This is a genomic window from Rhizobium sp. A22-96, assembly GCF_053521805.1.
Window position 1 is genome coordinate 227,193 of record NZ_JBNWDQ010000007.1, and the last position, 56,287, is coordinate 283,479.

The 56,287-nt window shown below is 57.8% G+C and carries 57 protein-coding genes and 1 pseudogene (2 of these 58 only partly in view); 32 read left to right on the plus strand and 26 right to left on the minus strand.

All coding sequences use genetic code 11. The annotated features are described in order from the left end of the window. On the plus strand, positions 1–1,275 hold the 3' portion of the coding sequence (gene ligD / locus ACQZ6F_RS28230) for a DNA ligase D (RefSeq protein WP_449095105.1). It extends 1,278 nt beyond the left edge of the window; the window shows 1,275 of its 2,553 coding nt (coding positions 1,279–2,553); its start codon lies off the left edge, out of view; its stop codon occupies positions 1,273–1,275. Between the two features lie 38 nt (positions 1,276–1,313). Here the strand turns inward: ligD and ku are convergent, their stop codons facing one another. The 3 genes from ku to ACQZ6F_RS28245 form a co-directional block, all read right to left on the minus strand. Further along, a complete protein-coding gene (gene ku, locus ACQZ6F_RS28235) occupies positions 1,314–2,120 on the minus strand; it encodes a non-homologous end joining protein Ku (protein WP_449095104.1) in 807 nt (268 codons plus the stop codon). A gap of 78 nt (positions 2,121–2,198) precedes the next feature. Next, on the minus strand, positions 2,199–3,809 hold the full coding sequence (locus tag ACQZ6F_RS28240) for a DHA2 family efflux MFS transporter permease subunit (protein WP_449095103.1): 1,611 nt from the start codon (positions 3,807–3,809) through the stop codon (positions 2,199–2,201). A 1-nt stretch (position 3,810) separates the two neighbouring features. Beyond that, complete coding sequence (locus ACQZ6F_RS28245) at positions 3,811–4,953, minus strand: HlyD family secretion protein (RefSeq protein ID WP_449095102.1); 1,143 nt, start codon at positions 4,951–4,953, stop codon at positions 3,811–3,813. 286 nt (positions 4,954–5,239) lie between these two features. Here ACQZ6F_RS28245 and ACQZ6F_RS28250 point away from each other — a divergent pair, with 286 nt between their 5' ends. Then, complete coding sequence (locus tag ACQZ6F_RS28250; RefSeq protein WP_449095101.1) at positions 5,240–5,587, plus strand: hypothetical protein; 348 nt, start codon at positions 5,240–5,242, stop codon at positions 5,585–5,587. A 17-nt stretch (positions 5,588–5,604) separates the two neighbouring features. Here ACQZ6F_RS28250 and ACQZ6F_RS28255 read toward each other — a convergent pair whose 3' ends face one another. The 4 genes from ACQZ6F_RS28255 to ACQZ6F_RS28270 all read right to left on the minus strand — a co-directional run bounded on the left by ACQZ6F_RS28255 (position 5,605) and on the right by ACQZ6F_RS28270 (position 9,195). Continuing rightward, the gene (locus ACQZ6F_RS28255; protein ID WP_169055387.1) at positions 5,605–5,751 is read right to left on the minus strand and encodes a hypothetical protein; all 147 of its coding nucleotides are present in this window, start codon (positions 5,749–5,751) and stop codon (positions 5,605–5,607) included. Beyond that, entirely contained in the window at positions 5,739–6,896 is a 1,158-nt protein-coding gene (locus ACQZ6F_RS28260; RefSeq protein WP_449095100.1) for a DNA topoisomerase IB, read from the minus strand. Before ACQZ6F_RS28260 ends, ACQZ6F_RS28255 begins: the two co-directional genes overlap by 13 nt. An 86-nt stretch (positions 6,897–6,982) precedes the next feature. Continuing rightward, positions 6,983–7,846, minus strand: a complete 864-nt coding sequence (locus ACQZ6F_RS28265) for an alpha/beta fold hydrolase (RefSeq protein ID WP_449095099.1) — start codon at positions 7,844–7,846, stop codon at positions 6,983–6,985. A 50-nt stretch (positions 7,847–7,896) separates the two neighbouring features. Beyond that, positions 7,897–9,195 (minus strand): NRAMP family divalent metal transporter, encoded by a 1,299-nt coding sequence (locus ACQZ6F_RS28270; RefSeq protein ID WP_449095300.1) that lies wholly within the window; start codon positions 9,193–9,195, stop codon positions 7,897–7,899. Between the two features lie 233 nt (positions 9,196–9,428). Here ACQZ6F_RS28270 and ACQZ6F_RS28275 point away from each other — a divergent pair, with 233 nt between their 5' ends. The 4 genes from ACQZ6F_RS28275 (at position 9,429) to ACQZ6F_RS28290 (ending at position 11,811) form a co-directional block, all read left to right on the plus strand. Then, positions 9,429–9,641, plus strand: coding sequence for a hypothetical protein (locus ACQZ6F_RS28275; RefSeq protein ID WP_077472298.1), 213 nt, complete (start codon positions 9,429–9,431; stop codon positions 9,639–9,641). A 115-nt stretch (positions 9,642–9,756) separates the two neighbouring features. Continuing rightward, complete coding sequence (locus tag ACQZ6F_RS28280) at positions 9,757–9,966, plus strand: DUF2934 domain-containing protein (protein ID WP_449095098.1); 210 nt, start codon at positions 9,757–9,759, stop codon at positions 9,964–9,966. Positions 9,967–10,336: 370 nt separating this feature from the next. Further along, entirely contained in the window at positions 10,337–11,257 is a 921-nt protein-coding gene (locus tag ACQZ6F_RS28285; protein WP_449095097.1) for a hypothetical protein, read from the plus strand. Between the two features lie 56 nt (positions 11,258–11,313). Beyond that, positions 11,314–11,811 (plus strand): BON domain-containing protein, encoded by a 498-nt coding sequence (locus ACQZ6F_RS28290; protein ID WP_449095096.1) that lies wholly within the window; start codon positions 11,314–11,316, stop codon positions 11,809–11,811. Between the two features lie 45 nt (positions 11,812–11,856). Here ACQZ6F_RS28290 and ACQZ6F_RS28295 read toward each other — a convergent pair whose 3' ends face one another. Continuing rightward, complete coding sequence (locus ACQZ6F_RS28295; protein WP_449095095.1) at positions 11,857–12,996, minus strand: alpha/beta hydrolase; 1,140 nt, start codon at positions 12,994–12,996, stop codon at positions 11,857–11,859. Between the two features lie 644 nt (positions 12,997–13,640). On the opposite strand from ACQZ6F_RS28295, the gene ACQZ6F_RS28300 reads away from it, so the two are divergent. From ACQZ6F_RS28300 to ehuR, 4 genes are all read left to right on the plus strand, one after another. Beyond that, positions 13,641–14,135, plus strand: coding sequence for an Lrp/AsnC family transcriptional regulator (locus ACQZ6F_RS28300; protein WP_068396503.1), 495 nt, complete (start codon positions 13,641–13,643; stop codon positions 14,133–14,135). 121 nt (positions 14,136–14,256) lie between these two features. Further along, the gene (locus ACQZ6F_RS28305; RefSeq protein ID WP_449095094.1) at positions 14,257–15,753 is read left to right on the plus strand and encodes an NAD-dependent succinate-semialdehyde dehydrogenase; all 1,497 of its coding nucleotides are present in this window, start codon (positions 14,257–14,259) and stop codon (positions 15,751–15,753) included. A 30-nt stretch (positions 15,754–15,783) separates the two neighbouring features. Then, positions 15,784–17,163 (plus strand): aminotransferase, encoded by a 1,380-nt coding sequence (locus tag ACQZ6F_RS28310; RefSeq protein WP_449095093.1) that lies wholly within the window; start codon positions 15,784–15,786, stop codon positions 17,161–17,163. A 145-nt stretch (positions 17,164–17,308) separates the two neighbouring features. After that, positions 17,309–18,739 (plus strand): MocR-like ectoine utilization transcription factor EhuR, encoded by a 1,431-nt coding sequence (gene ehuR, locus ACQZ6F_RS28315; RefSeq protein ID WP_449095092.1) that lies wholly within the window; start codon positions 17,309–17,311, stop codon positions 18,737–18,739. Positions 18,740–18,775: 36 nt separating this feature from the next. Here the strand turns inward: ehuR and ehuA are convergent, their stop codons facing one another. From ehuA to eutB, 8 genes are all read right to left on the minus strand, one after another. Further along, positions 18,776–19,540, minus strand: coding sequence for an ectoine/hydroxyectoine ABC transporter ATP-binding protein EhuA (gene ehuA, locus ACQZ6F_RS28320; protein ID WP_449095091.1), 765 nt, complete (start codon positions 19,538–19,540; stop codon positions 18,776–18,778). Beyond that, positions 19,537–20,229: an ectoine/hydroxyectoine ABC transporter permease subunit EhuD gene (gene ehuD, locus ACQZ6F_RS28325; protein ID WP_077472306.1), complete on the minus strand. Its 693-nt coding sequence runs from the start codon at positions 20,227–20,229 to the stop codon at positions 19,537–19,539. The genes ehuA and ehuD overlap by 4 nt, the downstream gene beginning before the upstream one ends. After that, on the minus strand, positions 20,226–20,891 hold the full coding sequence (ehuC, locus tag ACQZ6F_RS28330) for an ectoine/hydroxyectoine ABC transporter permease subunit EhuC (RefSeq protein ID WP_077472307.1): 666 nt from the start codon (positions 20,889–20,891) through the stop codon (positions 20,226–20,228). Before ehuC ends, ehuD begins: the two co-directional genes overlap by 4 nt. 87 nt (positions 20,892–20,978) lie before the next feature. Beyond that, on the minus strand, positions 20,979–21,836 hold the full coding sequence (gene ehuB / locus ACQZ6F_RS28335; RefSeq protein WP_068396481.1) for an ectoine/hydroxyectoine ABC transporter substrate-binding protein EhuB: 858 nt from the start codon (positions 21,834–21,836) through the stop codon (positions 20,979–20,981). 102 nt (positions 21,837–21,938) lie between these two features. Beyond that, positions 21,939–22,958 carry a N(2)-acetyl-L-2,4-diaminobutanoate deacetylase DoeB gene (gene doeB / locus ACQZ6F_RS28340; protein ID WP_449095090.1) on the minus strand — a complete coding sequence of 340 codons (1,020 nt, stop codon included), beginning with the start codon at positions 22,956–22,958 and terminating at the stop codon, positions 21,939–21,941. An 8-nt stretch (positions 22,959–22,966) separates the two neighbouring features. Continuing rightward, positions 22,967–24,145, minus strand: a complete 1,179-nt coding sequence (gene doeA, locus ACQZ6F_RS28345) for an ectoine hydrolase DoeA (RefSeq protein WP_449095089.1) — start codon at positions 24,143–24,145, stop codon at positions 22,967–22,969. Beyond that, on the minus strand, positions 24,142–25,158 hold the full coding sequence (gene eutC, locus ACQZ6F_RS28350) for an ectoine utilization protein EutC (protein WP_449095088.1): 1,017 nt from the start codon (positions 25,156–25,158) through the stop codon (positions 24,142–24,144). The genes doeA and eutC overlap by 4 nt, the downstream gene beginning before the upstream one ends. Next, positions 25,155–26,141: a hydroxyectoine utilization dehydratase EutB gene (eutB, locus tag ACQZ6F_RS28355; protein ID WP_449095087.1), complete on the minus strand. Its 987-nt coding sequence runs from the start codon at positions 26,139–26,141 to the stop codon at positions 25,155–25,157. Before eutB ends, eutC begins: the two co-directional genes overlap by 4 nt. A 345-nt stretch (positions 26,142–26,486) precedes the next feature. On the opposite strand from eutB, the gene ACQZ6F_RS28360 reads away from it, so the two are divergent. The 6 genes from ACQZ6F_RS28360 to ACQZ6F_RS28385 all read left to right on the plus strand — a co-directional run bounded on the left by ACQZ6F_RS28360 (position 26,487) and on the right by ACQZ6F_RS28385 (position 31,910). Beyond that, positions 26,487–26,783 carry a PRC-barrel domain-containing protein gene (locus ACQZ6F_RS28360; protein WP_068396469.1) on the plus strand — a complete coding sequence of 99 codons (297 nt, stop codon included), beginning with the start codon at positions 26,487–26,489 and terminating at the stop codon, positions 26,781–26,783. A gap of 490 nt (positions 26,784–27,273) precedes the next feature. Beyond that, positions 27,274–28,227, plus strand: a complete 954-nt coding sequence (locus ACQZ6F_RS28365) for an N-acetylglucosamine kinase (protein WP_449095086.1) — start codon at positions 27,274–27,276, stop codon at positions 28,225–28,227. Beyond that, the gene (locus ACQZ6F_RS28370) at positions 28,224–29,090 is read left to right on the plus strand and encodes an amino acid ABC transporter permease (RefSeq protein ID WP_449095085.1); all 867 of its coding nucleotides are present in this window, start codon (positions 28,224–28,226) and stop codon (positions 29,088–29,090) included. The genes ACQZ6F_RS28365 and ACQZ6F_RS28370 overlap by 4 nt, the downstream gene beginning before the upstream one ends. Beyond that, entirely contained in the window at positions 29,087–29,875 is a 789-nt protein-coding gene (locus ACQZ6F_RS28375; protein WP_068396460.1) for an amino acid ABC transporter ATP-binding protein, read from the plus strand. Before ACQZ6F_RS28370 ends, ACQZ6F_RS28375 begins: the two co-directional genes overlap by 4 nt. A gap of 67 nt (positions 29,876–29,942) precedes the next feature. After that, positions 29,943–30,833 (plus strand): ABC transporter substrate-binding protein, encoded by an 891-nt coding sequence (locus tag ACQZ6F_RS28380; protein WP_449095084.1) that lies wholly within the window; start codon positions 29,943–29,945, stop codon positions 30,831–30,833. A 69-nt stretch (positions 30,834–30,902) separates the two neighbouring features. After that, complete coding sequence (locus ACQZ6F_RS28385; protein WP_449095083.1) at positions 30,903–31,910, plus strand: SIS domain-containing protein; 1,008 nt, start codon at positions 30,903–30,905, stop codon at positions 31,908–31,910. Positions 31,911–31,916: 6 nt separating this feature from the next. Here the strand turns inward: ACQZ6F_RS28385 and ACQZ6F_RS28390 are convergent, their stop codons facing one another. Continuing rightward, complete coding sequence (locus ACQZ6F_RS28390; protein ID WP_449095082.1) at positions 31,917–33,128, minus strand: ROK family transcriptional regulator; 1,212 nt, start codon at positions 33,126–33,128, stop codon at positions 31,917–31,919. Positions 33,129–33,270: 142 nt separating this feature from the next. On the opposite strand from ACQZ6F_RS28390, the pseudogene ACQZ6F_RS28395 reads away from it, so the two are divergent. The 6 genes and pseudogenes from ACQZ6F_RS28395 to ACQZ6F_RS28420 form a co-directional block, all read left to right on the plus strand. Then, a pseudogene (locus ACQZ6F_RS28395) lies at positions 33,271–33,435 on the plus strand (aldo/keto reductase); the annotation flags it as partial. 568 nt (positions 33,436–34,003) lie between these two features. Beyond that, positions 34,004–34,270 (plus strand): type II toxin-antitoxin system ParD family antitoxin, encoded by a 267-nt coding sequence (locus ACQZ6F_RS28400; protein ID WP_449095081.1) that lies wholly within the window; start codon positions 34,004–34,006, stop codon positions 34,268–34,270. A 3-nt stretch (positions 34,271–34,273) separates the two neighbouring features. After that, the gene (locus tag ACQZ6F_RS28405) at positions 34,274–34,588 is read left to right on the plus strand and encodes a type II toxin-antitoxin system RelE/ParE family toxin (RefSeq protein ID WP_449095080.1); all 315 of its coding nucleotides are present in this window, start codon (positions 34,274–34,276) and stop codon (positions 34,586–34,588) included. A 780-nt stretch (positions 34,589–35,368) separates the two neighbouring features. Continuing rightward, a complete protein-coding gene (locus tag ACQZ6F_RS28410) occupies positions 35,369–36,202 on the plus strand; it encodes a lysozyme inhibitor LprI family protein (RefSeq protein ID WP_449095079.1) in 834 nt (277 codons plus the stop codon). A 29-nt stretch (positions 36,203–36,231) separates the two neighbouring features. Next, positions 36,232–36,618, plus strand: coding sequence for a lysozyme inhibitor LprI family protein (locus ACQZ6F_RS28415; protein WP_449095078.1), 387 nt, complete (start codon positions 36,232–36,234; stop codon positions 36,616–36,618). Next, entirely contained in the window at positions 36,611–37,078 is a 468-nt protein-coding gene (locus tag ACQZ6F_RS28420; protein WP_449095077.1) for a hypothetical protein, read from the plus strand. Before ACQZ6F_RS28415 ends, ACQZ6F_RS28420 begins: the two co-directional genes overlap by 8 nt. Before the next feature lie 34 nt (positions 37,079–37,112). Here ACQZ6F_RS28420 and ACQZ6F_RS28425 read toward each other — a convergent pair whose 3' ends face one another. Further along, positions 37,113–38,195, minus strand: a complete 1,083-nt coding sequence (locus ACQZ6F_RS28425; RefSeq protein ID WP_449095076.1) for a lysozyme inhibitor LprI family protein — start codon at positions 38,193–38,195, stop codon at positions 37,113–37,115. 546 nt (positions 38,196–38,741) lie between these two features. On the opposite strand from ACQZ6F_RS28425, the gene ACQZ6F_RS28430 reads away from it, so the two are divergent. The 3 genes from ACQZ6F_RS28430 to ACQZ6F_RS28440 are packed head-to-tail and all read left to right on the plus strand — an operon-like array spanning position 38,742 to position 43,082. Beyond that, the gene (locus tag ACQZ6F_RS28430; RefSeq protein ID WP_449095075.1) at positions 38,742–40,034 is read left to right on the plus strand and encodes a hypothetical protein; all 1,293 of its coding nucleotides are present in this window, start codon (positions 38,742–38,744) and stop codon (positions 40,032–40,034) included. A gap of 50 nt (positions 40,035–40,084) precedes the next feature. Beyond that, the gene (locus ACQZ6F_RS28435; protein ID WP_449095074.1) at positions 40,085–41,110 is read left to right on the plus strand and encodes a DUF4424 family protein; all 1,026 of its coding nucleotides are present in this window, start codon (positions 40,085–40,087) and stop codon (positions 41,108–41,110) included. A 58-nt stretch (positions 41,111–41,168) separates the two neighbouring features. Beyond that, complete coding sequence (locus ACQZ6F_RS28440) at positions 41,169–43,082, plus strand: DUF4344 domain-containing metallopeptidase (RefSeq protein WP_449095073.1); 1,914 nt, start codon at positions 41,169–41,171, stop codon at positions 43,080–43,082. 42 nt (positions 43,083–43,124) lie between these two features. Here ACQZ6F_RS28440 and ACQZ6F_RS28445 read toward each other — a convergent pair whose 3' ends face one another. Then, a complete protein-coding gene (locus ACQZ6F_RS28445; RefSeq protein WP_449095072.1) occupies positions 43,125–44,177 on the minus strand; it encodes a helix-turn-helix domain-containing protein in 1,053 nt (350 codons plus the stop codon). A gap of 69 nt (positions 44,178–44,246) precedes the next feature. After that, positions 44,247–44,837 carry a TetR/AcrR family transcriptional regulator gene (locus ACQZ6F_RS28450; RefSeq protein WP_449095071.1) on the minus strand — a complete coding sequence of 197 codons (591 nt, stop codon included), beginning with the start codon at positions 44,835–44,837 and terminating at the stop codon, positions 44,247–44,249. Positions 44,838–45,232: 395 nt separating this feature from the next. Between ACQZ6F_RS28450 and ACQZ6F_RS28455 the strand changes: the two genes are divergently transcribed. Then, positions 45,233–45,616 carry a hypothetical protein gene (locus tag ACQZ6F_RS28455; protein ID WP_449095070.1) on the plus strand — a complete coding sequence of 128 codons (384 nt, stop codon included), beginning with the start codon at positions 45,233–45,235 and terminating at the stop codon, positions 45,614–45,616. 234 nt (positions 45,617–45,850) lie between these two features. Here the strand turns inward: ACQZ6F_RS28455 and ACQZ6F_RS28460 are convergent, their stop codons facing one another. The 3 genes from ACQZ6F_RS28460 to ACQZ6F_RS28470 form a co-directional block, all read right to left on the minus strand. After that, the gene (locus tag ACQZ6F_RS28460; protein WP_449095069.1) at positions 45,851–46,108 is read right to left on the minus strand and encodes a hypothetical protein; all 258 of its coding nucleotides are present in this window, start codon (positions 46,106–46,108) and stop codon (positions 45,851–45,853) included. A 135-nt stretch (positions 46,109–46,243) separates the two neighbouring features. Next, positions 46,244–46,699, minus strand: coding sequence for a hypothetical protein (locus ACQZ6F_RS28465; RefSeq protein ID WP_077472431.1), 456 nt, complete (start codon positions 46,697–46,699; stop codon positions 46,244–46,246). A gap of 198 nt (positions 46,700–46,897) precedes the next feature. After that, entirely contained in the window at positions 46,898–47,722 is an 825-nt protein-coding gene (locus ACQZ6F_RS28470; RefSeq protein ID WP_449096317.1) for a lysozyme inhibitor LprI family protein, read from the minus strand. A 146-nt stretch (positions 47,723–47,868) separates the two neighbouring features. On the opposite strand from ACQZ6F_RS28470, the gene ACQZ6F_RS28475 reads away from it, so the two are divergent. Next, entirely contained in the window at positions 47,869–48,432 is a 564-nt protein-coding gene (locus ACQZ6F_RS28475; protein ID WP_449096342.1) for a TetR/AcrR family transcriptional regulator, read from the plus strand. Between the two features lie 323 nt (positions 48,433–48,755). Here ACQZ6F_RS28475 and ACQZ6F_RS28480 read toward each other — a convergent pair whose 3' ends face one another. Then, the gene (locus ACQZ6F_RS28480) at positions 48,756–49,391 is read right to left on the minus strand and encodes a GntR family transcriptional regulator (RefSeq protein WP_449095673.1); all 636 of its coding nucleotides are present in this window, start codon (positions 49,389–49,391) and stop codon (positions 48,756–48,758) included. Positions 49,392–49,523: 132 nt separating this feature from the next. Here ACQZ6F_RS28480 and ACQZ6F_RS28485 point away from each other — a divergent pair, with 132 nt between their 5' ends. Genes ACQZ6F_RS28485 through ACQZ6F_RS28505 form a run of 5 tightly spaced genes read left to right on the plus strand, consistent with a single transcriptional unit; the run spans position 49,524 to position 55,348 of the window. Further along, the gene (locus ACQZ6F_RS28485; protein ID WP_449095661.1) at positions 49,524–50,408 is read left to right on the plus strand and encodes an alpha/beta hydrolase; all 885 of its coding nucleotides are present in this window, start codon (positions 49,524–49,526) and stop codon (positions 50,406–50,408) included. Between the two features lie 27 nt (positions 50,409–50,435). After that, positions 50,436–51,995, plus strand: coding sequence for an ABC transporter substrate-binding protein (locus tag ACQZ6F_RS28490; RefSeq protein ID WP_449095660.1), 1,560 nt, complete (start codon positions 50,436–50,438; stop codon positions 51,993–51,995). Positions 51,996–52,022: 27 nt separating this feature from the next. Next, the gene (locus tag ACQZ6F_RS28495; protein ID WP_449095659.1) at positions 52,023–52,967 is read left to right on the plus strand and encodes an ABC transporter permease; all 945 of its coding nucleotides are present in this window, start codon (positions 52,023–52,025) and stop codon (positions 52,965–52,967) included. Continuing rightward, positions 52,961–53,776, plus strand: a complete 816-nt coding sequence (locus ACQZ6F_RS28500; RefSeq protein ID WP_449095672.1) for an ABC transporter permease — start codon at positions 52,961–52,963, stop codon at positions 53,774–53,776. Before ACQZ6F_RS28495 ends, ACQZ6F_RS28500 begins: the two co-directional genes overlap by 7 nt. Then, the gene (locus tag ACQZ6F_RS28505; protein WP_449095658.1) at positions 53,777–55,348 is read left to right on the plus strand and encodes a dipeptide ABC transporter ATP-binding protein; all 1,572 of its coding nucleotides are present in this window, start codon (positions 53,777–53,779) and stop codon (positions 55,346–55,348) included. A gap of 212 nt (positions 55,349–55,560) precedes the next feature. Here ACQZ6F_RS28505 and ACQZ6F_RS28510 read toward each other — a convergent pair whose 3' ends face one another. Beyond that, positions 55,561–56,052 (minus strand): MarR family winged helix-turn-helix transcriptional regulator, encoded by a 492-nt coding sequence (locus ACQZ6F_RS28510; RefSeq protein WP_449095671.1) that lies wholly within the window; start codon positions 56,050–56,052, stop codon positions 55,561–55,563. Positions 56,053–56,231: 179 nt separating this feature from the next. Beyond that, a protein-coding gene (locus tag ACQZ6F_RS28515) for an MFS transporter (protein WP_077470902.1) crosses the window boundary here: on the minus strand, positions 56,232–56,287 show its end. It continues 1,258 nt past the right edge of the window; only the last 56 of its 1,314 coding nucleotides appear in the window; its start codon lies beyond the right edge, outside the window; it ends in the stop codon at positions 56,232–56,234.

The following is a 56,287-nucleotide window of genomic DNA, read 5'->3' on the forward strand; positions in this document are numbered from 1 at the left end:
TCGTCGCGCCAGGAGTTCGTCATTGCCGGCTGGGTCGCCTCCAGCACCTCCAGAAAGGCTATCGGATCGCTTGTCCTTGGCGTCTACGACAACGGCAAGCTCGAGCATGTCGGTCGCGTCGGCACGGGTTTCAGCAATGTCGTTGCCGAGCAGCTCTTCAAAAAACTGAGCCGCCTGAAGGCCGAACAATGCCCCTTTGCGGTGACACTGACCGCCGAGGAAAGTCGAGGCGTCCGCTTCGTGCGGCCCGATTTGGTGGCAGAAGTCGAATTTCGCACCTGGACAGCCGACGGGCACTTGCGCCACGCCTCTTTCCGCGGTCTGCGCGAAGACAAGGATCCCTTGGAAATCGTGCGCGAGGTGCCGAAAGCTGCGGCGAAGGCACGGGCAACACCTGTCCGACCCAACGTGACCTTGACCCATGGCGACCGGCTCTATTGGCCGGACGAGGGTGTGACCAAGGCTGGGCTTGCCGACTATTATGCTGAAGTCTGGAGCCATATCGGGCCGTTCATCGTCGGTCGACCCTTGGCGCTGGTCCGTTGCCCGAACGGGATCAATGGCCAGCACTTCTTCCAGAAACACGCATGGAATGGCATGAACCGGAATATCGCTCTAGCCAAGGATCCTAAAGACGAAGAGCCCTATGTCAGCATCAACGGTCTCGATGGGCTGATCAGCCTGGTGCAGGCAGCGGTCCTTGAGATTCATCCATGGGGATCGATGATCGGCAATTGGGAGAAGCCGGACACCATCGTCATGGACCTCGATCCGGGGCCTGGTGTCGATTGGAGCGAGGTGATTGCTGCAGCGGAGGAAACGCGAGAGCGGCTGATACAGGCAGGGCTTACCCCCTTCGTCAAGACATCGGGCGGCAAGGGTCTGCACATTGTCTGCCCGCTCGTGCCGAAAGCTGAATGGCCGGAGATCAAAGCCTTTACGAAGGGTATCGCCGATGCGATGGCATCTGACAGCCCCGGACGTTACGTCTCGACCATCGCCAAATCGAAACGGAAGGGAAAGATCCTGATTGACTACCTTCGCAACCAGCGAGGCGCCACGGCGGTAGCGCCATATTCGACGCGCGCCCGTCCGAGTGCCGCGGTTTCCATGCCTCTGTCATGGGATGAGCTTAGCCCCGCCATCGGACCTGACTATTTCACCGTGCTCAACGCGCCGGCAAGGCTTGGCGCACTTCGTTCAGACCCATGGGCCGAATTCAAGACATCGGCCGTGCCGCTACGTGCCGAGAAAAGACGGAAGCGCAGCGTCTGAGGCCGGCCATTCTAACGTGATTAACGCAACCTCGACCCCTACCGTTTCTTTGCGCCGGCTTCCTGCGAAAGGCTCTTTCGAAGCGCGTCCATGATGCTGATGACATTGCCGGGCGCCGCCTCTCCATCGGCTCGAGCCTTTGCAGGGCGTTTGCGGCCCTTCTTTCTGGATGCGATGATGTCGAGCAGTTTTTGCTGCACGGGATCGGCAACCATGCCGGGATCCCACGGCTTGGTGCGTTCCACGATCAGTTTTCGCACCAGGCCCAGCAGCTTCGAATCCACTGATTTCGCCTCGATATCGCCGAAATAGTCCCCCTCGCCGCGCACTTCATCGCCAAATCGCAATGTCCATAATATGATACCCTTGTCTCGTGGTTCCAGCATGACCGCCCGCTCGCGACGGTACATGACCAGCCGCGAGACTCCGATCATTTGCGTGGCCGCCATGGCATCGCGGATGACACAATAGGCTTCCTCACCGACGGCATCATCCGGCGTCAGATAGTGCGGCGTGTCGAGCCAGATCCATTCGATACTGTCGCGCGGCACGAACATTTCGATATCGATCGTGCGCGTGCTCTCAAGCGCCACCGCATCGAGTTCGTCGTCTTCCAGCATGACATAATCGCCCTCGCCCCGCTCATATCCTTTGACCTCACCATCTTCGTCCACGGCTTTGCCGGTGACGTTGTCGATGTAGCGGCTGACGACACGGTTGCCGGTGGCCCTGTTAAGGGTGTGAAAGCGAACCTTTTCGTTTTCGCTCGTTGCCGGCGCCATCGCAACCGGGCAGGTCACGAGCGAGAGTTTCAGATAACCTTTCCAGAATGAACGGGGAGCCATGAGTTTCCTCCTATATCGGAAGTGAACGGGCTCACCTGGGCTTGGTTCCGCGATTGACACCGCAATCACGGACCCGGCTCAATGCACGCCTCCGCCGCCACCTTCCTTCAGATCGACATTGCTGAGGATCAGGGCGAGCGGAATGGCGCAAAGTACGATCAGCATCAACACATGGAAAACGTCGATATAGGCCAGAAAGCTCGCCTGGGTTTGCACCTGCTGGCCGATCCAAGCAGTTGCCTGTGCCTGCGCATCCGCCGTGGTCGCCCCCTTTTCTGCGAAATAGCGCGACATGGTTTGCAGCGTCTCATGATAGGCCGGCGAGGATGGCACGACATGCTCCACAAGGCGGCTTTGATGCCATTGCTGGCGGTGCGCCAGCACGTTGGATGCGATGCACACGCCGATCGATCCGCCGATGTTGCGGCCAGCATTGATCATGGCCGATGCCTGATTGGTCTGGTCTGGCCGCAGGCCATAATAGGAGGCAGAGGTGATCGGGATGAAAATCAACGGCAGGCCAAGTCCAATATAAAGGCGAGACCAGACAAAGAAGCCGAAGTTGAGGCCAGGATAGAGCGAGGTGAGCTGCCACATGGACACCGCGATGATCGCCGCACCGACCGCGATCATGTATTTCGGCTGGATCACAGAACTGAGACGCCCCGCGACGAACATCATGGCCATCGTGACGAGGCCGCCGGGTGACAGGGCGAGACCGGCCCAGGTGGCGGTATATCCGTAATTCTCCTGCACCACCTGCGGGATAAATTGCGTGGTGGCGATCAGGATGGCACCGGTTGCCATCATGACGATGAAGCAGGCCCCGAATTGCCGCGTGCCGAGCAGCCACCCGTCGATGATCGGATTGGCCTTGGTCAAGACCCAGGGGATGGCCAGAAGGAACGCCAGAACGCATATTACCGTCGTCGAGATGATGAAGCCGGAGCCAAACCAATCCTCGGTCTGCCCGCGATCGAGGGTGAGTTCGAGCGAGCCTAGAAAGGTGGCAACCAGCAGGAAGCCGACGAGATCAAAACGGATACCGCTATTGCGAAACTCCTGGCGCTTCCGTTCAATTTCCGGCGTCTCCTTCAATAGGGCATAGACGAGCGCGAAAGCAAAAATGCCGACGGGACCGTTGATGAGGAAGCACCAGTGCCAGGAGAAATTATCCGATAGATAACCGCCCAGCGTCGGTCCCACAACTGGCGCGACCACGACGGCGACACCGAAGAGTGCGAAGGCCTGTCCTCGCTTTGCCGGCGGAAAGGCATCGGCGAGGATCGCCTGCGAGGTCGGGATCATGCCGCCGCCGGCGAACCCCTGGATGACCCGGAACAGCAGCAATGTCTGCAGATTCCAGGAAAGGCCGCACAGAACCGAGGCGATCGTGAATGTGGCGAGACACAGGAGATAGAACCGCCGCCGCCCGAAACGTTCCGAAAGATAGCTGCTGGCGACAAGCACGATGGCGTTGGACACCAAATAGGTCGTCACCACCCACGACGCCTCGTCGGAGCTGACGGCAAGGCCGCCTGAGATATAGCGAAGCGCGACATTGGCAATCGTGGTGTCCAGCACCTCCATGAACGTCGCCAGCGACACGACCATCGCGATCAGCCAGGGATTGATGGCGCGGGGGGATGATGAGGAGGCGGCTCCGTCTGCTGTGCTTGCCCCGCTCATCCTAAGTCCTCGGGCGAACCGTTACCGTCGGGACCACAGACATGCCGGGACCAATGGCCACGTCCGCCGGCCATTGGTCGACGGTGATCTTGACGGGCACGCGCTGGGTAACCTTCACATAGTTGCCGGTAGCGTTTTCAGCAGGAAGCAGCGAGAAGGCAGTGCCGGATCCGGGCTGGACGGAGGCGACCGTGCCGTGCATCGTGTGATCGGGATAAGCGTCGAGCGTGACATCGACGGGCTGGCCCGGCCTCATATCCGTCAACTGCGTCTCCTTGAAGTTTGCCGTGATCCAGATCTCGTCGGGCACGAACATCGAGATCGCCTGACCGGCATCGATATATTGTCCCTTGGCCCCCGTGAGGCGAACGACACGACCCGGTTGGGCTGCGGTAATTGTCGTGTAGCTCAGGTTCTGCTCGGCCTCCTCGGCTTGCGCCTGCGCTTGCTTGAGGCTCGCGAGCGCACTGGATTTCTGTGCCTCGGAGACGACTTTGTTTTTCAGCGCCGAAGTGACGTTCGCCTGCATCTGTGCAAGGCTCGACTGGTCCTGCTGAAGCGTTGCCGTTGCCTGCTGCACGGACTGGACGCTGCCGGATCCGGTCTTGCTCAGTTGCTGCTGGCGAGTGGCTTCCTGCTGCGCATATTGAAGGGCGGCTTCCGCAGAATTCTGCTGCGCCTTCGCAACGTCGACAGAGGCGTTTGAAGCCTCGATTTGCGCGCTTGCGCTGTCAACAGAGGCCTTGGCGACCTCCACCTGCCCGTTCGCTTGGTCAAGAGCGATCTGATAATCGCGCGGGGCGATCTTCAGGATAACGTCACCGGCCTGGACATGCTGGTTATCGGTGACCGGAACATCGGCGACATAGCCTGAAACCTTGGAGGCAACCGAGAAGCTGCGCGCATCGACGAAGGCATCATCGGTCGATTCATAGGGGTAAAAATAGATCTTCCAGGCGAACCATGACGCAACAATCAAGACTGCAACCACGACAATGCCGAGCACGATCCAGAAAGGGTGACGACGGATGAATGATGGTTGTTTCGCTTGTGAGGCGGTCGGTTGGCGATCCGCTTCGCCGGCGGCCTTTCGCATCGGTCTGTCCTGCGGCATGTCCATCGTAGTCGATTGATTGTCAGCCATGATATGACCTGTCTTCTGGGGTTCGCTTGCGAGCGACGGATCAGTGCTGAAGGAAACTTTGGCCGTGCGCGCTGAATTGCGCGTGCTCATATTCAGACGAAGGGCCTGCGCGGCAAAAAGTAAGTCTCTCGAGCATTGGGGGGAGGCTCGCAATGGTTTCGGGCTAATCCCAAGACGAACTGATCGCGGTTCAATTTGTTCCATCCCCGCCGTGGTCTTCTCCTTTGGGAACCCTCACCCCTGCCCTTCGTTATGTCTGGAAGACCATACGAATGGAGGAAGTATCATGAGCAACGAAAGCAAGATCGGCTCCTATGCACTCACTGCATTTTTCGACGATGAATATGATGCGGAAGCTGCAGTGCAAGCGCTTATAGATGCCGGCATACCCAGAGACGCCGTCACCATGACACCAGGCAACCGCCCGAATGCCGACCCTGTCGACCATCTCGGTTTTCTGGATGCCCTCACGGGAATATTCTTTCACGAAGAACAACGAGCCGCGTATGCAGCCGCGCTCGAGCGCGGCGGGACGCTGGTCACTGTGCAGGAAATGAACGAGACACAACATTACATCGCGTTGCCTATCCTGGCTGAGAAAGGCCAGATCGACCTCAATGAGCGCGAGCGTTAAGCCTTAGACCCTTGAGGTCAAGGTTTCGGCTCCGGTTGTTCGATAGGGCCATGCGTGACGGCACCAGGGTCTCGGCCGTCGGTCGAGCTAAACGGCTTGATGACGAGAATGGCCAGGACGGAGGCGACCAGCACGCCGAAAATGATGAGCATCATGGTGCGCATGGGCTTCCTGCCTGGGGCGATCTGCAGACGACAAGATCGTTGGCGTGACCCACGAAATCGCCTGCTTGGCCGGAGGTTGCTTCAGCCCGCCTCTTGAGCCAGCGCCGGACGCGAATCTCTTCCAGGTCCATCCATTGAAGCAAGCGCTCGCTGTCTGTCCGAATCTTCAAGAGCGCGCGCAGATTCCCGCGCTTAAAGTCGTCGAAGACCGCTGGATGGATATAGGAGGATCTGCAGACGGAGCGCGTGTTGACTAGCCTTGATGCGACGATATCAATCGCCTCGTTGATCTGGCGCGCAATGGCTCGTTCCGATGATTCGACCTCCAACGGCGCGAGAAGCACCGCCGCCATGCAGGTAGCGCCCCAGGTTCTGAATTGACGAGAGGTGAACTCACCTCCGGAGGCTTCCCGGATATAGGCGTTCACATCCTGCGAGGAAATTTGCCGGAAACTACCTTCTTCGCTGACATATTGGAAAAGCTGCTGTCCGGGCAGCTCCTGCAACTGCCGCACGACATTGGCAATTCGACGATCGGTATGGACGAGATTCCATTCCTTGCCGGACTTCCCTTTGAAGCGAAATCTGACACGTCCTCCCTCAACATGGACATGACGATTTCTAAGGGTGGTGAGGCCATAGGATCTATTTGCTTCCGCATATGCTGCGTTGCCGACGCGAATGTAGAGATTGTCCAACATCCAGACCAATGTCGCCAAGGCCTTGTTCATGGTCAGGCCGCGAGAACGCAGATCGGCGTCAACCCTCTCCCGGATATCGGGAAGACGATCAGCGAACGCAACGAGTTGGTCGAATTTGGCTCGACCACGCTCTGAATGCCAATCCGCATGGTAGCGGTATTGCTTGCGACCGCGGGCATCTGTTCCGATCGCCTGCAGGTGAGAGCGAGGATTTTCCGAGATCACGACATCCACATAGGCCGGAGGAATGGCCAATGCGTTCAGACGGGCGATTTCTCTGATGCTGGTGATCCGGCGCCCGTCCGGCATATAATAGCGAAACCCATTCGCTCCCTGCCTCCGACTGATGCCATTTTCCAGATCGGAGATATAAATGAGTCCAGAGGAAAGTGCCGCTTCGGCCGCGGGGATCGCAATATCAACGGTGGAGATCATCTGGTCCATGCTCTCCATAACTCCGGTAAGCCTCGCGAGTTCCCTGGAGCTATTCGAGCCGAGCCACTCGATACCAGGCGAACCGATGTCAATGCTCAGCGCTCTCGAAAGAAATGCAGCAGCGCGTTCGAAAGAGCGGTCGGATTCTCCTCCGCAACATGGTGGCCGCTGTCGATAGCGTGGCCGCGAACATTGTTGGCCCATGAGTGCCATATCGCCAGAGGGTCGCCGAAATGCACCGCCAGATCGTCGCGGCTCGACCATAGACAGAGCAAGGGACAGGCAATCTTTCTTCCAGCCGCCCGGTCTTCCAGTTCGTGCTCCCGATCCACGGTAAGTCCGGCCCGATAATCCTCGATCATGCCGTGAACAACAGCGGGATCATGGATCACAGCGAGAAGATCGGCATAGGCATCGTGCCCCATCATGTCTGGAACAATCTTGTCGTACCATGCCAGCGGTTTGGCATTGATCGCTCGCTCGGGCTTTTCCGGCTGCGCGAAGAAGAACCAGTGATACCAATCGCGCGCAAACTGCCAGTCCATTCTGTCGAGATGTTCGATGATGGGAATGCTGTCGATAACGGCGACCTTCTCGATGATGTCGGGAAAATCCATCGCCAGCCGAAAGGCCACGTAGCTGCCGCGGTCATGTCCGGCCACCGCAAACTTGTCATGCCCGAGCGCCTTCATGAGATTGCGACAATCGCCCGCCTTGGCGCGCTTTGACGAACCATTGTTGTCTTTTTCGTCCGCAGGCTGAAACGACTTGCCAAAGCCTCTTAGATCGGGACAGATCACGGTGAAGTGCGGCGAAAGCAGATCGGCCACGCTGCCCCATGTCATGTGCGTGCGAGGATGCCCATGGAGTAACAGCAGCGGCGGTCCCGAGCCTCCATATCGAACACGCAAGGTCCCCGCCCCCACATCGATCATGGCAAGCTCAAAGCCGTCGAACATGTCTGCCTCTCTGACTTGACGAGTTTAATGGGGCCTGGCAACGGCCGCTTTCAGAAAAAAGCCGTCACTGCCATACCGACAACTGCCAAGAACATGGCGAGACATGACGCCCAACCCAAAACCCTCAAGCCTCTGCCGATGACAAATTGCTTCATGACCTTTTGATTGGACGCGATCAGCATCAGAATGACCATGACGGGAACAGCGACCACTCCGTTGATCACGGCACTCCAGAACAGCGCTTTCATCGGCGGGATAGGGGTAAAATTCAGCAGCATACCAATGACAGTCGCCAGCCCGACGGTGGTATAGAACGCCTTTGCCTCGCTCGGCTCACGCGACAGCCCCACTTTCCAGCGCGCGGCTTCGCCGACGGCATATGCCGCCGATCCAGCAAGAACTGGCACGGCCAGAAGACCGGTTCCTATAATGCCAGTCGCGAAGATAATTTTAGCGAAATGGCCGGCAAGCGGCTCGATGGCTTTCGCCGCATCGATGGAACTCTCTATATTCGTCTTGCCCGCCTTGTTGAGCGTGGCGGCCGTCGTCGTGATGATAGCCAGTGCTACGACATTGGATGCGGCCATTCCGATCAGCGTATCCAGAGTAATTCGAGTGTTCGCCTTCTTCGCCTCTTGAGGGTGCTCGGTCAGCGCCTCCTCTTTTGGCTTTTCCTTCAGATCCTCTGCCTCCTGCGAGGCCTGCCAGAAAAACAGATAGGGGCTGATGGTCGTCCCGAAAATCGCGACGATCATTGACCAATAACTTGGATCCATCTTGAATGTCGGCAGCACCAGTCCGCGCCCAAAGCTCGACCAGTCGACATGCACGACGAACAGCGTCGCAATGTAGGACAGCAATGCCAGGCTCAACCACTTCAAAACCGCGACGTAACGCTTGTATTTAAGTAGCACCTGCAGAAGGACACATATGACGCCGAAAGCGGCGACATAGAAGAGCGCATAGCCATTCACCAACAGCTTCGCCGCGTCGCCCATCGCCCCGAGGTCAGCGCCAAGATTGATGATAATGGCAATCAGAAGCGGGACGGTGATAGCCATGCCGACCCAGCCCGGATAGCATTTCGCCATGCTGCCGGCCAATCCCCGCCCCGTGGTCCTGCCGATGCGGGCACTGATGATCTGGATCGCCACCATCAGTGGATAGGTGAAGATCAGGGTCCAGCTAGCCGTGTAGCCGAACTGCGCTCCGGCTTGTGAATATGTCGCTATTCCGCTCGGATCGTCGTCCGAGGCACCAGTCACCAAACCTGGCCCGAGAATTTCCAGAATTCTCGGCTTTGAAGACTCCACCACAGCACTTTTGTCGTCCATTTGATAACCGCTCATGGCTGCCTCCCAGCAGAAGCCGGGACTGGACGATTTGTCGGTCGCGGTGCCAGTGAAGTGTGCGACATGGCTGTTTGTTCCAGAAAGCCTAGGGCAGCTAAAAAGAATGCAACTGCAGGAACTTGGACGCCGACCTGGATGGTATTCCAAATGCCTGCAGTTGTATTTTGATCAGGAGGGAACTTTCAGCCGCCCCATCGATTTGTATGGTCACAACAAAGGAGATTCCGGGGATGGAAACACAACAGGCTTTGCGACGCCGACCGACAAGGGGAGCGCCCTACTCACTGGCGGAATTCCAGAAGAAGTACGGCCTCGATGACGATATCGCCGAAAACCTCTTCGTCCGGTTCGGACCTTCGGCGATCGAACTCGATTTGCTCATGAAGGCAAAACGTCGCGCACCCTCTTTCCATGAGCTGACGAAAGATATGCCGCATCGATAAAGGACGGCAAGACACGCCCTCCCCAGTCATACGTCAGAATTCATGGCCTTAAAAAATGCCCGTCCTCGGACTTGGCAGGATCGAATCCGTATCCGGACAACAAGGAGCAAATTCAATGGACAACAGCGAAGAAAGTCGCCGCGAACGAGCCTATCGGATCTGGGAGGAAGAGGGACGGCCAGAAGGGCGTCACCTTGATCACTGGCAGCGAGCCGAAGATCAGCATGAAGAAACTGAAAAGGAGGCCGATGAAGCCTTGGCGATTGAAGCGAAGGCCAAAAAGGACCGCACTGGCAATAAAAGCAAAGACAACGGAAATCCGTAGGTTCTCCAGGAATGGTCTTTGCAGCGGACCGGATCAGCTGCACGGCTGCCTTGCCTCCGGTGTCACACGCGTCTCCGTAACTCGTGTCTTACCTTATCGCGACCTCGTGCTCTGATCCGCCGCGGGCCGGCAGACAGTGATGCATGCGGTGATCGCAACTCGAAAGCCGGCAAGACGACGGCGGCAATTCGAAACGGTCAATTGTTTCCTAGAAGGGAACAAGCAGTTGCCGTCCGCGTTGCTGACATGAAGAAAATCAAAATCTTTAGAGGAGTTTACAGTCATGGGTCGCGGCATTCTTCTTTGGCTACTGGGTATTCCACTCCCCATCGTCATCCTCCTCGTTATCTTCATGCGATAGGAGACGAGCATGTCAATTTCAGACGCGCCGGGTGCAATCCCCGTCGAATCCTCACAATCGGCACTGACATGGGGCCCGATCATCGGCGGCGCCGTCGCTGCGACAGGCATCAGCCTCATTCTGCTCTTGCTTGGTAGTGGCGTGGGGCTGACCATGGTCTCTCCCTGGCAGGGTCAAAGCGCATCGGTTGGCTCGTTAGCGATCTCGTCCGCAATATGGCTCGTGATCGTGCAGTGGCTTTCATCCGCACTCGGAGGTTATCTCACTGGTCGACTTCGAACAAAATGGGCTGCGGTTCACACTGACGAGGTATTCTTCCGGGACACCGCTCACGGGTTCGTCAGTTGGGCTCTGGCTACCCTGTTTGTCGCTGGCTTTCTTGCCTTGTCATTGACGTCGCTCGCCGCCACCGGCAGTAGCGCAATCGGTACTGCAGCATCAACGGCCGTCACCGCCACGTCTTCTGCGTATTCGAATGCAAATCCTTCGGTATCCTATTTTACCGACGCATTGCTGCGCCCCGACAAAAACCCGCAACGCGCCACGAGCAATGATAATGCCGCAATTGCCGAGGTCTCAGGCATATTGCTGAACGGTGCCGTCCAGGGACAGATTCCCGACGACGACAAGACCTACCTTGCCACGATCGTTGCCGCCCGAACCGGGTTGTCGACTGACGATGCCAAGGCGCGTGTAGACACAGTCTTGAAGCGTATCGACGACGCCAAGGTCGCTGCCCAGAAAGTGGCTGATGATGCTCGCAAATCAGCGGCCACAACCGCATTGCTTGGCGCTCTGTCACTCCTCATCGGCGCATTCATTGCCTCGGCTGCAGCCGCGCTTGGGGGATCTCAACGCGATGAGGAGGAAGACCTGATCGGGACTGGTAACCTGACTTCCCCAACCTCGCGCCGGTCCGTGACCGGATGATCTAGCGGGTCAGACGGTGCGTGCATCCTCTGGCCTTCCTCAAGAAGGAGATCGATATGAAAGAACCCAATAAACGGAAGCCGTTGTCGCGAGAAGAAGATTATCGAGACTACGAGGAGCGTGATGAGCGCGAAGGATGGCCATATTCGGATGAAGACGCCAAGTCCTCGTCCAACCCCGAGAACACGGCATATGGTGACACCGCTGCAAACTTCGACGAAGAGCCTAGCTCCGGTTTCATCATCGACGCGGCAGACGCGACAGGTTCCGAAGAAGACACAGCCCACACTCTCGGGCCCCTTTCAGCAGACAGAATAGATAGCGATCAACTGGAAGCCGAAATAACCGAGCGTCTTGCCGGGGACAATGATATCGATGCCGACGGTATCGACCTCAGGGCCGAGAATGGCATCGTCACCTTGGAGGGCAGCGTCGACACAGCTCGGGTTGCTCGAAATGTTGAAACGCTTGTCCGATCGGTGGCAGGTGTTATCGAGGTTCGCAACAATTTGCGTACAATGGGTGTCGATTCCCATATTCCGCCCGACGCATAACGGCGGCTCGCTTCCGCAGCTCCTATAGAGAAGCCGCGGAGTGCCCTATTGCGGACTGACGACTTTACTGACCAATCGAAAGGGACTGGCGATCGTAGCTCCCGCTGCGTCGAAAATGAAAGCCCCGACCTGCGCCGGCGATCGGTTCGCTTTTGCACCGTCCAGCGATGCCAGTTGTGGATACAGCTTGGCTAGGCTCACAAAGCGATCATGACCAAGGCCGTCCGTCCCCTTGACCGAGGTAATGTCAACGACCTTGATCCCGTATTCAACTGCAGTCTCCCTGATTAGGGGGTCATCGATATCAAAGCGGCCTACTCTTGGATGATCGGCGTCAAGAAAACTGGAAGCGGCAAGCGCGCGATCGTCTTTGGAAACCAGCAGGGTGAGCGGTATCTTCATTTTCCCAATCACGTCCATCTGCTTTCGAAAAACATCGGCGTCGATGTCCGGCGCGGCGAGCACGATGCTCAGCCGCGACAAGACGTCATCCCGTCCCTCGAGTTTGAGTTGCCGTGCCGTCTCCATGATCAAAAAGCCACCCATACTGTGCCCAAACAGGATGAGGTCGCCGTTCGCCTGATCAGCTGAGAGAGAGATCAGAAGCGAGGCGAGATAATCTCGGGAATAGAGCACGGATTCGCGATCGGCAATGTAGCCCGTGAGGGCACCTTGAGATGGCCAGGCGAATAGAACGGGAACGGCGTCAATGTTCGCGTCGGTCGCCATCTGCGCCAGCCTGAAAAGCGATTCTTGAAACGTATAGTTATATCCATGCACAAATATGCCGACAGGCCGTCGCTTTCCCTGTTGAACGACCACATCCTTGTTAAAGGCAGGCGCCGTCAGCGTGCTTTGAGATGTGACAACGAAGTCGGTTTTTGCATTCGGTTTGCCTTTCGGCCACTCGATTGTCGAAGCCTTGTGGTCCGGCGGGATCGATATCGTATATTTCGCGTAGTTCAGATCCTCCGCCCGTCCCGTCGAAAATCCGTTATCGTTTTTCTTGTCCTTTGCCCGGGTCGTCGCCGTGTAGATCATAACCTCTTTCGTCCTCACATCCTTTGTCGAGACGACCTTGAGAACATCCGGCCCGGGGCGTCCGGCACATGCATTGAAGGCGAGAAGGATGCCAGCCAGCGCGAGGAAACGCGGAAAGCGATGGAAAGATGCGAGAAGCGGCATTCTGCTGGGATCCAGTACGCTGTATTTTTGCAGGCTGTTCGATGTGGCCGCCGCGGACCTGCTCGCAGGAGAGCGCTATCCTACCAGAATTGAGTGCTACTGGTTATCCTGACATCACACTATAAGCAACAGCCAAAGCCTTCAATGCCGGCCCCCAAAAGAGCTCTTAACGTGACGGCGCACATGCCGCCTTCCGGCGCTTGCCGGCAAATGACGCGCCGCTGTGAACTCCGAATAGGCATCGTTGTAAATCATGATGCCGTCCTCACCCCACAGGGTGACAATGGGCACAGGCGATTGGAGCAGCGTCGAGATCGTTGTCTTCAGGCTTCGCGGCCAATGTTCCGGCTTACCCAGCGACGTCGAAGATCAATCGAAGGCGCCAATCAATCTAGCCAGCTCACCATCGTGGGCCAGGAAACGGAACGCAGCGTCCGTCATCTATCTGTGGCTTCCGCTCAGCTTTCGTTGGAAATTTGTAGCCCCAAACATCCAATCAAGGTCGACGCGGCCGCAGACATGCTCCTGAAAGCGGACAAGATGGTATCTTTAAATCATGCTCATGAGCGCCAGCATGCTTGTCAGTCTCACCTTCAGATGCCATTGGTCTTGAGATCTGAAGTGGTGCAAGCAATCTTTTGAACATGAAACTTGACGCGATCGACCTGCGTATACTGGACGCCATTCAACGTGATGGCCGCATCACCAAACTTGCACTGGCGGACAAGGTGGGACTGTCACCGACACCATGCTGGCTGCGCCTGCGCAAGCTGGAAAAAGCAGGAATCATCACCGGTTATCATGCGAAGCTGTCCCTACGCCGGCTGGCGTCCGTCGCCAGCGTCATGGTGGAAGTCACCCTGACCAATCATCGACAGGCCGACTTCGAGCGCTTCGAGCGGGCGATTGCGTCCATCCCGGAAATCGTCGCCTGCTGGGCTGTCGGGGGCGGCGTGGATTATATCCTGAAGATTACAACGTCGAATATCGACGCTTATCAACGCCTAATCGACAATCTGCTTGATCGCGATCTCGGCATCGAGCGTTACTTCACCTACATCGTCACCAAAACCGTGAAGGAAGAAATCGTTCTTCCGGTGGGGGATCTTCTTTCCGGCGAACTTCCTGACGGGGAATAGAGAAACTCTCTACAGTCTTTTTCTTCTTTAGCTTTTTTCTCCTTTCAGACCATGACCAATAGACAATGTCTCGCGAGTATCCGTGAGAGCATCGTGTCATCTGGAAAGAGAGACCTTGCCGATGACCGCGCTCCACGCCCGTGCCAGTTATCATGAAGCCCTGTCGAGACTGAACGACCGGCATTTGTTGAGAAACCTCTCCTATGTCGGCGGCTGTTGGATCGCAGGCAAGGCTGGCAAGAATTTCGAGGTCACGGATCCCGCATCCACAGCAACGCTTGGCTGGGTTACCAGCCTCGACCAAAGAGAAGCCTACGAGGCCATTGACACAGCGGCTGCAGCTCTTGCCGCATGGCGTTTACTTCTGCCTCAGCAGCGCTCATCCATCCTGCGCAAATGGCACGAATTGATAATCGAGGCACGCGAAGATCTGGCGCTGATCATGACGTTGGAACAGGGCAAGCCGCTCAACGAATCCCGCGGCGAGATCGATTATGCAGCGGGGTTCGTTGAGTGGTATGCCGAGGAAGCCAAGCGCATCAATGCAGAGGGTGTCACGAGCCATCTGCCGGGCGCTGAAATGATCGTCCGCCGGGAAGCGCTTGGCGTTGTCGGCATCGTTACACCCTGGAACTTTCCGACCGCCATGATCACTCGCAAGGCAGCTGCGGCGCTTGCCGCCGGCTGCACCGTTGTTGCCCATCCCTCGTCCGAAACACCACTGTCGGCGCTGGCGCTGGCCGAACTTGTCGAACGCGCCGGCCTCCCCGGGGGCGTCTTCAACGTGCTTACGGGCGATGCGGCAACCATCGTCGGTGCCTTTTGCGATGATCAGCGAGTGAGGGCATTGAGCTTCACCGGCTCGACCGACATCGGCAGGCTCATCGCCGGTCAATGCGCCGCGACCATGAAGCGCCTCATTATGGAGCTGGGCGGTCATGCGCCTTTGGTCATTTTCGACGATGCAGATCTCGATCGCGCTGTCGACATCGCTGTTAACGCCAAGTTCGCAACCTCCGGCCAGGATTGCCTCGCCGCCAACCGCATCTTCGTTCAGCGTCCGATCATGGAAGCCTTTGTCGCCGCATTCAGCCAGCGCATCCAAGCGTTGAAGGTCGGCAATGGACTGACCGATGCTGTCGATATCGGCCCGCTCATGCACGAGCGAGCTATTGCGAAAGTCGAAGAACAGGTCGCCGACGCCCTGAAGCATGGCGCAAGGCTTGTCGTTGGTGGGAAACGCCACTCGGCTGGGGCCCTCTTCTTCCAGCCGACCTTGCTCGTCGATCCCTCCACGGACGCTCTCATCATGCATGAGGAGACATTCGGACCCGTTGCGGCTGTGACCGCCTTTGACACGGAGGAGGAGGTCGTCGCTCGCGCCAACGACACGGAATATGGTCTTGTCGCTTATGTGGTCACGAGCAACGGCGCGCGGCAGATGCGGCTCGGGCGGGCGCTGGAATACGGCATGGTGGCTGTGAACCGCGTGAAGATCACCGGTGGTCCGATCCCCTTTGGTGGTTGGAAACAATCTGGCCTCGGCCGGGAAGGTTCACGCCACGGCATCGAGGCCTTCACCGAGCTCAAATATATCTGCGTCGACACCACAGCCTGACGCTCCTGATACGGAAAAAGGAACCAAACCATGCTAGACAAGCGCAACGACCTGAACGCCTGGGACCGGGATCATTTCTTCCATCCCTCGACCCATATGGGAATGCATGCGCGCGGCGAAACCCCGACCCGCGTTATCACCGGTGCCGATGGCGTTTACATCACCGATACCAACGGCAAGACGAGCCTCGACGCCTTTGCCGGCCTCTATTGCGTCAATGTCGGCTATGGTCGCCAGAAAATCGCCGACGCAATCGCCGAGCAGGCCAAGAACCTTGCCTATTATCACGCCTATGTCGGCCATGGCACGGAGGCATCGATCACGCTTTCCAAGATGATCATCGACCGTGCGCCCGAAGGCATGAGCCGCGTCTATTTCGGTCTCTCCGGCTCCGATGCCAACGAGACCAACATCAAGCTGATCTGGTACTACAACAACATTCTCGGTCGCCCGGAAAAGAAGAAGATCATCTCGCGCTGGCGCGGCTACCATGGCTCGGGCGTCATGACGGGCAGCCTCACCGGTCTTGAACTCTTCCACAAGGCCTTCGACCTGCCGCGGGCGCCCATTCTTCATACCGAAGCTCCTTATTTCTTCCGCCGCGAGGACCGGTCAATGAGCGAAGAACAGTTCGCGCAACATTGCGCCGACAGGCTGGAAGAACTGATCCTTGCCGAAGGCCCTGAGACGGTAGCGGCCTTCATCGGCGAACCGATCCTCGGCACCGGCGGCATCGTTCCACCGCCGAAAACCTATTGGCAGAAGTTCCAGGCCGTTCTCGACAAATACGATGTTTTGCTCGTCGCCGACGAAGTCGTCACGGGCTTCGGTCGTCTCGGGACCATGTTCGGCTCCGATCATTACGGCATGAAGCCGGCCCTGATCACCATCGCCAAGGGCCTGACCTCGGCCTATGCGCCACTTTCGGGCAGCATCGTTTCCGACAAGATGTGGGAGGTTCTCGTCAAGGGATCCGACCAGATGGGCGCCATTGGCCATGGCTGGACCTACTCGGCACATCCTATTTGCGCTGCCGCCGGCATCGCCAATCTCGAATTGGTTGACGAACTTGGCCTCGTCGAAAACTCGGGTTCAACGGGTGCCTACTTCCGTTCCGAACTTGCCAAGGCGGTCGGCAGTCACAAACATGTCGGAGAGGTCCGCGGCGATGGGTTGATGGCAGCCGTCGAGTTTGTGGAAGACAAGGACGATCGCAAGTTCTTTGACCCCGCGCGGAAGATCGGTCCGCAAGTAGCAGCAGCATTGCTCGAGCGTGGCGTCATCGGCCGCGCCATGCCGCAGGGCGATATTCTCGGCTTTGCTCCGCCACTTTGCCTGACGCGGGACGAAGCCGACACCATCGTCAAGGCGGCGGCCGGTGCGATCGAAAGCGTGCTCTCAAACCGCTGAGGCGGTCCCCGACGGAGACACTCCATACGCTTGCGGGATAATCAGGCGGCCCGTTGTGAACAATGGGCCGCTTGATCACATTCGGTCGTCGCCAGACGGCGATCGATAGTGTAGATGGATTCCGATAATTGTACCGGATCAATCCATGTATCGTCATGATTCAAAAGACCAGGACAATGGCGCCTGGAGACCCGTCCTTCAACATCGCAAGGGCGTGACCAAGCACAAGCTGCTCACCGACAAGATCATTGCCGACATCGATGAGGGAATTTTGCCGGTTCACGCGCAGATGCCGACCCATCGCGAGCTTGCCCATGCGCTGGAGATCTCGGTCCAGACCGTGAGCCTCAGCTACAAGGAGGCCGAGCGCCGTGGCTATTTGCGCGGCGAAGTCGGACGCGGCACCTTCGTGCGCAGCCGCGTCACGGAACGCGCCGACAGCTTCATGCTCGATCGCGATCCAAGTGGCAGCGCAGATCTTTCCATCATCCGGGCCGTTTATACCGAGGCGCATGAGCGCTCGGCCCGCGAGCTGATGCAAGCTCTGGCCGAGAGCGACAATAGCAGCTTCATGCGCCCCTGCAGGCCGATTGCCGGACTTGATGCCCATCGCTCCGCAGCACAAGTCTGGCTCGACGGTCTTTCGGTCAAAGCCGATCCCGATCGGATCCTCATCACCAACGGCGCCGCCCATGGCCTGTTTCTGGCCGTCGCATCGGTCGTGCGTCCCGGTGAAGTCGTTTTGACAGAGAACCTGACCGATCACGGTATCATCGGCCTTGCCAATGTTCTGGGCTTTACCCTGCGCGGCCTGGCGACAGATCACGAAGGTATTCTCCCCGAGGCTTTCGAGGCTGCCTGCGCCATCGGAGATGTGACGGCGCTCGTCATCGTTTCCTCGCTCGGCAATCCCACCAGTCACGTAATGGGGGTGGAGCGCCGTCGTGCGATCGCAGGAATAGCGCGTCGGCACGGCATCTTCGTCATCGAGGACGAAGTCTACAAACCGATGCTGCGCGATCCCCTCCCCTCCATGCCGGATCTCATCCCCGAACTCGGCTTCTTCGTGACCAGTTTCACCAAGTCGGTCATGACGGGTCTGCGCATCGGCTATCTCGTCGTGCCGGCGCACTATTCCATCCGTGCAGCATCGATCCTCCGCGTTACCGGATGGAGCGCTACAAACGTCGTGGCCGAAATGGCCTCCCGTTGGGTTCTGGATGGAACCGCCAACACTCTGGTTGCCGTCCAACGAAGCGAGGCGGAAGCACGCCAGGCGATCGTATCGGACGTGATGGCACCGTTCGTTGCCGGCAGCCATCCTCTTTCACTTTGCGCATGGCTATCCGTTCCCGATCGTTGGACGGAAGAGGGTCTTGTGCGTGCGCTTGCCCGAAAAGGCGTCGCGGTCACGCCATCCGATCCATTTGTTGCGGGCGGAGAGCGCCCGGTCGGCGGCATCCGCATCTGTCTCGGCGGACGCCTGTCTCACTCCGCACTTCGCTCGGCGCTCGAAACCGTTCGCAGCACCTTCGAGCAGCTGCCACCCGTCTTCGACGTCGGCTCGATCGTTTAGGCCAGCAATACGGGATTGGTTCGATGCCTGCGCCCGTCACAGGATCGAGCCGAGAAACTCCTTGGTTCGCTCTTGCCTTGGCGCGCTGAAAATCTCTTCCGGCTTGCCTTGTTCGCAGATACGCCCCTTGTCGAAGAAGCAGACGCGATCGGATACTTCGCGGGCAAAGCGCATCTCGTGGGTTACGAGCAGCATCGTCAGATCGTGCTCATGCGCGAGATCACGGATGACACCGAGCACTTCGCCGACAAGCTGTGGATCAAGCGCCGACGTCGGCTCATCGAACAACAGGACGCGCGGGCGCATGGCGAGGGCGCGGGCGATTGCGACGCGTTGCTGTTGGCCTCCTGAAAGCTGGCTGGGATACTGATCTTTCTTTTCCGAAAGACCGACCATGCGCAGCAGATCGACGGCGCGGCACTCGGCTTCCGCCCGCCCCAGCCCAAGCACGCGAATAGGCGCCTCAACGACATTGCGCAGCACGGTCATGTGCGGAAACAGATTGAAGCTCTGAAATACCATGCCGACATGGGTGCGGATCTGGCGCAGATGGGCTTCGCTCGCCAGGAACCGTCCTTTGCCGTTGTCTTGGTGGTAGGACATGCCCGCTAAGTGCAGGGCTCCTTCCTGGAAAGGTTCCAACGTCATCAGGATACGCAGAACAGTCGATTTTCCTGAACCGGAAGGGCCGATCAACGTCACCTTCTCGCCGGGCGCAACATCGAAACTGAAATTATCAAGCACGGTGAGGTGACCATAGCGCTTGGTCACATCTTTAAAGCGGATCAATGGTTGGGTCATCGCAGCGCAATTCCGTTTTTCGGCAACGTCTTTTCGAGCCAATGGATGGCTGCCGAGCAGACGAGCGTGAGGATGAGAAAGATCAAGCCGACAAGGGAAAGCGGCACCAGATATTCGAATGTCCGGTCACCAATGAGATTGGCAAGATTGAGCATGTCAACCACTGTGACGACGGACAGGACAGGCGTTTCCTTCAACATGGAGACGAGATAGTTGCCCATGGCAGGCACGATGCGCGGAATCGCCTGCGGGATGATGATGTCCCAGTAGGTGCGGCCGCGACCGAGATTGAGTGCTGTTGCGGCTTCCCATTGTCCACGCGGCACCGCATCCAGACCGCCGCGATAGACCTCCGACGTATAGGCTGAGTATTGCAGGCCGAGCGCCAGCGCGCCGGTGAGGAAGGCGGGCAGGACGATGCCGTAAATCGGCAGTACATAGTAGAGAAAGAAGAGCTGGACGAGCAGCGGCGTATCGCGGAGGAATTCGATGACGAACGCCGTCGGCCATGAGATTACGAGGAAACGGCTTCGCCGCAACAGGGCGAAGACCAGGCCGAGAATGAGAGCAATCGCAAAGCCGACGGCGGCGGCCTCCAGCGTTACGATCAGCCCAATGCCGAGAATGGGCAGGATCGACCATGCGAAGGACAACGTTGTCGATGTATCCCAGGTGAAGCCATACATCATGCCGGCGCCCTCCCTGGGAACGCGGCACCGCGACGAAAGATCGTCTCCAGCCAGCGCATGAAGGCAACCAGAATGAGTGCCATGATGAAATACCCAATGAGCGTCAGTGAATAGATGGTGACACTGTCCAGCGTAATGTTGCGCAATTGCTGTGCCTGAAACGTCAAGTCGCTGATGGAAATCAACGATACCAGAGCGGTATCTTTGAGGTTCTGGACGGCGAGATTGCCAAAGGCCGGCATCATCTCGACGACGGCCTGCGGCAGGACGATGCGAAAGAGCGTCTGCCCTTGCTTGAAGTTCAGCGCGCGCGCCGCCTCGTGCTGTGAATCGGGAACGGACTGCAACGCACCGCGCACGACTTCGGCGCCATATGCGCCAATATTCAGGGCCAGACCGGCAATACCGGTCGTGATGGGATCGAAGGAAATCCCGATCAGCGGCAACGCGTAGTAAAGCCAGAAAAGCTGCACCAGCAGCGACGTACCGCGAAAGATCTCGATATAAACGATCGCGATCCAGGATAGCAGCCGTCCGCCCGCAAAACGCGCAAGGCCGGCCGCAAAAGCAAAACCTGCACCGAGTAACGTCGAGGCGATGGCTATAAGCGCCGTCACCTCCGCGCCCTTCAGCAATGCCGGCAGATAGTGTGTCCAGCTCATGTTCTGATCACCTCCATTCCGGAATGGGAGGGGCTGAAGGCCGCGGCGGCCTGGCCGCCACGGCGTTCGTGTCTATCATCCTTAGCGTTACTTGCCCGCGCAAAGGTCTTCAGTGCTCTTCGTGCGTGCCGCCTCTACGCTTTCGGCGCTGAGACCATAGGACATCAGGATCTTCTTATAGTCATCCGTCTTCTTGAAGGCCTCAAGAGCGGTGTTGAACGCTTTATAAAGTTCCTTGTCCTCAGGTCGGAAATCAAAGCCGCCATAGCTCCTGGCGGACTTTCCGTTGATGACCGGATCGGTGAAAGGCTCTGCATGCTCGACATTCGTGCTGCCCTGGACAAGCTTGGCTACGGTCAATTCGGTTGCGGCATAGGCGTCGGCGCGGCCGGTCTGGATCGTGGACAGCGCATCCGCATTCGCCTGGATCATGACGATTTGCGAGTCCGGAATGCCAAGACCATGGAAGAAGTCGAGTTGATCGGCGCCCGATACGATCGCGATCTTGAGCGACGGATCCTTCTTGATGTCCTCATAGGAGTGCAGGTTTTTCGGATTGCCCTTCGGCACCAGCAGTCCCTCGCCGTAGCTCGAGTTCGGCGTGGTGAACTGCACCTGCTTGCAGCGTTCCGGCAGAATATTCTGTTCGGCGGCCACGAAATCGAAGCGCCTGGCCTTCAGGCCGGGGATCAACGATCCGAATGGCGTCACAGTCCATTCGACTTCCTTGACACCCATCGACTTCAAGACAGCCGCAGCGACGTCGGGGCCGATACCCTTGGCAGCACCACTCTCGTCCATGAAGCTGTAGGGAACCTCATTGGCGCTGGCGCCGCGGATATAGCCATCTTTTTTGATCTGCTCGAGACTGGCGGCATGGGCGGATGCGGAAAGGCCAATGGCAAGACCTACGGCGGCTACACTGCGGTAAAAATTCGATCTCATGGTTCACTCCTCTGTGGTTGAATTCCGTAATCGGCTGTCCGGTATTCCGGATCTTTGCCGCAACGGGTTGCGATCCGCGCCGCGTTGCAGCGGCGCGGCAATTCAGGGGCCTTCCGTCAAAATCGCAACGACGGCCAGGCAATCGCCGGTCTTGATGAGGCCGGGAAAATGACGCGCGGCAAGAAGACCATCCAGCGCTGCCCGATAATCAAAAGGTGCAGACCCGGTGCGGCCGATCGGGTGAATCCGGGCAATGATCTCGCCGGCCGCAACCTGGTCGCCAAGATCCCTCAGCGGCTCGAAAAGCCCATCCGCCTCGGCAAAAACAAAACAATCCGACGACGGCATATCGAGCCATTGCGTCGCCTCGATTTCCGGCAAACCGGCAACGATTCCCGTATGCTTCAGCACGTTCAGGACGCCGCGCCTGGCAATGGAAGCCGTACGCGCTGATATGGTTCCACCGCCCGAAAGTTCGGTCGTCACAAAGACCTTGCCCATCTCTTCGGCTGCGGTGTCGTACATGCCGGCGGCATCGATCTCGATCATGCGCATGGAATAAGGGGCCGAGAATGCGGCCACGCCATCGAAGCAGGCTTTCTCCTGTCGCTTGTCCGGCAGAGCATGCGCTGCGGCGTAGGGCAGGAAATCAAGAGTACGACCACCCGAATGAAAATCGAGCACGATGTCAGCGAGCGGCAGCAGGTAGCGCGTGAAGTAATCCGCTATCTTCTCGGTCACGCTGCCATCGGGTCGACCGGGGAAACTCCGGTTGAGATTGCCCTTGTCTATCGGTGAAGTGCGCGTCGCCGCCTGAAAGGCGGGATAGTTCATCGCCGGAACGATGATGATCCTACCCTTGACCTCGTCCGCCTTCAGCGTCCGGGCGAGATCGAAGAGCGCAACCGGCCCTTCATATTCATCGCCATGATTGGCGCCGGTCAAAAGCGCAGTCGGCCCTTCGCCGTTTTTGATGACGCAAACGGGGATCATGATCGAACCCCATGCGGAATCATCTCGAGACCAGGGCAGGCGTAGATGGCCATGCTGTATGCCGTCGCGATCGAAATCGAGGGTCGGAGTTATGGGAGATGGTCGTTTGACAATCGTCATGCTGTTCATCTCGACCGTCACTTCACCACAAGTTGGCGCGGAACACTGGAAAGGCACTCGACCCCGCTTTCAGTGATGACAATGCTTTCCGTAATCTCCATGCCCATGGTTTCAAGCCAGAGGCCCGTCATAAAGTGAAATGTCATGCCCGGGCGCAGCTCGTTGCGATCACCGGCGCGAAGGCTCATGGTCCGCTCGCCCCAGTCGGGCGGATAAGACAGACCGATCGAATAGCCCGTGCGGTTATCCTTGACGATCCCGTATTTCTTCAGGACTGCGAAGAAGGCGTTGGCAATATCCTCGCAGACATTGCCGGGCTTGGCGGCGGCAAGACCGGCCTCCATGCCCTCGAGCGTCGCCTTTTCCGCATCCAGAAAAGCTTGTGTTGGCTTGCCGAGGAAGACCGTTCGCGACAGTGGGCAATGATAGCGGCGATAACAGCCGGCGATTTCGAAGAAGGTGCCTTCGCCGCTCTTCATCGGCTTATCGTCCCAGGTCAGATGCGGAGCAGATGCATCCGCCCCAGACGGCAAAAGAGGCACGATGGCAGCGTAGTCGCCGCCGAAGCCGTCAACGCCTCGGATGCCGGCGTCGTAGATTTCCGCGACGAGATCGGACTTGCGAATACCGGGCTCCACCTTGTCGACGATCCGTCGGTGCATGGCCTCTACGATGCGTCCGGCCTTGCGCATATAGTCGAGTTCAGTTGCACTCTTGACGGCGCGCTGCCAGTTCACCAGCCCTTGCGCATCCTTGAAGTGCGCATTCGGCAAGTGCTTGACGAGCGAGGCATAGGCTGCGGCGGTGAACCAGTAATTGTCCATTTCGACGGCGATCGAGGCGTTCGACCAACCGCGCTCTTCGATCAGCTTGGACAGCAGGTCCATCGGATGACGCTCATTGGATTGAACGTAGTGATCCGGATAGCCGACGATGTTGTCGTGGGCGAGATAGGCCGTTCGTTTGGCGCCATTGGCATCCTGACCACGACCGAACCAGATCGGTTCGCCAGAGCCAGGCACCACCACGCATTGATGCACATAGAAAGACCAGCCATCATACCCGGTCAGCCAATGCATATTGGAAGGATCGGTGACGATAACGAGATCGACACCGGCCTTTTCCATGGCGCGGCGCGTCCTGGTGAGCCGTTCGGCATATTCGGCGCGGGTGAAATTGAGGATCGGTTCGCTCACGCTGGGTCTCCTGATGCTTTCGCTGTTTCAATTGCCTGCCCCGCGCCGGCTGAGACGGCGCGGCGATACGCAAGCGTGGCAATGGCGGTGTCCTGCACACCGGTTCCGGTCAAATCGCAAAGGGTGATCGCCTCACGAGATCGGCGACCAGCCGCCTTGCCGGCGATAATGGCGCCGAGTTCCGGGAAGCCGGCACTGTCAGTCACAAGTCCGGCGGCGATCGCATGATGAAGTTCACCAAGCCGGCGTGTCTGCTCCAGACTGTCGGCGACATAGGGTGCGGCTTTGACGATCGCACCCGGATCGATCTCGTTCTTGTGCTCAGCATCGGAGCCCATGGCGGTGATGTGCTGGCCGGGCTCCAGCCAGGCGGCGTCAACGATCGGCTCGGTCGAAGGCGTCGTGGTCACGATGATATCGGCACCACGACAGGCTCGTTCAGCCTCCGCTTTCGCCGTTACGGGAAATCCGAGCTCCGCCGTCAGTTCCCCAGCGAGCTTTTCTGCTTTTGCCAGATCCCGCGCCCAGATCCGGGCGGTCTCGATCGGCCGCACGAGCGTAAGGGCACGTAACTGCAGGCGGGCTTGCATGCCGGCACCCAAAATTGCAGCAACCCGGGCATCCGGTCGAGATAGGTGTCGCGCGGCCACGGCGCTGGCGGCTGCGGTGCGCACGTCCGTCAGATAGCCGTTGTCGAGCAACAACGCCTCGACGAGGCCCGTGTGCGCCGACAACAGCATCATCAATCCATTGGTGCTGGGCAGGCCAAGTGACGGATTGTTGAAGAAACCGGGACTCACCTTGATCGCGAAACTGTCGAGATCGGGGACATAAGCCGTCTTCACATCGACCTCGCCGCAATGGGCAGGGATATCCAGCCGCATGATCGGTGGCATTTTCACCGCTTTTGTCGCGAGCGACGCAAACGCCTGTTCGACGCAATCGACGGCATCTCCGTCGAGCAGGACAATTTTGCGAAGATCAGTTTCCGTGAGGATCCGCACACGGGTCATCGCGCCTCTCCGCTCTGGTACCCATCGACGATTGCGCGATGGGCAACAGGATCAATATTGCCGCCGGACACAACGACAACGAGCGGGCCATCAGCTTTGACTTTGCGTGCGAGTAAGGCCGCTATTCCGACTGCGCCCGCCCCTTCGACGGTCTCACCCTCAATTCTGGCTGCGTGGTGAATGCCCGCCGCAATCTCCTCCTCGCCAACCAGGATGACATCGTCGAGAAGGTCGCGGCACATCTGGAAGGTCAGGCGGTTGCCCAAGCCAATGCCGCCGCCGAGCGAATCCGCCAGTGTTTCAACTTCCTGGACATTGGTCGGCACGCCCGCCGCTAGGCTTGCCGCCATCGCCGCTCCCCGCTCCATCGAAACGCCGACAATCCTTGCCGAAGATCGGCGGCCCTTGATCGCGGCCGCTACGCCCGATGCAAGCCCACCACCGGACAAAGGCACCAGGACGACAGCCGTCTCCGGCAAGTCGCTTGCAATCTCCAATCCGAGCGTTCCCTGGCCGGCGATTACAGCGGCATCGTCGAAGGGCGGCACGAAGTACATGCCCTTCTGGCGGACCAGGTGTTCGGCCTCAAGCATGGCATCGTCCTGTGAACGGCCAGCGGTGTGAATCTCTGCGCCGAGGTGTCTGATCGCCTCGACCTTGTTGGCGGGAACCAGTGTCGACAGGCAAATCATCGACCGTGCACCCAACGCCTTCGCGGCATAGGCGACGGCCCTGCCATGATTGCCGGTGGACGCCGTTATCAGCCCTCGCGAGCGCCTGCCCTGGTCCAGGCGCAGGATAGCGTTCGTGGCACCGCGCAGCTTGAAGCTGCCGGTCCTTTGATGGTTTTCCAGCTTGAGATATACCGCAACACCCGCACGCTCAGATAAGGCCAACGAGGCCCGAAGCGGCGTTCGCAGCACATGAGCAGAAATCTGCTGCTGCGCGACCTCGATTTCGTGCAGGGTCACTGGCCTGGTCATGCCGCCGACCGATATCTTGCAATTAAAGCGACAGCTATCACCACGATCTTCAGCTTCTCCCGCATTGGACGCTCAAGGCAGCAGCGTGGGAGAGGTAATGTATCATGTCAATAATTATATTGTTTCATTACAATTATAGATTCGCGGTCCTTGGACTTTCATCCGGGCGCCTTTGTCTCGCCCACACCCCCTCCTATTCGTCATTGCACAGCTTGCCGCCGGTGATTTGGCTGGAGAAATCCCGGAAATTGTCTGCTCTGCGACTTGTTCCCTGGCCGCTGCAATTTGGGAACAAACTTCCCGGATGGCCGTTCGTTCCCATGATCAAAGAAGGAGGAATGACTGATGGATCATAGCAATCACATACGACTGACCGAGGATGAACTCACACAAGCCAATCTGGAGGGCGCATCCATCTATGGAACCGACGACCATAAGATCGGATCGGTTGATCACGTGCATGGAGCCGGCGGTGGCAGCAGCGTCGTGATCGACGTTGGCGGCTTCCTTGGTATCGGTGCAAAGCCGGTGTCGGTTCGCGTGACCGATCTCGACTTCATGCGTGACGAGAGCGGCCAGATCCATGGCGTGACATCATGGACCAAAGATCAGTTGAAGGCGCTGCCAGAGCATCACGATTAACATGCGAGCTCGACAGCAGCGCTGAACGCGTGGCTTGCAATTGAATGGTAGCCCGACGTCCACGTCATCTCTGGCGCGATATGCGTCTTGCCACACCTGCATACATGGATGAGCGCAAAGAAGCGCCAATTGTTCCGGTTCTCCGCATCCCCACAGACAGCTGATGATCGAAGAGCTGCTCGATGATCAGATGCACCACCTGCTTTAGCTATAATGGCTGAATGGTTTCATCAGCCTATAAATCGGTGTGGGCGGCCGCTTTGCAGCGCTGCCACAGCCGCAAGCGGCGGCCATCATGGACGTGCCCCTCTCCATTCAACCCATGAAGCGATGAATCCAGAGCGTCAATGTAAGCTGTGGCCTTGCAGCGCGGTGGTTCACAAAGCCCACGCGCTCGACGCACCGTTCTCGGCGGGGCGGCGACGTTCCAAAATAGCGCTTGCGCACGCTAAATAATTAGGTAAGTTACCTAACAAATGGAAGCGAGCGCATGATTGCTGGAATAGATATTGGCGGCACCAAAACGCAGATCATTGCCGAACTGAACGGCAATACTGTCGGCGAGGCGGTCGTAAACACGGCCGAATGGCGGGGGCGCATCGATCACGATGCGGATGTGAGGACACTCGTCTCGCTGCTCATCGCGACTGCCGGAATGACGCCGGCGACCATTGTCATCGGTGCGCACGGCTGCGACAGCGACGAGGATCGGTTGGCCCTGCAAGCAAGGCTGTCATCTCACTTGCGCGGCACGGTACTGGTTCTCAACGATTCCGAACTCCTCCTGCCTGCGGCGGGCAAAGTGAGCGGCATCTCGGTCATTAGCGGGACCGGGTCGATCGCTGTCTCGCGCGATGCGTTGCGAGGAATGATCGCTTCGGGTGGCTGGGGCTGGTATCTGGGCGACGAAGGCAGTGCCAGCGGGCTTGTGCGCGAGGCGGCAAGGACAGTGCGCTTTGCGCTCGATCAAGGAGAGGCCCTAGACCCGCTCGGTCGCAACCTCCTGGAGGCTCTCGCCGTCCCCTCCCCGATCGAACTCGGTCGGGCGCTGGGCGCAATCGGCTCTGCTGCCGGCATTGGCCGGTTTGCTCCGCTTGTCTTCGACGCTGCCGAAATGGGTTCAAGGCTCGCACAGAAGGTCATTGGGGACGCGGGCAAATCGCTTGCGATGCTGACCGAGCAATTGGTTCGACGTGGTGCTCCGCGTGGCGATGTCGTGACTGGGGGCGGCGTCATTGCCCGACAACCGCGTCTTCTTGCTGCATTTCAATCCGCCCTAGCGGATCGCCTGCCGGATTTAACTCTGACCTTGCTGCACGGGCACCCCATCATGGGGGCAATCGTATTGGCGCGTAAGCTCCGCGTGGGCGACCTGCCGGAAACCCTACCGCTGCCGCACATCGACGGCACTTTGAAAGGCCCCGGCGATTGGAGAGTGGCATGACCTCCCAGAAAGTCATTCCGGCACGAAACTGGGGGCAACGCGCGGCTGCAGCGCTGCTGATTGCCCTCGTCGCCCTGCTCCTATTCATGGTCGGCACCAGCCGTCACATCAGCTGGTCGGCCATACCTCAATATATTTTCGACGAAACGATCCTCGACGGGATCCGGCTGACGATCCTCTTTACCGTCTTGTCGATGATCATCAGCATCATCGCCGGCGCGATCCTTGCAATGCTGCGGCTGTCGCCAAATCCCATTCTCGCCGGCTTTGCCAGTCTCTACATCTGGTTCTTTCGCGGTACGCCGTTGCTGGTGCAGATCATTTTCTGGTTCAATATCCAGCTGTTCATACCCAGTATCGATGTCGGCTCGATCCACATCGACATGAACGTGATCGTCACCGCTTTCGTTGCCGCGCTCCTCGCCCTCAGCCTCAACGAGGCGGCCTATATGGCCGAGATCATGCGCGGCGGGTTGATGGCGGTGGACAATGGGCAGAATGAGGCTGCCAAGGCGCTCGGCTACACGCCGACCCAAGCCATGCTTCGCATCATTTTCCCGCAAGCGCTTCGCGTCATCATCCCGCCGATCGGCAATCAGACGATCTCGATGCTGAAGACGACTTCGCTCGTCTCGGTGGTTGCAGCCCAGGATCTACTGACGCGCGCGCAGAACATTTACGCCAGGAATTTCCTGATCATCGAACTGCTGATCGTGGCAAGCATCTGGTACCTCGTGATGACGACGATCGCCTCAGCCATCCAGTTCGTCATCGAGCAACGGCTCGGGAAATCCACCAATCAGGCATCTGGTCTGTTGCAAAGCGCCCTTCGCCTGATGCGCGCCGAAGGGAGAAACGGATGAACGCCCCAGATAGTCGGCCGGCAGCCCAGCCCATCGTCGAGGCAATCGATGTTCACAAATCGTTCGGCTCGCTCGAGGTGCTCAAAGGCATCAATCTCTCGGTCAATAAAGGCGAGGTCGTCTGCCTGCTCGGCCCCTCGGGAAGCGGCAAGTCGACCTTTCTTAGATGCATCAATCATCTGGAGCGCATGACGAGCGGCCGAATTCTCGTCGATGGACGGCTGATCGGCTATCACGAACGCGGCGGCGCGCTCCATGAAATGAGCGGCAAGGAGCTTGCCGCCCAGCGCCGTGACATCGGCATGGTGTTCCAACGCTTCAACCTCTTCGCTCACCAGGACGTGCTCACAAATATCTCGCAGCCGCCGATCCTCAATCGCGGCAAATCCCGCGAGGACGCGTTCGCCCACGCCCGCGGGCTCTTGAAGATGGTGGATCTCGAAGGACGCGAGGGCGCCTATCCCTATCAGCTCTCCGGAGGCCAGCAGCAGCGCGTGGCGATTGCCCGGGCACTGGCAATGAACCCGAAGCTCATGCTCTTCGACGAGCCGACCTCCGCACTTGATCCCGAACTCGTCGGCGAAGTCCTGAACGTCATGCGCAAGCTTGCGGCGGATGGAATGACGATGATCGTGGTGACCCACGAACTCTCCTTTGCCCGCGAAGTCGCCGATCGGATCGTCTTCATGGATCAGGGCGTGGTGGTAGAGGATGGCCCGGCGCGCGAGGTTCTCGACAACCCCAAACAAGAAAGGACCCAGGCTTTCTTGAGGCGGATGCACTGACCGAAAAGGCAGGCACCGGAACAAGGCCGCACGTCCTTCACGTGCATGAGGAAAAAGGGGAATAACAATGACAGGGAAGACAAATCTGACAATCATGCTCGCTGCGGCGGCATTGCTTGCGAGCTCAACGACCTGGGCGGCCGGCGTCGATCAAAAGCTGCACGACATGCTGCCCGAAAAGATCAAGTCGGCAGGCGAAATCAAAGTCGGCACGGAACCGCAAACGCCGCCCTACGATTTCTACGGCGAAGACAACAAGACGATCATCGGTCTGGAACGTGAGCTGCGCGACGAGATGGGCACTCGCCTCGGCGTGAAGTTTACCGACGTCCCGGCTCAATTCGCCAGCATCATTCCAGGCATCCAGGCCGGCCGCTTTGATATGGGCATGTCGGCATTCGGCGATTTTTCCGAGCGTGAAAAGATCGTCGATGTCGTCAATTATATGCTCGAGGGCACCAGCATCATCGTGCTCGAAGGCAATCCGAAGGGCGTGCATAAACTGAAGGATGCCTGCGGTTTGAATGCCGGCGCGGTTCAAGGTTCGATCCCGCTTCAGCTTCTCGACAAGCAGAAGACGCTCTGCCCGGCCGACAAGCCGCTCAATGTCATGCAGTTCCCCGCGAACGATCAGATCAAGATCGCGCTTCAGAGTGGGCGCGTCGATCTCTCAATGGATACGACAGGCGTTGCAGCCTACAGCCTTCAACACCAGCCCGAAGGTAACAAGAAACTCGCACTCGTCAGTGGCACTCAATATGCCGTCGGCTATCAGGCGATGCTCGTCGGCAAGGAGAGTCCGCAACTGCGCGATGCCCTCTCGGCCACCATGCAGTCGATGATCGACGACGGCTCCTACGCCAAGATCTTCGAAAAATGGGGGCTCGGCGACAACAAGCTCGACAAGGTCACCATCAATGATGCGGCGCGCTTTGCCGACTACATGAAGCTGGATTGATATCCGGCAGATCAGCGGCGGCCGTGACATCACCGGCCGCTGCTTCCTTGCAAACATACGGGAATGATCATGACAGAAAGAGTGCCTTATCGCGAAGCGATCGCGCTTCAGCCAGCCGCCCTGAAAGCCTGCTTCGACGCCGTTTCGAAGCGGCTGGAAATGCTCGACCTCAAGCCCGTAAGCATTGGTCCGACGGTCCTCCTCGGGATCGGCGCAAGCCTCTATGCGGCTGTCGCGGCTGCTGCACAAATGCGCGCGCAGGGTATCCGGGCCTTTGCCTTGCCAGGCACCGATCTTTATGATCCGTCCATCGACGCCGGGAGTGCCTATATCGCCTTTTCGGCATCAGGCCGCAGCGAAGAGCCCGCCCGGGCCATGGAGCTTCGCCCCAACGCGCACTCCTATGGCATCGCCAAGGCGGATGGCACGCCGATTTCCCGCGTCGTCAAACATATGGTCGCGACCGATAGCGGCGCCGACAGCGGTCCGAACACAACAAGCTATCTTGGCTCACTGCTCACAGCGGCGTTAATTGCCGACAGAGCTGGACGTCCCTCCACAACGAACTGGACCGAGATATCGGCTCGCGCCGGGGCTATCTTGAAGACGACGCGCGCCCAGGCGGACAAGGGCGCCAGGCTTCTCGCGGCCAAGAAATCCATCGACTGTGTCGGAGCAGGCGTTGCTTTCGGCACGGCCGGCTACGCAGCACTTCTCATCCGCGAGGCAGCACGCGTGGCGGCCCAGGACTGGGATACGCTCAACTTCCTGCATGGACCGATGGAGCCGAACGACCGGGATAGCGGCGTGCTGCTGTTCGGCAACGGGCGAGAGGTCAAGCTGGCGCAGGATCTCGCCGGCTTTGGCATCCCCTCGGTTCTGGTGACCTCACATGCCGATGTCGCCGATGCAGACAATCTGGTGGTCATTCACGTTCCGGCCTTCTCGGACGGGATTGGTGACGCAATCCTGCAAGCCATTCCGGCGCAATTGCTCATTGCAACACTATCGGAAGACGCAGGTCTACCGGTCTGCGAATTTCGTTACCGCCAGACCGATACCAAGCGTGACATCTGAGTTTCTTCAAAGGCTGATCTGATCCACTGTCAGTGTCCCAGGATAGAGGAAGGCAGGCTTACCTTCCTCTCCCAGCAACCTGGCCATGGCAAAATCGATGGCGAGACGCACGGCGCCGAGAACCGTTGCCTGGTTTGACAGTTGGCCGCTGACCACTTCCACCGGCCAGCATAATTCTTTCACGACATCTCTGACACCCGGCAGCAGTTGTGGATTTTGCCCAACGCCGCCGCCAAGCACGATCAATTGCGGATCGAGCACGCTCACGCAGGCCGCCGCCAGGTTTCCGACATCGCGGGCATGCTGCTCGACAATGGCGCGCGCGGTCGGGGATTGCTCGACGCGAGCAAAGAGATCGCTGGTGCTTTCAGGCGGCTTGCCTTCTTCGGGGCGCCAACTTGCTGCAGCACGTTCCAGCAATGCGGCTGACCCCATATAGGTTTCCACGTGCTGCCACTTTGGCCGCTCCTGCTCGGACCAGGGAAACGGCAGATGACCGATCTCGCCTGCGCCGCCCCTGAAGCCGCGGAAGAGGCGTCCATCAAGGACGATACCCATGCCGGTCTTCACACCGATCTGCATGTAGATCGCAAACGAATGCTGCTTTGCCGCTCCCTCGTGATATTCGGCAAGGGCTGCGCAATTAACGTTGTTCTCCAGGAGTACCGGCGCACGATAACTGGACTGCAGCCGTTCCAGAATGGGAAGCAGTGTCTCGCGCCCAAACATCCTCTCCAGTGACGCAGAAATGATATTGGGAAGTGCGATGACCAGGGCGCGGAGCGGCGTCGCTCGAGCTTCGAACTGCAACAGCAGCTGTTCGACGACATCCTCGATCAGCAGGAACCGTTCAGCGGCGGATTTGTCGACCAGTTGTTTTCCTGCTGTTGCCAGCGTCGCCCCGTCAAGGCCGCGGGCAATCGCGTTGATATGGGTCGTGCCGCAATCGATGCCAACGACAAAGCCGGCCTTTGGACCGAGCCCGTAAGTGATCGATGTTCGGCCGACCGATCCGCGATTGACGCCTGCCGGAGCAACAAGATCGTGGCGCTCGAGTTCGCTGACGGCTGCCGACATGGTTGGTTTGGAGAACATCAGCGCGGCGCTCAATTGGGGTCGGGTGGCAGGCCCCGTACCCGCAATCGTCCGTAGCACCGCCCGCGCACTCTCCGTCAGCGGCGGCGCATCAATTCCGATCTGTTGCTGTGTAGTGATCAAAAGACACCCGGAGCCAAGAAGCCATTCGTAAAGCTTCCTTACCATTGCTATCGTGAGATTTACAGTCATATCCTATTGAAAAATATGGCGTGGTGGGTCGAACCGGTTGGCGCATTTCGTTCGAAGAACGGTATGCCGTTGCGGACCGTTCTACGCAGGCGATGTGCCACTGGGCTGGGAAGAGGTCGAGGACGGTGAGTCGATCCGCGCCCTTCATCGTGCCGCCGATCTCGGTATCCGCTTCTTCGATACGGCTTCGAACTATGGGGCGGGTCACTCTGAAAAAATTGTCGGGAAAGCTATCGGTGTTAAGTTGCGCAACGATTTGACCCATTTTTCCGTTTCGCGCTAACCCAACTTCTCGGTCGCATAGCCCTGAAAGGTTTCACATATCAGACAGAACCTTGGGCAACTTCGAAATGCAAACAGGGGGACAAACTGGGGTGGAAATCAACACGCCGGTCGCCTCTGATATTTTGGCACAACGGTTATTGGAGGAGATTTGAGGGAAGCCTTTGCCTCGCCATTCGTGCCTCGCAGCGACAACTCAAAAGTGGCAAGTCAAATACGAGTTTTGGCAAGATTGTTGATTTTCGCTGTGAATTGACCGTTTTTCCCACCATCGCTGCTACCATTAGATCGCAGAAAATCAAATTACTACAAAGGATTAAGAGTTCCGATATGGGTCATCGCAAAGTGAGAAATCGGATCATTCTCTCGTGGAAATCAACACCGCGAACTCGTGACTTCCATTCTGACCAACACGGCAACTGCTCAATTGGGCGGATGCAGACGAAAAGGCGATTGTCAAAAACTGACATCTATTGCTACAATTAAATGTGTCATTCATACTGGTTCCAACGAAGGAGATATTCATGCCGAACGTTGCGATCGGAAATCACTACGAGGAGTTCGTGAAAAAGCAGCTAGAATCCGGGCGCTACAATAATGCCAGCGAAGTCGTTCGCGCAGGCCTGCGGCTGCTGGAGGATTACGAGGCTGCGCGTGAACAGTGGCTCAATAAGGAAATTCCGGCCCGCTTCGATGAGCTCGTCAAGTATCCGTCTATCGGGATTCCAGCTGAAACCGTCCGCGCCCGATTTCAGGCCAAGCATCAGAATCGTACTACGGAACCCAAATAGGGTATGGCCTACCGCGTCATCTACCATCCCAAGGCGGAGGCGGAGCTCGACAGCCTCTTTGCCGAAATCTCTCGTGACGCAGGCACTCGCACCGCCAGCAACTTTCTGGACGAAGTGATCACCTTCATCGAGGCACTCGAAACGTTCCCGGAACGCGGCACTGTGCGAGAAAGCTCCATCCCTAACCTGCGCATTATCGGTTACCGACGCAGCGTCAGCGTGGCGTTCGCGGTACGCGAAGAAGAAGTCATCATTCTAGGGGTTTTTGCACGAGGCAGGGACATTACCGATGAGCTCTTAGGGGAGCGAGATTACTGATCGTGTCCGAAGCCTCATCGTCTCCAGACACCCGATGCAACCCAAGCCGACTTCAATGATCATAGGGCATCCATGGTGAGTTGCCGGTGTGCGTTTGAGAGGCGGAGGTCTTGATGAGTTTGGAACCTCGGACGCATCTTGCGCCGGCGCAAAAATAAGCCATTGACCTCAGACGGATAGCGAATCCTCCCTCTCAAAGGAGATTGAAATCGCTCGAGAAAAAGCCGTTTTCGGAACCAACAAATTCAACTGATTTCTTGCAGGAATCGGCGGATCAAATAACTTCTGCAGCCTACTACTCCTTTGGTATCTCGAACATCTGAGGCGAGAGCCGCCCACATCCGAATGCAACGAACGGATACTGTCCGCTTGCCGACACAACAACTGATCGGCACCGTCCGAATCGGGCTCAGCGATACGTTGCGTGAAAGCAAGCCAGATGGAAAACAACGGCGAGCCGCTCGACGGCTGGCTTTGGTCAGGGCCACGCTTGTAATGCCTGCTGGGCGAGGCAAGCATGCAGGCGCTCACCTACATGGCGCGGGATCTTGCCTGACCTTCATGATGCCTACCCGGTAGGCGAGGCGGTGCAGTATCGTCCATTACAGGTGCACGGACGTTCAGATTTCCGAAATCTCGTACAACCAACAACGATATCGAGCTATTTGCGAATAGCGCCAAGACCGCGATGGTACTTTCGACAACCGCCCTGCGCTGTCGAGGGCGAGATATCACCCGGCCACACAATGCGGCGGAAGAAACAGAGGAGCACGCATCACCATGTCTGGCCATTCATCCAAGGCAAAAATCCAGCTGTCGATCGCTGGCCTGGTGACGTTCCTCGGATTTGGCATTGCAACGCCGGCCTTTGCCATCGACTGCACCAAGGCGATTGACCCTATCGACAAGAAAATTTGCGGCAATGCGGGCCTAAAGGCGGCCGACACGGCCATGGGACAAGCCTATGCGGCCCTCCTCAAGACGGTGCCGGATCCTGAAGTCCGTGCCATGCTGGTCAATAGCCAACGCCGCTGGATTGCCGCGCGCAACGAGGGCCTCGGCGGTGGCTCGGATGGAGCCGTCATACCCCTCAGCGAGATACGCCGCGCCATGACGGCACGCACCGCTCGACTGAGCGACCGATCGGACAAAGGGTTTGTCGCGCAGGCTCAGGAGCAGAGGCGCTTTCTTGCGAAGTATACGGGCGGCGAGTTCACCGGCTTCGATACGCGCTGCGAGTTCGTTCCCAACGACAAGGATGACTCGAGCTACTCCTATCAGTGCTACGGCGCGATGCATGTCCGCAACAAAGACCGCCTTTGCAGCCTCAGCACCGAATGGGCGACCTGGTCGCTCTATGAATATTACGCCGTCAGCACCATCGAGGGCGACAAGGCCAAGGCTTCGGCCATTTGCAGCGACCAATCGGGGGATATCTGCAACGACAGCCAGAAAACCGGTTGGACGCGGGACCCCGGCGCGGACCAACACCTTCCAGCGCTGAAGACCGATTTCCCCAAGCTGGATGTCGAAGGCGCATGGCCGCTCGAGGAATCCGACGCAACCTGGTTCGACCAATGCCTGACCAGCCCAACCTATCCGCCCGTGCAATGAGCTGCTTTTTCCAACAGCGAGGCAACACGATGAACGTAGGACGATCGGCTCCCAATCGCCTGCTGGCGATGTCTGTGGGTCTTTGCATACTGTCGGCCTTCACGAACCAAGTGCAGGCAGCCGGTTTCAATTGCAAATACGCCAAAAGCCACGTGGAGAAGTTGATCTGTACGGATTCTCACCTATCGAAGCTCGACGACAAGATGAATGTATTGTTCGACAAAATCGAAGGCGAAACCGCCGGCCACGACGGCGAGACGGGCCAGGTGATCGATCCCGCCGGCAAGGAGCAAAAGCATTGGCGGGAGACCGTAAGGGACGCCTGCAAGGATGCCCAATGCCTCAAGTCGGCCTACACCGACCGTCTTGCCGAGATGCGAAAGAATTGGGCGGAGGCTCTCGATTCCGATGACTGATGAAAAAGCAAGCCGGACAATCGTCAGCGGCCGCCTGGCCGCTATGCTCGGCACCGCGCTTGTGGGCATCTTTCTCGCGACCGGTACGGCTCTGGCAAGCGGATCGCTCCCGGCCGAGCCTATTTCGGCCGGCCCCTTCGCAAATTTCGCGGCATGCGTGGCCTATCTGGAAGCCACACATCAGCAACTGAGCGCCATGGCCATGCCCGCGCCTGTCGCAAACCCTGCTGGCGGGACACGCCAGGTTCTGGTTTATACGAAAGGCGTGTTGCAAGACGAAGGTGAACAGGCCACCTACGAGGCGGAAGTAGGGTACGAGTCTCGGCACACGGATCCCGAGCGACACTCCATCATCACGAACTACACCTGGGAGCGCTATTCAATGGCCTGTCACGGCACGGCCTTCGATGGAACGCTCGATCGCGGCTACGCGCTGCCGGGGATTGCGCCAGCCCCGTAATGGGCCGGCTCATCATGGATCACCTCGATATCCCTTATCGCGGAAGCCGGCTCTCAAGCTCCGCGGCGCGTTTGGCCGTCGTCTGCACCGAGCAATCGTCGGCCACGACCAAGGCGGCTGTGCCGCCGTCGCTGTCTACAGCACATTGCTTGTCGCGTTCGGCAATCCAACTCCGCTGTTCGTCACGCAGTTGCGTCGCGCTGACCTGATCGAGCTTTGCCCGTAGCGCACGGTACGCTCGATTGAGACGATCATCCTGATATGTATGCTCCGTGCCGGCACAGTCCCGCATGGCGACGGTAACGCCTTCGGATCTGTCGAGACAGGCCTTGTAGGACGGGCGTAGCGCATTGATCTGTTTCTGCACTGCAGACGATTTCGAGGCTCTAGTTTTATCTGCTGTGGCCGTCTCATCGACCCGGCGATAGACGCTGGAAAAGCTGACGTTGATACCACCGCACATATGATTGTCGCCGACGACGAGATAGCGTCCGAGTTGCGCCATCTTGACCTGGCAAAGGCCAGGTATGGTCTTGTCCTGATAGGGAAGAAGCTTTTCCGGCTTGCCGTCGTCGCCAGATTGGTAGCCGAATTTGACTTGAGACTGCTTTCCATCGACGAGGGCGGCAAACTGTCCTCCTTCCTCACCGTTGCCGAATTGCAGATTGGCTTCGGCGTCGATGCGGATCTTATCGCCTTTTTGCTTGGCGATGATCGTCGTTTCGCTGTCACCCCATCGTCCGACCCAGTTGGGCGCCGGCGATACTGGGGCAAGCCGTGCCAGCGGCAACCAGCCGGCAGTTTCATCATTCTCGGGTCGCTTCGCAGGATTGAGATATTCGGCGCAGGCGCGGTCGCCATCGACCCGGCTTACAACGACCTGATCGCCCGGCAACAGAAAGGCGCCCTTGTTGCAGAACACCGATTTTTCCGGGCACTGAACCTCGACCTTATCCCCTGGCTTGATCTCATAAAGCTGGACTGCGAATGGATCGTCATCCACAGCCTCGAAGCCGAAGCAATCAATCTTTTGCTCGGCCGCCAAGACAAGCGTCGGAATCGATAGCGCCAGAACGGATAAAGACACGCGGCAAAGGGCTCCACGCCAAACATTCATGCTGATATCCTTTCAACGAGATAAGGCGTTCATGGGTTGGGCTCGCTCCGAGCGCCGATCCTCCATACTCATCGCGAATGCAGGCCCACTCATACATTCAGGGCTCGCATGCGAGTTGATCCGATTTTGACCTCACACAGTCAATTCGTCTCCGCTCATTTACGGCACGCGGGAGTTGCCGGCCAGCCGCAAAGACGGCTTTGGAAAATATAGACGGATGTACACTTATGGCGGACGCAGAGATATCGGTGTCGCGAATACGCTCTGATAAACGCCTTGTCGGTGCTGCGTCTTGATGCCGGCGATGCCGTGCCTGGGCAGGCCTCACAACTGTCCGAGGATCCTGGCAAGTCGCTCAACTTGAGCTTCGCTCCCAGACAATCGGAGTCCATTGCGCGGTAGGAGAATTTGCCTGCGGGCTGGAGTGTGCTGACAGCGTTGGAATGAGAGGGAACGGATGACGGGCTTACCTCTTGAGATCGCACCCAACGACATGGGCGTGATGAATAGGACGGCTCTGTGCGTTGGTGACGGATGCATGGGCCAATGACGGAAACGAGCTGCCGCAAATGGAGCCTTACAGCTTTGCTGCCCATCACCGGCGGTATGGCGCTTTCCACCATGATCGGCCTATGGGGAGCGACGGCTCGCGGCGCATCGGGTGATGACCATCCAAGCAAAGCCCAGGCACCATTGTGCGAGGATGTCCGCGACGTGCTCGCAGACAACACCGACATGCGCATGGCAGAGACCCTTGCTTTCGGGAAAAACGCACGCTTTCGCGCCGAAGGCTCTTCCGAAAAATGCATCTCGCTTGCGGCTCTTATGACGTTTACCGGCAGTCGGGTCCTGATCACAGCGATTGCGACAGAGCCGGGCGAAAGTGGGCTCGATCAGGGCTCCAGTCTGTCAGCCTATTTCTTCCGGGAGTCGGGAAGTGCGCTGCGGCTCGTCACGGTCAAGCGCGATTTCGCCGAGAGCAATGGCGCATTGGGCAATGTGGGCGATATTAATGCCGCGCATTTCGGAGCCGACGATGGGATGATGGTGAATGGCGGGATATCTCAGCAGGGCTATTCCAATGATTTGACTGACTTTTATGTGTTCCGCAACGGCAGCATCGTCTCCCTCGGCATGGTTCCGACCGGCTGGAGCAATAGCGGCGCGGAAGAAGACGACAGCAAAGCCGTGACCGTAACGAGCAGGGCCGAAACCGGCTTGCCGCCACCCGATCGCGTACGCGTCACCTATACGAGAAGCGCCGGCGGGGGCGATGAACAATCGAGTGTCGCCATCTGGCGTTCGCAAGCGGGTAAATTCGTGCTCGAGGCTGGGACTGTGCCAGAGGAGATCATCACCGGCTTCGAGCTTGCCGGCAATGTCATAGCCAAGAACGGGACGCCAGTACCTGCGACTGATGCCGCCCCGCCCCCACCCGGTACCGGTTGGCCGGGCGTCTGGTCGATCGACGATATCGGAATGGTTCCGCCTTCTCCTGACGTCACCGAGGCCATCAAACACGATCCCAACTATCCACCGATCTGCAAGCTGACCGGAAGGGAGATGTTGCCGTCGCTGTCGGCGACCAGCAAGACCTGGTTTGTGACGACCTCGAACCGCTGTGATGCGGGCGGAGGGACGGGGCCGGTGTGGATCGTATCCGTTGCGCCCACAGGCAAGGCAAGCGTGGTCTTCAGCGCCTTCCGTCACGCGGTAAAAGCCGAGCGCGGCCTGCATGGCGAGTTCCACGATATGTTCGTCAATGGTGATGCCAGGAACGCCAAGTCCGGCGAGATCTACACATTCGACGGCCTAACCTATCGCAAGAACGGATCCTGAAGCCCCCACAGAAGCCAACCCGGCACTTGCCCCACCCGAAGAGAACCAGAATGCGCTTTACCCCGTTCGCCTGTGGAGCCCTCTTGCTCCTGTCCACTCCCGCTCTCGCCGATGACAGCTCGGCGACCTTGGGAGCCGGTGGCCTCGTCCTTCAGAAGACGGACAAGATCGCGCTCGTCTCAGAGGAGCTATATCTCTCCACAACCGGTATCCGGATCTCCTACCGCTTCCGCAACCTGACAGACGCGGACTATTCGACGACCATCGCTTTCCCGATGCCGGCATTTCCGGGCGGCGGCTCCAACTCCACCACGGTCGTTCCCGACCCGGCGAGCGATAATTTCATGAAATTCCAGACCATTGTCGACGGCCAACCCGCTCCCTCGCAGCTCGAGCAGCGGGCGTTTCTGACGGCCGATGGCAAGCCCGATGTGGAAATCACCGACAAGCTCAAGGCCCTGCACATCCCCCTGGTGCCGACTTCCGAGGCGACCGAGGCAGCGATTGGCCGCCTGACGGACGCGCAGCGCAAGGACCTAGTGGACGCGAATATCCTCGATTCGGGCGGAAGCGACTACACCGGAGAGGCAACAACCCTTTATCCGCTCTGGACGCTGAAATCGAAATATTGGCGGAACCAGACCTTTCCCAGAGGGAGGGATCTGATCGTCCAGCAGACCTATGTCCCTATCGTCGGCAGTCAATCCTCGCTATCGCTTGGCTCGCCTGACATGGGGGAGGATCAGCTGAAGTTCTATCGCGAGCGGTTCTGCACCGACGAAGCCTTCATGAAGGCGGCGCGCGGCCTCTACAAAAAGGTCGCTGATGACAACGCGACGACGTTCCAGGCTTTCGAGCAATATCTGTCCTATGTCATCACGTCCGGCGGCAATTGGGCAGGACCGATCGGCGATTTCAAGCTGATTGTCGATAAGGGCGATCCAAAGACGTTGGTCTCTTTCTGCGGCAATGGCGTGAAGAAGATCAGTCCGACCCAGTTCGAGCTCGATATCAAGAACTACCAGCCCGATCGCGATATCGACGTGCTGCTGCTGAAAACCGTGCCGGTTCAATGATGTCGGCGCCCTCCCCATCCCTTTGGCCATCCATCCCGAGAACCGGAGCCCGCGCAAAATGAACGTCACCCCGAAGCGCTACTCTTCCAGAAACGCAATCGTCGCCCTGGCTTTTCTCCTTGCCCTCCCGTTGTCCGCCTTGGTCCGGCCCGCACTCGCACAAACCTCGAACCAAGGCACATCTCGACTCGATCTCAACAGCGCGGAATCGATCGAGAATACGCTTAACATCTGGGAGACGCGCCTTAGCCAGGAAGGATTGATTGTGCTTGGCTACTACAACGGCTTCGCAGACGGCTCTTTCGGGCAGAGCAGCCGTAATGCCATCGCAAGCTATCAGGGCGATCACAAGCGGCCTTCAACTGGCAAGCTTTCTGCCCGGGATGCCCTGGAACTGGGTGGCGCGGCCCTCGACTTGCGCAAGCAACTGCAGTGGCGCCCTCTGGACGGCTCCAAGGCCGGCGTAACCATCTCTTATCCAGCAGCGCTGCTCACGGAACGGCAGGACAACACCCTCGGCGGCGAGACCCTTCAAACCGCTGACGGCGCGCTCACCCTGAAGACTGCGCATTTTCCAAATTCCGGTCCGGGCCACATCGACGCGCTGTTCAAGAGCCTTTCCAATGAGCAGGGCAGCACGGTCACCTATCAGCTCAAGCGGCCGAACTGGTTTATCCTGTCGGGTACGGCGGGAGATCGAAAATTCTATTCCCGCTTCGAGCAGAAGGGCAACGACATACGCGGTTACGACCTGAGCTGGACCGCAACCGAGGCCAGCAAGGTCGTCGACAACATTTCCGTACTCATCTCCAACAGCTTCTATCCTTTTGGCGATAATTCAGCCGACGGCGATCCGAGCTATCCGACCTTGGTGCAGCTTGCCAATCTCGCCGGCGCCGATGGCCAGGGCGCTTCCTCAGGCGAGAACGGCCCCGCAAGCGGCAGTGGTTCGGGAGGTCAGCCAGCCGATACGCAGGCTCAATCGCAGCAGAATGATGGCCAGGCTGGTAATCAGACTTCTCAATCCGGCGGCAAAGATGGTCTGACGGAGCAGAAGGAGGGCGCGCTTCCGCCGCCTACGGATGGTTCGCTCGTCACGTCGGATGGCAAGGGATTGCGTTTCGTCTATCACTATTTCCCGCCGGAAGACTCCAAGTTCAACTATGCCTACCAGTGGGCCGTCGACACCCATCTATTCCTGAATATTCCGGAAATCGACGGCCTCGACGGTCTCTTCGTGACGCCGCGTCCCCTGCACTACGTCACCCGGCAATGCAACACGATCAACGCGTTCTATGACAAGAAGAACGGCGCGGTCTTTCTTTGTTACGAGATGATCGACAGCCTGTTGCAAATGGGTCAGGCTCTCTCGAAGGGCGCCTCCGACCCCAAGGCTTTGACGATCGAGTTCGTGCGCGACAACCTCCGCTTCATCCTGCTGCACGAGTCCGGACATGCACTGATCGATCTGCTGGATCTTCCCGCCGTTGGCCGCGAAGAGGATTCGGTCGATCAGCTCGCCTCGGTCATGCTGCTCGCCCATGTGGACGACAGCGAGAACAAGAACGACATCGCGCGTGTCCTGCAACTGGCGTCGGTCTGGTTCAAGGTTAACAGCCAGTCGTCCGGAAGCCCGGATGTTGCATCGTTCGCTGACGAACATTCGCTCGACGCACAGCGCTACTTCAATCTGCTCTGCATGGTCTACGGGCTAGACCCGCAAGACAATGGCGCAATCGTTGACAACGGGATGTTGCCCAAGGAGCGGGCCGCGCGCTGTCCGGACGAAGCCGCCAAGATCAATCGTTCCTGGGCGCGCTTGCTGCTGCCGCACTTTTCACCCAGATTCCAGCCGAAATCAGACGGTGATGGCGGAAATGGCGCCAGTCAGCAGAGTGCGCCGGCCCCGCAGCCGGCAGCGGGCGGCAATCCTCTCGAGTGGGACAGAAACACCAATCCGTTCGCCAAATGAGTGGATAGCGCAATCTCCGATGCGATTGGCTGCTCGATGGTCTCAATGATCGGGTGTGCCGAAAGGCAACGTCCAGCCCGAGGGCAGATTGGCGTCCTCGGGACGGTGTCGAGGAACAGTCTGCTTCAACACAGAGGCGCGAATGTTATCCAGCGTCTCACCGGGTGTGTGGCCAAACTCGGCTTTGAATAGGCGGAAGAAGTATTTCTCGTTCGAGAAACCGTGACGCCAGGCAACCTCGGCGATATGCGGCTGCGGACGGTTGGGATCTGCCAGCATCTGATAGGCACGACGCAATCTCTTGCGCTGTATTTGCCGCATGACGCCGCCGCTGCCTTCGAACAACTGATAGAGCTTTGCACGCGACACCCCGACATCTCGGCAAATGCCGTCAGGCGTGAGATTGGCATCCAGCAAATGCGCATCGATATGGCGCAGGATTCGGCTACGCAGCATATCCCGAATAGGGCTACCTGCCTCAGCGAGCACATCCGGCGTCGAAGAGACCGCAGCCGCCAAGAGCTGAAGGGTCGATTGGACGACATAGGGGATCTCGTGCACGCCCAGATTTGCAAGGTTCTGGAACAACGAAAGCATATGGTCTGCGATAAGACGACCTATGCCGGTTGCCAGCGTATGTCCGTGCAAGAGCTCCGTCTGGCTTGGCAGGAGATCCCTCGGCACCACCAGGGAAATCACATCGCCAGCCTCCACCACGGATTCGTTGATTTGGGCAGCATCGAGAACGAACAGATCGCCAGCCGTCTTGATGGATTGGGGACTGGTCCATCGAAAGAGAAGTTGGCCGCTGAGGACCAGCGTGAACCGAAAGAAATCATGACCGTCGGTCCGGATGTGCTGTTGTGTTCGATGAACTTCATATGCAGAACTCCCCTGCTGATTAAGCCACGTTCTACCGGATAGAATAAGGGGGCCGAGAGACGCGCCGGTTGCTCGCGCATTGAAGGCTAGAGGATCACCATCCCGAAATCTGCAATCACAGAGATTGTCCTTCACCCAGGCGTGAAATCGGTCTTTTTCGGGAAAGTCGAGAGTGGAAAAATTGAATATGCGGGTCGAGGATATTGGCGCCATGCTTCTTCTGTCCGCTGCCTAAAATGCTGAGGGAACGATCGCGATGAAGTCTACGATCGTCCCAGTTCATCATCCGTGCCGCACCGTCTTCGGTGCGGCCGCCGCTACTTCCTGCTGTATAATCGTCTCCGCTGCGTTCCACGCTCTTGTTGCAATCGTCGGATCGCGAAAGGCACGAGCATCGATTGTCGCGCCATCAAGCAGAATCATGAGGATTGACGCAGTGCGTGCCGCTGCTTGCTCTGGCAAAACGGTCTTCAGTATGTCGCGCATCCATTCGGTCATTGTTTGCTTATACTGAATGGCGATCGTCGAGATCTTCGGATAGTCGGTTCCAAATTCCGCGAGCGCGCGCTCGAAAAGGCAGCCGGCAAATTCCGGAGTGGCAAACCATGCCTCATGCCAGGCGAAAATAGCATGCAGCTGTTCCTTCGCCGATGCTGTTGGCTCAACAGATGCGCGAAGACTGGCCATGATGTCTTGATAACGATGCTCAAGCACAGCGCTGATCAGGTCGTCCTTACCTGGGAAATGGTTGTAGAGCGTCATGCGGGCGACACCGGCTTCGACAAGAATTCGGTCGACGCCGACGGGATGAAAGCCGTGCCTTGAAAACAGGTCGGTTGCAACTTTGATAAGCTGCTCTTTTTTCGAGCTCACCGGCGCCTCATCCCAAGTCCGTCATTGACCGATAGACCAACGTATCCCGCAGCGGCAGGTCGCAGCCTGTATCGTACATGTCGTACTGATCGTTCTATCTATTTTATATCGGCAGCGGCTCTCTGGCGCAAGCAAACAACGATGAGAGATTTTATAACCCAATTCCGGAGAGCACATGCCCTGCTGTTTGGGCCGCTGCGATGACCAATTGCGTTCCTGCATCACAGCCCGGTGCATATAGGCGAACAAACATTAGGGTCAGCGATCATATCTTGTCGCACAACCAGGCCGGAGAAATGACATCGCCGCCGAGGCGGTCTATTGCATCTGGAGTAGGGATTTCGTCATATTTGGTTATGCCGGGCCCATATATTGAAATCCTGACAGGCAATTTCATGCGCAGCTCCTTGAAGACCCTGCCCTTCGAACGCCGTCGTTTCGCTTTGCGTGGCGGCATGCTACTGGGATTGGCAATCCTTGCGATCAACGTCACCGGCCTAGTTCAGCTCAGTGACCTAAAATTGCAACTGGGTGCGATGGCACCTGGGACCAACCAGGGCTGGATCACGTATGAATTCATGGATGACCACATCGTGGCCTTGTCACTCGCCTGGACAGGCCTTTGTGTTGCCGCCCCCTCGCTCTATCTAGTCACACGGCGCAATTGGCGCCGCCTTGTTGGCATGCTGATTGTGATCAGCCCCGCTCTCCTTGCCCTGTTGATATTCGTGCTCTATGTCACTGCCCTCAGCAACGGCTTGCGTGCCGTTACAGGATGATATGAGCAGATCTTGTTCTATGCCCCCAACCCGGCCATCGGCAGTTCAAGCGCGTTGCATGAAGAATGCCGAGATAGGGCTTCCTCGCTGCAGATTTGATCCACGCAATAATGCCTGCTTGCACCGCTCGCGGACGGATCCCGCGCAAGTTTCCCTGATGCAGGTCGCGATCAACCACCGGATCGGTAAGGACTGTATCCAAAGTCCGCAAACTGATACCGACGAAGGCCGAAATCAAGAAGCGGCGTAATCCTCCTGGGGTGGCAACCCGAATTCGGCCTCGGCCAGAGCCTTCAGCTCTCGTTCTTGATTTGGATAGGCTGCAGACGGAAGATCCATAAGCGTCAATCGCAGGCTGGCCATATGGAGGAGCTGTTGTTGTGCTGCATTGGGATTCTCAACATCGAACAGAGACGCAATTCTGTCGCGCAACCAGGCCTCCTTGCCTGAAACCCACCCGCTGTACTGCAACCACTCTTCTTTCGGCGTCATGTGAGCGTCCTGGTGCGTCAGTAGAGAGCCGTTCTCAGCCAAGTACATCTCCGGCTATGGTCCAGATCCAACGCCGTCAAAGGGCGGCCAACAGGGTATGGTCGCACGCTCATCCCGCGGAGAGGCATGAACCTCCTAACCGCAGGGCACCAGGCCAACGGTATCACCATAATTCACCGAGCACATTGGCTGGGCCTGAACTGGCGGTGGAGGTGTGCAAATATCTTTTCCCATTGGCGACAGGCATGGATCACTCTGAACGGCATTGAAGTGGATCGGATGCGCTGCAGCGGATTTCTGATCGAGCTCATTTCTCCGCGCGATAAGAGCATGATATCGTTGCGACCAATCCTTTGCCTTGGCCTGATCATGCGAGGCGACGATCGCCTGCCCCTCAGGAATCATCTTCGAAAGAGTGAGGTCGATCGGGATGATCTCCGGGGACATCACACCTGCTTTCACCGCTTTCTGATCCATCGCGATGACATTGGCCCATTCATCGGGAGAGATGTCGGCAGACGATCGATTGGCGATCGGTGCTCCTGCTTGCGAGGCGGGCACACAACTTGTCACAACGGCCGCTGCAAACAACAGGGCCGATACTCTCGTCATTACGCTCATAGTATCTCTCGCGTGCGTGGAAGGCACCGCCAAGCCGGCGCCGGTCGCGAAATTAGATAGAACGATCAATCTATAAAGTCCATATGGAAATCGTTATCCTGGCCATGCCTTCATATCGCGATCGTTCATGGCCGACACGTTTGCTTTGCGATATCACACTGATGGCTGTCATCCGCCGGGGCAGGCGGTTTGGGTGAAGACGGCAAGGCTACGGCCGCTTACTTCGAATCCATAGAAATTCACGGCGAGATTCCCGAACATACTCTCTTCGCAAATTTCGACCTTCTTTCGATTGCCGAGATCGCAAAAGGCGCCATAGCTGGAACTATGTGAGGTCAGAGATAGAATATGGGAGCAGCCGCTGAGCGGCTGGGAAATACCGACTTCCGAAAGAGCCTTTTGCATTTCCTTGGTGATTCTAGCTATATCAGCAGGATTGCTGACGTAGCTGGCAGCACGTTCCTCGCCGATTTTGATCGTGGCGAGTTCCTGGATGCGCCCATCGTAGGTATCAGTCAGGCAGGCAACGCTGGTGCACACGTTGCGTGTCTGGGTAATCCAATTCTTCTGATCGGCGGAAAGCCTGCCCTTATTGACCGCGTACTCATCAGCGAGCGCCCAGTCGTAAACGCGGTTGAGTGTACCGTCGAGCGTTGAAACGGCCGGCGTTGTGCAAATCATGTTCTCGACATTGGACGCGGCCTTGGTGCAATCGAGCCCCGCGGCAAGGGCGGGATTAGGCACAGCCACCCAGAATGCCGCTTCGACCAAGAGCAACGCGCCCACAGTCATACCGAGGTGAGCAAAAGAGGTTTGCTTCATTAAGCTATCTCCGCTGATGTTGAGTTTCACGAGGTTTGACCCCAACTGCAACTTCACGCTAACCCGTTCAGATCGATCGAAAATATTGAAAAGCCAATAGTTCGGTTGGGCAACAGGGTCATCACGAAACGCAAAACTGAATTGAACAAACGCGCAAATCAACTCATACAATCTCGCGCGTGTTTGGCAGGCACCGCCAAGCCGGCTCCGGTCGCGAAATTAGATAGAACGATCGGTCTATATTGTCCATATGGAAACCGTTAGACAAACGGATCTAACAATGCCTAATACAGGACTTAACTTGGCCTGAGACATCAATGAGCTCGAAAAAAGAGCAGCTTATCAAAGTTGCAACCGACCTGTTTTCAAGGCACGGCTTTCATCCCGTCGGCGTCGACCGAATTCTTGTCGAAGCCGGTGTCGCCCGCATGACGCTCTACAACCATTTCCCAGGTAAGGACGACCTGATCAGCGCTGTGCTTGAGCATCGTTATCAAGACATCATGGCCAGTCTTCGCGCATCTGTTGAGCCAACAGCATCGGCGAAGGAACAGCTGCATGCTATTTTCGCCTGGCATGAGGCATGGTTTGCCACTCCGGAATTTGCCGGCTGCCTTTTCGAGCGCGCGCTCGCGGAATTTGGAACCGACTATCCGAAGATCTCGACGATCGCCATTCAGTATAAGCAGACAATGACCGAATGGATGCGCGACATACTGAAGACCGTTTTGCCAGAGCAAGCAGCGGCACGCACCGCGTCAATCCTCATGATTCTGCTTGATGGCGCGACAATCGATGCTCGTGCCTTTCGCGATCCGACCGTGGCAACAAGGGCGTGGGATGCCGCGGAAGTTCTGATTGAGCAGGCAAACGCTCGATAGGCGTGACAAAACAACGAATGGGACTGATTGAGAGCAAGAACCCAATCATCGTTCTCTTGCTACAGATCGCGGAATGGGGCTTCGTGATTGCTGACGGCTTTCCACGCCGCGCAACGACTTCAGAGCTTAAAGCTTTGATGCCAATAGATGTGCCGCACGTCGCAATGGGTTGGTCTTGATGGGATTCGAACCAGCGCGGCATTAGTTGAAAACGCCGCTGCGTTCGAGATTGCGGGTGTCTTGAACCTACAACCTCTCTAGTTTCATGAGGCCATAGGAATTGAGCCGAGCGGCATAAAATCGGCAACGCCGCCCTTCCCAAATTACGCGTCGGATCCGGGCTGCACGATATGTTCCTTGAACAGCCGCTTCAATTCAGCGCTTTCGCGCTTGCGAATTGCTTCGATCATCTCGAAATGCTCCCTCGACGAGAGGCGTGCACGCGCCATATCCGGCCATTGCGACATCGGAAAAGCTGGAACATAGCCGCGTAAGTCGATGATGAGCTTGACCAGTTCGCGGTTTGTGCAGAGGTCTGCGAGAGCCACATGGAAGATCTGGTTCGCCTCATAGCGATCCGCCACGCTGCCATTCTCAACAGCGTAATCGAAGCGCCTCGCGAGGTCCTCAAGCTCAGCGAGCTTCTCGTCACTGGCGTTCTCCATGATGCTGTCGACCATCGATATTTCGAGAGTAACCCGTATCTCCCTGAGTTCACGCTGTCGCCGTTCGTCGGATTCGGCAACGTAAAACCCCCGCTCTGGAATTTGCTCGACCAACCGCCGCTGCAATAAGATCTCTAATGCGCGCCGTACATCGGCACGCGACGCTTGATAGCGTCTTTCGACATCGACCTGCTTCAGCCAGGTTCCAGTACTCAACGCGCCGGAACGGATGTCTCTCGCCATGATCTCAGCCACTTCGTCCGAGCGGCGTACCTTGATGCTCTCTACGTTCATGATGTCCAATCACTGCGGATTTTACGTTTGATATCAACTTATCAGCCTTCGATGAAGATTCCATCTTGTCAGCCTTAATTTTAGATGTTCTTTTAGATCCAATATTGCATCCAAAATTAGAACAGGAAAGTCATGCAGCCGATTTCAGCCATCTCGCGAGCAGCAGACAAGGCTGAGGCCAACCCCTTGCCTGTCTATGAGCGGGGCGCGACGACCGTCGTTGCCTTGTCCGATGACGCGCGCTTTAGCTATTGCCTCTATGTTCCCGAGCGCGGCGATAGTGCCGAGCGATCCCTGCTTTGCGTGATCCATGGCAGCTATCGGAATTTCACTGCTCATCGCGACCAGTTCAAGGATTTCGCGAACGCAAACAATTGCCTGATCCTGGCACCATTGTTCCCAGGAAATGTGCTTGGCGATGGTAATCTCGATGGCTTCAAATATATGGTCGAGGGCGACATCCGCTACGATCAGGTCCTGCAGAGTATGGTCGCGCAAGTCTCGGCGCGGTATGGAACCGACGGCGCCCGTTTCGGTCTGGTCGGTTTTTCCGGCGGCGCGCATTTTGCCCATCGCTTCCTTCTACTGCGGCCTGAACGGCTCTGGGGCGTATCGGTCGGAGCGCCTGGGTCTGTCACCCTTCTTGATCATCAGCGCGATTGGTGGCCGGGCGTTCGGGATATTGAACAGAGGTTCGGCACCACCATCGATCCGCAACGCCTGGCAGAGGTGCCCATCCAACTCATCGTCGGGGATGCAGACCTCGACACGACCGAAATTGTCCATCGGCCCGGGGGACGCTATTGGACCGAAGGTGCGAATGACGCCGGCGAGACGCGCCCGGATCGGCTTCGTGCGCTGGAACACTCGCTCGCCAACGCCGGTGCAAAGGCCGCATTCGATCTGCTTCCCGGAGTGGGACATGAGGCGGAGCCCATATTTACTGCTGCGCAATCCTTTCTGGCACGGAGTCTCACCGCCTACCGGGAACATGCCGCCTTCAATCGCAAATCATAAAATTCATAGAAAAAGGGGAACTTCGATATGCGATCCAGACTACGGAAAATCATTCCTTTCCTGATCCTCGCGCCGGTCTTGCCTGTTGCTACTTCCGCCGCCGCCAGCCAAGCAAAGATCGCCTTGACGGCGGATATCCTGAGTACCAATCCGGGCGTCAACCGCGACGATAACACCGATGGTGTGTTGCTCAACATCGTTGAGGGCCTGGTCGGTTATGGAGAAGGCGGCACGGTCAAGCCGCTGCTTGCAAGGTCGGTCGATATTTCCGGCGATGGCCTGATCTACACCTTCAAGCTGAGGGAAGGTGTGACATTCCAAAACGGTGCCGCCTTTACATCCGCCGACGTCCTGTGGAACTGGAAACGCTACACGGATCCCGCGACCAAATGGCGGTGCCTTCCCGACGTCAATGGCACAAACAGCCTCAAGGTCACGTCTGTAGAGGCCCCCGACGCCGAAACAGTGGTCATGCATCTGGACAGGCCGAGCGCCTTGTTTCTCGATACATTGGCGCGTACCGATTGCGGTGGAACCGGCATGCTGAGCAGCGCCTCGCTTAATTCCGACGGAAGCTGGAACAAGCCGATCGGTACCGGACCCTACGAGCTAGTGGATTGGAAGAAGGGGCAATCCATCAGTCTCAAGAAATTCGACGGCTACAAGTCTCCCGATGGAACCGGTTTCGATGGCTATGTGGGAGACAAGACGCCCCATGTCGATGGGGCCACATTCGTCGTGGTGCCGGACGCCTCGACGGTGAAGGCCGCCCTGCTCTCGGGCGACATAGATGTCGCCCAGGCCTTGACCTCCGACGTCTCGGAACTGAAGAGCGCCAAGGGCATCGTCGTGCTGACACCAAGCGATGCATCGAAGCATGCATTGCTGTTTCAGACCAACGATCCGTTGTTCAAAGACATCAAGTTCCGGCAGGCAATTGCCACCGCTTTGGATATCATACAGCTTGTAGGTTTTGCCTCGGACGGACTTTCCGAACCGAGCAACTCCGCCGTCTTTGGAGCATCCCCCTACAATGATGACGTGCAGAAGAAGACGTTCCAATATGATCCGCAGAAAGCAAAAGAGCTGCTGGCGCAAAGCAGCTACAAAGGCGAGACCATCAAGCTGCTCGCCAACAAGCGTGCGCCGATGCCGAGTGCGCAGGTCGCGCTCGTTGCCCAATCCATGTTGCAAGCCGTGGGCATCAAGGTTGAGATTGAGGTCCTCGAATGGGCAACCCAGCTCGAAAAATACAATTCGGGTGACTATCAGATGATGTCGTTTTCCTATTCATCACGCCTCGACCCCGCGCTGAGCTTCGACCAGTTCACTGGCGACAAGACAAGGCAGCCACGTAAGATTTGGGATAATCCCGACGCCCTCGCGCTGGTCGACAAGGCGAAGATCATTACCGATCCGGCAAAGCGCCAGCAGATCTTCGACCAACTCCATGAGATGATGCTTGCGGATGCACCGCTGATCATCCTCTATAACGGACTAACGGCATGGGCCTACCGCGAGCGGGTAGAAAACTTCAAGCCTTGGGAAGGCAAGCCGCGTCTCTGGGGCATGATGGTGGCCCAGTAAGATCGGCCGGATAGTCGGAGAACGAATATGTTTCGCTATTTCCTGCAGCGGCTCCTATGGTCGGTGCCGACGGTCCTGCTTGTCGCAATCGGCGTCTTCGCGCTGATGCGCTTGATCCCCGGCGACCCGGCACTTCTGATCCTGGGGGATCGCGCGACGCCGGAGACATTGAACGCCTTGCGGGGTCAACTCGGCCTCGACCAGAGCCTATCCATCCAGTTTATCCTTTGGTTGAAGAGCGCCTTGCAAGGTGATCTCGGGCACTCCATCCTGACCGGTGAAGCGGTTCTCCCGCTGATCATCAAACGTTTTCAGGTCAGCTTCGAGATCATCCTGCCGGCAGTCGCAATTGCCGGGCTAATTGCTGTCCCACTTGGCACTATTGCCGCATGGCGGCAGGACCGTGCCATCGATATCGTCACTGTCGCGGGAGCAACCCTGCTGCTCTCCATCCCGACATTCTGGATGGGATTGCTTCTTCTGCTCTTCTTTGGCATGCGGCTCGGATGGGTTCCCGTTGTCGGCTATATCTCCATCTCCGATAACTGGCTCGCCGGACTTGTCTATCTGGTGATGCCCATCTCGACGCTGGTTATCCATGAAGTCGGCGGCATCGTTAGAATGGCCCGTGCCTCGACCCTCGAAATCCTGCGTCTCGAGTATGTCACGCACGCACGCGCCAAGGGGCTCTCCGAAGCGCAGGTCCTTCTGCATCACGTCTTTCGCAACGCCTTCGGCCCGACGTGGACTCTGCTTGGGCTGATCCTTGGCAATCTGCTCGGTGGCATCGCCATCGTCGAGACAATCTTCACTATCCCCGGTCTCGGCCGGTTGCTTGTCGACGCGATTTTCGCGCGGGACTACCCGGTCATTCAGGGCTGCCTGTTGTGCATTGCGCTGTTCTACGTCGCCATCAATCTTCTCATCGACTTCGTCTATCCACTCTTTGATCCAAGGGTCGCGATATCGTGAAACTACGTTTCAATCTATTGGCCGGAGGCTTCATTATGGCAGTGGTCGCAACAGCTGCCCTGACTACGCTCGTCTGGACACCGCATGACCCACTTGCTCTCGGCTTTACGACGCGGCTGAAGGCGCCGGGAGGCGCTTACTTGCTGGGAACAGATGAGTTCGGCCGCGACCTGCTGAGCAGGCTCATGGCGGGTGCCGGCCCCTCGCTTGGCATCAGCCTTCTCACGGTGCTGACTGCGCTAGCAATCGGTACGACGTTTGGCGTCACGAGCGGATATTGGAGAGGCTGGCCGGATCGGCTGCTGATGATGCTCAACGATGCACTCATGGCCTTTCCCGGCATCCTGCTGGCGCTCGGCCTTCTCGCCGTCCTCGGCGCCAATGTTCGGGGTATCGTCCTCGCTCTCGGCCTGGCCTTTACGCCGGCCGTAACGCGCATCGTGCGCGGGACGGTCATCTCGGTTCGCGAGAAGGAGTTCATCGACGCCTCACGCATCATGGGAAATTCCGAACTCTACACCCTCGTGCGGCATGTTCTGCCGAACTGTCTTGCGCCGCTGATTGTCCTTGCAACCTCCATGCTCGGTTGGTCACTGCTTGCTGAAAGCGCCTTGAGCTTTCTAGGTCTCGGTGTCGCGCCGCCAGCCCCAACCTGGGGCAACATGCTTTCCGCCAGCCGAACGTTCCTGTCTCAGGCGCCATGGCTCGGAATCTTTCCAGGACTGGCGATCTCCCTCACACTGCTCGCCATGAACCTGCTGGGTGACGGGCTGCGCGACATCCTCGATCCCCGCATGAAAGGTCTCTAGATGCCAAATCTCCTGGAGATCGACGGGCTGACGCTCACCGCGCCAAATTCCCGAGCAGTGCTCGTGAATGGCTGTACGCTCTCGCTTGGCCAAGGCGAAATCCTCGGCATCGTCGGTGAGTCCGGATCCGGCAAGACGATGATTACCAAATCGATCCTCGGCCTTCTGCCGCCTGGTGTCGTGCAGACGGCCGGCAAAGTCATTCTCAATGGCAAGAATATTGCCCGCCTATCTCCAAGAGAGCTTCGATCGGTTCGCGGTACCTCGGTCGGTATGATCTTCCAGGAACCGATGACGTCGCTCAACCCGTCCATGACGATCGGGCGGCAATTGGAAGAAGGATTGCGCCTTCACCGGCGGTACTCGCAGGATGAACGGCGAGCACGCATCATCGATATGCTTGCCAGGGTCGGCATCAGAGAGCCCAAGGCAGCACTTGACCGCTATCAGCATCAGTTCTCCGGCGGGATGCGCCAGAGAATGATGATCGCATCGGCTATGCTGCTCGAACCGGCACTTCTGATCGCCGACGAACCGACAACGGCTCTCGATGCGCTCGTTCAGAAGGATGTCCTTGAATTGATGATCGAGTTGGCGCGCGAAAAGGATACCGCCATTCTGCTGGTGAGCCACGATCTAGCGATGATTTCTCGCTATACGGAACGTACGATCGTCATGGCCCGAGGGGAGATCGTCGAGGTCGGACGGACAGCCGATGTGATGGTGCGTCCCACACATCCCTATACGGCCAAATTGCTAGCCTCCTCTCCGAAGCGCAATCCGATACGCCAGGTGGATAGCCGGATGCCAATTATCGACATCCAGGATTTGGCCGTCGACTATCGCACGTCAGGCGGGCTTTCCTGGCGGCCAGCTTCCAAACGAGCCGTCGAAAACATCAATCTTAGCGTCTATCCTGGTGAAGTGGTTGCCATCGTCGGAGAGTCCGGATCGGGAAAAACGACGATCGGCAGGACGGCGGTCGGTCTCCTCCAGCCTTCGTCCGGAACACTGCTATTCGAAGGCGCGCCAGTGAAACGCAATGGCGCGAACTACCGCAACTATCGCCGCAATTGCCAGATGGTGTTTCAGGATCCCTATTCGTCGCTTGATCCGCGGTTGACAATCGGCACGCTGGTAGCTGAACCGCTTCGGGTGACCGAACGTATCACAACTGCAGAAAAGCGCGAACGCATGCTGGCGATGCTAAATGAAGTCGGTCTGGCACCGGAATTTGCCGAGCGCTTTCCACATCAGCTATCAGGAGGTCAGCGCCAGCGAATTGCGATCGCCAGGGCATTGATTGGTCGACCGAAATTCATCGTCGCTGACGAACCCGTCTCAGCCCTGGACATTACCGTTCGCACACAGGTGCTCGATCTGTTCAATCGACTACAGCAGCAATACGGGTTTTCCTGCCTGTTCATCAGCCATGATCTCGACGTGGTCGAGGCAGTTGCCGACCGCATCGTCGTCATGCGATCCGGTAAAATTGTTGAAGCCGGCAAGACTAGCGACATTTTTCATCAGCCACAGCATGAATATACGCGACAGCTTTTGCAGGCCCGATGAAGCGGGTGCGATCGGCGCCAGACCACAAGATAGACCGGAATTATCGACCGCGCCATTCCTTAGGACCGACGAACCTTTCAAGAGAAGCCGAGAGTGGCCCCATCAGCAGGAAAAAACGCCAGCAATGACGTGTCCCTAAATAGGGCTAAACTAAGCCTGTACAATCTCGCACATACGGGTAGGAGGCGATGGAAATCGTCGGTGACCATGTATCATGGCTCCGCGGACCCCTGGTCGTTTGTCGTCTCGTGCTCTGCAATCTTCTTTAGCAGGTAGAGCAAGGCGACCTCCTCTGCGACATTCAGCGGGCTCGTTGTCTTTTGTGAGATTAGTTTGGCCTGGGGATACATGTCATTCAGAACGGCTTCGCCGGCTGGCAGCAGCGAGACGATTACCTTGCGTCCGTCGGTCGCATCGCGCGAGATCGTGATCAGGCCCCTGGTGCGAAGACGTTCGATAATCCCCCGTATCGTCGCCTGATCAACCGCCGTTGCCTTGACGAGTTCAGCCTGCGAAATCGGACCATGATCATACAGGGCGCACAGTGTCACGAATTGAACCGACGTCAGATCGGGATCTATCGTATTTTCCTGAAATATCGAAAGATGCCGTTGATAGGCCTTGCGCAGCAGGTGCCCGACTTGCTCGGTCACGCGATAACGTTCCTGCGGGCCTGCTCCGTTTGCTTTTCGGTCTTCTTCCATCGTTCCCGCGCTCACTGCGATTGCAGGACTGTCTTCCCCCAAAAAGGAGCAAATCACAAGGCAATCCGTGCGGCAAACCCTGCGTCCGAACAGGAACATTGCCAATCTATCGGGCTGGCACAGAAGGCAGCTCCATCTGAAGTCCGGCGGCGGCATCCGCCGCCGGGCATGTACATGATCTATTCGAGTGCCTGGTTCTTTGATTCGACGTTGATCAGCCAGACGCAGAGCGCCG

Coding starts and splice junctions, on each gene's coding strand:
- ku (WP_449095104.1), bottom strand. CDS start 2,120: ATGGCTCCCCGTTCATTCTGGAAAGGTTATCTGAAACTCTCGCTCGTG.
- ACQZ6F_RS28240 (WP_449095103.1), bottom strand. CDS start 3,809: ATGAGCGGGGCAAGCACAGCAGACGGAGCCGCCTCCTCATCATCCCCC.
- ACQZ6F_RS28245 (WP_449095102.1), bottom strand. CDS start 4,953: ATGGCTGACAATCAATCGACTACGATGGACATGCCGCAGGACAGACCG.
- ACQZ6F_RS28250 (WP_449095101.1), top strand. CDS start 5,240: ATGAGCAACGAAAGCAAGATCGGCTCCTATGCACTCACTGCATTTTTC.
- ACQZ6F_RS28255 (WP_169055387.1), bottom strand. CDS start 5,751: ATGCGCACCATGATGCTCATCATTTTCGGCGTGCTGGTCGCCTCCGTC.
- ACQZ6F_RS28260 (WP_449095100.1), bottom strand. CDS start 6,896: ATGGACCAGATGATCTCCACCGTTGATATTGCGATCCCCGCGGCCGAA.
- ACQZ6F_RS28265 (WP_449095099.1), bottom strand. CDS start 7,846: ATGTTCGACGGCTTTGAGCTTGCCATGATCGATGTGGGGGCGGGGACC.
- ACQZ6F_RS28270 (WP_449095300.1), bottom strand. CDS start 9,195: ATGAGCGGTTATCAAATGGACGACAAAAGTGCTGTGGTGGAGTCTTCA.
- ACQZ6F_RS28275 (WP_077472298.1), top strand. CDS start 9,429: ATGGAAACACAACAGGCTTTGCGACGCCGACCGACAAGGGGAGCGCCC.
- ACQZ6F_RS28280 (WP_449095098.1), top strand. CDS start 9,757: ATGGACAACAGCGAAGAAAGTCGCCGCGAACGAGCCTATCGGATCTGG.
- ACQZ6F_RS28285 (WP_449095097.1), top strand. CDS start 10,337: ATGTCAATTTCAGACGCGCCGGGTGCAATCCCCGTCGAATCCTCACAA.
- ACQZ6F_RS28290 (WP_449095096.1), top strand. CDS start 11,314: ATGAAAGAACCCAATAAACGGAAGCCGTTGTCGCGAGAAGAAGATTAT.
- ACQZ6F_RS28295 (WP_449095095.1), bottom strand. CDS start 12,996: ATGCCGCTTCTCGCATCTTTCCATCGCTTTCCGCGTTTCCTCGCGCTG.
- ACQZ6F_RS28300 (WP_068396503.1), top strand. CDS start 13,641: ATGAAACTTGACGCGATCGACCTGCGTATACTGGACGCCATTCAACGT.
- ACQZ6F_RS28305 (WP_449095094.1), top strand. CDS start 14,257: ATGACCGCGCTCCACGCCCGTGCCAGTTATCATGAAGCCCTGTCGAGA.
- ACQZ6F_RS28310 (WP_449095093.1), top strand. CDS start 15,784: ATGCTAGACAAGCGCAACGACCTGAACGCCTGGGACCGGGATCATTTC.
- ehuR (WP_449095092.1), top strand. CDS start 17,309: ATGTATCGTCATGATTCAAAAGACCAGGACAATGGCGCCTGGAGACCC.
- ehuA (WP_449095091.1), bottom strand. CDS start 19,540: ATGACCCAACCATTGATCCGCTTTAAAGATGTGACCAAGCGCTATGGT.
- ehuD (WP_077472306.1), bottom strand. CDS start 20,229: ATGATGTATGGCTTCACCTGGGATACATCGACAACGTTGTCCTTCGCA.
- ehuC (WP_077472307.1), bottom strand. CDS start 20,891: ATGAGCTGGACACACTATCTGCCGGCATTGCTGAAGGGCGCGGAGGTG.
- ehuB (WP_068396481.1), bottom strand. CDS start 21,836: ATGAGATCGAATTTTTACCGCAGTGTAGCCGCCGTAGGTCTTGCCATT.
- doeB (WP_449095090.1), bottom strand. CDS start 22,958: ATGAACAGCATGACGATTGTCAAACGACCATCTCCCATAACTCCGACC.
- eutC (WP_449095088.1), bottom strand. CDS start 25,158: ATGACCCGTGTGCGGATCCTCACGGAAACTGATCTTCGCAAAATTGTC.
- eutB (WP_449095087.1), bottom strand. CDS start 26,141: ATGACCAGGCCAGTGACCCTGCACGAAATCGAGGTCGCGCAGCAGCAG.
- ACQZ6F_RS28360 (WP_068396469.1), top strand. CDS start 26,487: ATGGATCATAGCAATCACATACGACTGACCGAGGATGAACTCACACAA.
- ACQZ6F_RS28365 (WP_449095086.1), top strand. CDS start 27,274: ATGATTGCTGGAATAGATATTGGCGGCACCAAAACGCAGATCATTGCC.
- ACQZ6F_RS28370 (WP_449095085.1), top strand. CDS start 28,224: ATGACCTCCCAGAAAGTCATTCCGGCACGAAACTGGGGGCAACGCGCG.
- ACQZ6F_RS28375 (WP_068396460.1), top strand. CDS start 29,087: ATGAACGCCCCAGATAGTCGGCCGGCAGCCCAGCCCATCGTCGAGGCA.
- ACQZ6F_RS28380 (WP_449095084.1), top strand. CDS start 29,943: ATGACAGGGAAGACAAATCTGACAATCATGCTCGCTGCGGCGGCATTG.
- ACQZ6F_RS28385 (WP_449095083.1), top strand. CDS start 30,903: ATGACAGAAAGAGTGCCTTATCGCGAAGCGATCGCGCTTCAGCCAGCC.
- ACQZ6F_RS28400 (WP_449095081.1), top strand. CDS start 34,004: ATGCCGAACGTTGCGATCGGAAATCACTACGAGGAGTTCGTGAAAAAG.
- ACQZ6F_RS28405 (WP_449095080.1), top strand. CDS start 34,274: ATGGCCTACCGCGTCATCTACCATCCCAAGGCGGAGGCGGAGCTCGAC.
- ACQZ6F_RS28410 (WP_449095079.1), top strand. CDS start 35,369: ATGTCTGGCCATTCATCCAAGGCAAAAATCCAGCTGTCGATCGCTGGC.
- ACQZ6F_RS28415 (WP_449095078.1), top strand. CDS start 36,232: ATGAACGTAGGACGATCGGCTCCCAATCGCCTGCTGGCGATGTCTGTG.
- ACQZ6F_RS28420 (WP_449095077.1), top strand. CDS start 36,611: ATGACTGATGAAAAAGCAAGCCGGACAATCGTCAGCGGCCGCCTGGCC.
- ACQZ6F_RS28425 (WP_449095076.1), bottom strand. CDS start 38,195: ATGAATGTTTGGCGTGGAGCCCTTTGCCGCGTGTCTTTATCCGTTCTG.
- ACQZ6F_RS28430 (WP_449095075.1), top strand. CDS start 38,742: ATGACGGAAACGAGCTGCCGCAAATGGAGCCTTACAGCTTTGCTGCCC.
- ACQZ6F_RS28435 (WP_449095074.1), top strand. CDS start 40,085: ATGCGCTTTACCCCGTTCGCCTGTGGAGCCCTCTTGCTCCTGTCCACT.
- ACQZ6F_RS28440 (WP_449095073.1), top strand. CDS start 41,169: ATGAACGTCACCCCGAAGCGCTACTCTTCCAGAAACGCAATCGTCGCC.
- ACQZ6F_RS28445 (WP_449095072.1), bottom strand. CDS start 44,177: ATGGCGCCAATATCCTCGACCCGCATATTCAATTTTTCCACTCTCGAC.
- ACQZ6F_RS28455 (WP_449095070.1), top strand. CDS start 45,233: ATGCGCAGCTCCTTGAAGACCCTGCCCTTCGAACGCCGTCGTTTCGCT.
- ACQZ6F_RS28460 (WP_449095069.1), bottom strand. CDS start 46,108: ATGACGCCGAAAGAAGAGTGGTTGCAGTACAGCGGGTGGGTTTCAGGC.
- ACQZ6F_RS28475 (WP_449096342.1), top strand. CDS start 47,869: ATGAGCTCGAAAAAAGAGCAGCTTATCAAAGTTGCAACCGACCTGTTT.
- ACQZ6F_RS28480 (WP_449095673.1), bottom strand. CDS start 49,391: ATGAACGTAGAGAGCATCAAGGTACGCCGCTCGGACGAAGTGGCTGAG.
- ACQZ6F_RS28485 (WP_449095661.1), top strand. CDS start 49,524: ATGCAGCCGATTTCAGCCATCTCGCGAGCAGCAGACAAGGCTGAGGCC.
- ACQZ6F_RS28490 (WP_449095660.1), top strand. CDS start 50,436: ATGCGATCCAGACTACGGAAAATCATTCCTTTCCTGATCCTCGCGCCG.
- ACQZ6F_RS28495 (WP_449095659.1), top strand. CDS start 52,023: ATGTTTCGCTATTTCCTGCAGCGGCTCCTATGGTCGGTGCCGACGGTC.
- ACQZ6F_RS28505 (WP_449095658.1), top strand. CDS start 53,777: ATGCCAAATCTCCTGGAGATCGACGGGCTGACGCTCACCGCGCCAAAT.
- ACQZ6F_RS28510 (WP_449095671.1), bottom strand. CDS start 56,052: ATGGAAGAAGACCGAAAAGCAAACGGAGCAGGCCCGCAGGAACGTTAT.